The organism is Acinetobacter sp. 161(2023), from assembly GCF_037027805.1.
Taxonomy (GTDB): Bacteria; Pseudomonadota; Gammaproteobacteria; order Pseudomonadales; family Moraxellaceae; genus Acinetobacter.
In genome coordinates this window covers 171,809-229,479 of the sequence record NZ_JAZEYD010000006.1, presented here as the reverse complement: position 1 = coordinate 229,479, position 57,671 = coordinate 171,809, and the positions used below count along the sequence as shown (strand labels likewise).

Annotated in this window: 52 protein-coding genes, 4 tRNA genes and 2 pseudogenes (2 of these 58 running past the window's edge); 33 read left to right on the top strand and 25 right to left on the bottom strand. The window is 37.6% G+C overall.

From position 1 onward, the window contains the following. Positions 1-228 carry the final stretch of a CapA family protein gene (locus tag WA249_RS07965; protein ID WP_336167666.1) on the top strand. It extends 1,503 nt beyond the left edge of the window, so only the last 228 of its 1,731 coding nucleotides appear in the window; its start codon lies off the left edge, out of view; it ends in the stop codon at positions 226-228. On the opposite strand, the gene WA249_RS07960 is transcribed toward WA249_RS07965, so the two are convergent. Next, complete coding sequence (locus WA249_RS07960; RefSeq protein ID WP_336167664.1) at positions 225-941, bottom strand: metalloprotease; 717 nt, start codon at positions 939-941, stop codon at positions 225-227. The two genes, WA249_RS07965 and WA249_RS07960, sit on opposite strands and share 4 nt — an antisense overlap. Before the next feature lie 79 nt (positions 942-1,020). Between WA249_RS07960 and WA249_RS07955 the strand changes: the two genes are divergently transcribed. Further along, entirely contained in the window at positions 1,021-1,350 is a 330-nt protein-coding gene (locus tag WA249_RS07955; protein ID WP_336167662.1) for an MGMT family protein, read from the top strand. A gap of 24 nt (positions 1,351-1,374) precedes the next feature. Next, positions 1,375-2,121, top strand: a complete 747-nt coding sequence (locus WA249_RS07950) for a hypothetical protein (RefSeq protein ID WP_336167660.1) — start codon at positions 1,375-1,377, stop codon at positions 2,119-2,121. Between the two features lie 37 nt (positions 2,122-2,158). On the opposite strand, the gene WA249_RS07945 is transcribed toward WA249_RS07950, so the two are convergent. The 5 genes from WA249_RS07945 to carA all read right to left on the bottom strand — a co-directional run bounded on the left by WA249_RS07945 (position 2,159) and on the right by carA (position 8,375). Beyond that, positions 2,159-2,596 (bottom strand): universal stress protein, encoded by a 438-nt coding sequence (locus tag WA249_RS07945; protein WP_336167658.1) that lies wholly within the window; start codon positions 2,594-2,596, stop codon positions 2,159-2,161. A 123-nt stretch (positions 2,597-2,719) separates the two neighbouring features. Continuing rightward, positions 2,720-3,352, bottom strand: a complete 633-nt coding sequence (locus WA249_RS07940) for a CatB-related O-acetyltransferase (RefSeq protein WP_336167656.1) — start codon at positions 3,350-3,352, stop codon at positions 2,720-2,722. A gap of 73 nt (positions 3,353-3,425) precedes the next feature. Beyond that, on the bottom strand, positions 3,426-3,902 hold the full coding sequence (gene greA / locus WA249_RS07935) for a transcription elongation factor GreA (RefSeq protein WP_005307940.1): 477 nt from the start codon (positions 3,900-3,902) through the stop codon (positions 3,426-3,428). An 88-nt stretch (positions 3,903-3,990) separates the two neighbouring features. After that, complete coding sequence (gene carB / locus WA249_RS07930) at positions 3,991-7,221, bottom strand: carbamoyl-phosphate synthase large subunit (RefSeq protein WP_336167654.1); 3,231 nt, start codon at positions 7,219-7,221, stop codon at positions 3,991-3,993. A 14-nt stretch (positions 7,222-7,235) separates the two neighbouring features. Further along, the gene (gene carA, locus WA249_RS07925) at positions 7,236-8,375 is read right to left on the bottom strand and encodes a glutamine-hydrolyzing carbamoyl-phosphate synthase small subunit (RefSeq protein ID WP_336167652.1); all 1,140 of its coding nucleotides are present in this window, start codon (positions 8,373-8,375) and stop codon (positions 7,236-7,238) included. A 123-nt stretch (positions 8,376-8,498) separates the two neighbouring features. Here carA and WA249_RS07920 point away from each other — a divergent pair, with 123 nt between their 5' ends. Next, positions 8,499-8,657 (top strand): hypothetical protein, encoded by a 159-nt coding sequence (locus tag WA249_RS07920; RefSeq protein WP_336167650.1) that lies wholly within the window; start codon positions 8,499-8,501, stop codon positions 8,655-8,657. 29 nt (positions 8,658-8,686) lie between these two features. Continuing rightward, entirely contained in the window at positions 8,687-9,274 is a 588-nt protein-coding gene (locus WA249_RS07915) for a hypothetical protein (RefSeq protein ID WP_336167648.1), read from the top strand. Positions 9,275-9,333: 59 nt separating this feature from the next. On the opposite strand, the gene WA249_RS07910 is transcribed toward WA249_RS07915, so the two are convergent. Further along, positions 9,334-9,870, bottom strand: a complete 537-nt coding sequence (locus WA249_RS07910; RefSeq protein WP_336167646.1) for a DOMON-like domain-containing protein — start codon at positions 9,868-9,870, stop codon at positions 9,334-9,336. A 16-nt stretch (positions 9,871-9,886) separates the two neighbouring features. Continuing rightward, the gene (gene yhbY / locus WA249_RS07905) at positions 9,887-10,210 is read right to left on the bottom strand and encodes a ribosome assembly RNA-binding protein YhbY (RefSeq protein WP_003650075.1); all 324 of its coding nucleotides are present in this window, start codon (positions 10,208-10,210) and stop codon (positions 9,887-9,889) included. A 199-nt stretch (positions 10,211-10,409) separates the two neighbouring features. Here yhbY and rlmE point away from each other — a divergent pair, with 199 nt between their 5' ends. The 4 genes from rlmE to WA249_RS07885 all read left to right on the top strand — a co-directional run bounded on the left by rlmE (position 10,410) and on the right by WA249_RS07885 (position 14,525). Continuing rightward, entirely contained in the window at positions 10,410-11,060 is a 651-nt protein-coding gene (rlmE, locus tag WA249_RS07900; protein ID WP_003650076.1) for a 23S rRNA (uridine(2552)-2'-O)-methyltransferase RlmE, read from the top strand. Positions 11,061-11,193: 133 nt separating this feature from the next. Further along, entirely contained in the window at positions 11,194-13,089 is a 1,896-nt protein-coding gene (ftsH, locus tag WA249_RS07895; protein ID WP_336167677.1) for an ATP-dependent zinc metalloprotease FtsH, read from the top strand. 135 nt (positions 13,090-13,224) lie between these two features. Further along, entirely contained in the window at positions 13,225-14,076 is an 852-nt protein-coding gene (folP, locus tag WA249_RS07890; RefSeq protein WP_336167643.1) for a dihydropteroate synthase, read from the top strand. A gap of 134 nt (positions 14,077-14,210) precedes the next feature. Beyond that, positions 14,211-14,525, top strand: a complete 315-nt coding sequence (locus WA249_RS07885; RefSeq protein WP_005038721.1) for a DUF5713 family protein — start codon at positions 14,211-14,213, stop codon at positions 14,523-14,525. Positions 14,526-14,949: 424 nt separating this feature from the next. Here WA249_RS07885 and WA249_RS07875 read toward each other — a convergent pair. After that, positions 14,950-15,035: transfer RNA gene (locus WA249_RS07875), tRNA-Leu, on the bottom strand. Between the two features lie 195 nt (positions 15,036-15,230). On the opposite strand from WA249_RS07875, the gene WA249_RS07870 reads away from it, so the two are divergent. Beyond that, positions 15,231-16,994: an alkaline phosphatase D family protein gene (locus WA249_RS07870; protein WP_336167641.1), complete on the top strand. Its 1,764-nt coding sequence runs from the start codon at positions 15,231-15,233 to the stop codon at positions 16,992-16,994. A 103-nt stretch (positions 16,995-17,097) separates the two neighbouring features. On the opposite strand, the gene WA249_RS07865 is transcribed toward WA249_RS07870, so the two are convergent. Both WA249_RS07865 and WA249_RS07860 read right to left on the bottom strand, forming a co-directional pair. Next, positions 17,098-17,183: transfer RNA gene (locus tag WA249_RS07865), tRNA-Leu, on the bottom strand. An 11-nt stretch (positions 17,184-17,194) separates the two neighbouring features. Further along, a tRNA-Cys gene (locus tag WA249_RS07860) sits at positions 17,195-17,268 on the bottom strand. 152 nt (positions 17,269-17,420) lie between these two features. Between WA249_RS07860 and folD the strand changes: the two genes are divergently transcribed. Next, complete coding sequence (folD, locus tag WA249_RS07855; protein WP_016137266.1) at positions 17,421-18,269, top strand: bifunctional methylenetetrahydrofolate dehydrogenase/methenyltetrahydrofolate cyclohydrolase FolD; 849 nt, start codon at positions 17,421-17,423, stop codon at positions 18,267-18,269. Between the two features lie 228 nt (positions 18,270-18,497). After that, positions 18,498-19,166: a class I SAM-dependent methyltransferase gene (locus WA249_RS07850; RefSeq protein ID WP_336167639.1), complete on the top strand. Its 669-nt coding sequence runs from the start codon at positions 18,498-18,500 to the stop codon at positions 19,164-19,166. 22 nt (positions 19,167-19,188) lie between these two features. Here the strand turns inward: WA249_RS07850 and WA249_RS07845 are convergent, their stop codons facing one another. Next, the gene (locus tag WA249_RS07845; RefSeq protein WP_336167637.1) at positions 19,189-19,611 is read right to left on the bottom strand and encodes a hypothetical protein; all 423 of its coding nucleotides are present in this window, start codon (positions 19,609-19,611) and stop codon (positions 19,189-19,191) included. A 117-nt stretch (positions 19,612-19,728) separates the two neighbouring features. Beyond that, positions 19,729-21,060 (bottom strand): MFS transporter, encoded by a 1,332-nt coding sequence (locus WA249_RS07840; RefSeq protein WP_336167635.1) that lies wholly within the window; start codon positions 21,058-21,060, stop codon positions 19,729-19,731. 373 nt (positions 21,061-21,433) lie between these two features. On the opposite strand from WA249_RS07840, the gene glpK reads away from it, so the two are divergent. Beyond that, a complete protein-coding gene (gene glpK / locus WA249_RS07835; protein WP_336167633.1) occupies positions 21,434-22,942 on the top strand; it encodes a glycerol kinase GlpK in 1,509 nt (502 codons plus the stop codon). Between the two features lie 149 nt (positions 22,943-23,091). Further along, complete coding sequence (gene glpD / locus WA249_RS07830; RefSeq protein WP_336167631.1) at positions 23,092-24,609, top strand: glycerol-3-phosphate dehydrogenase; 1,518 nt, start codon at positions 23,092-23,094, stop codon at positions 24,607-24,609. Between the two features lie 41 nt (positions 24,610-24,650). On the opposite strand, the gene WA249_RS07825 is transcribed toward glpD, so the two are convergent. Continuing rightward, positions 24,651-26,483: a phosphoenolpyruvate carboxykinase (GTP) gene (locus WA249_RS07825; protein WP_336167629.1), complete on the bottom strand. Its 1,833-nt coding sequence runs from the start codon at positions 26,481-26,483 to the stop codon at positions 24,651-24,653. Between the two features lie 392 nt (positions 26,484-26,875). On the opposite strand from WA249_RS07825, the gene WA249_RS07820 reads away from it, so the two are divergent. The 4 genes from WA249_RS07820 (at position 26,876) to groL (ending at position 30,722) form a co-directional block, all read left to right on the top strand. Continuing rightward, positions 26,876-27,814, top strand: a complete 939-nt coding sequence (locus WA249_RS07820; RefSeq protein WP_336167627.1) for a diacylglycerol/lipid kinase family protein — start codon at positions 26,876-26,878, stop codon at positions 27,812-27,814. Beyond that, entirely contained in the window at positions 27,795-28,553 is a 759-nt protein-coding gene (locus WA249_RS07815) for a metallophosphoesterase family protein (protein ID WP_336167625.1), read from the top strand. The genes WA249_RS07820 and WA249_RS07815 overlap by 20 nt, the downstream gene beginning before the upstream one ends. Before the next feature lie 185 nt (positions 28,554-28,738). Next, entirely contained in the window at positions 28,739-29,029 is a 291-nt protein-coding gene (locus WA249_RS07810) for a co-chaperone GroES (RefSeq protein WP_002120604.1), read from the top strand. Between the two features lie 58 nt (positions 29,030-29,087). Then, positions 29,088-30,722, top strand: a complete 1,635-nt coding sequence (gene groL / locus WA249_RS07805) for a chaperonin GroEL (protein ID WP_336167623.1) — start codon at positions 29,088-29,090, stop codon at positions 30,720-30,722. Between the two features lie 172 nt (positions 30,723-30,894). Here groL and WA249_RS07800 read toward each other — a convergent pair whose 3' ends face one another. Next, a complete protein-coding gene (locus WA249_RS07800; protein ID WP_336167621.1) occupies positions 30,895-31,269 on the bottom strand; it encodes a diacylglycerol kinase in 375 nt (124 codons plus the stop codon). 107 nt (positions 31,270-31,376) lie between these two features. Here WA249_RS07800 and WA249_RS07795 point away from each other — a divergent pair, with 107 nt between their 5' ends. Further along, positions 31,377-32,339, top strand: a complete 963-nt coding sequence (locus tag WA249_RS07795) for an MBL fold metallo-hydrolase (protein WP_336167619.1) — start codon at positions 31,377-31,379, stop codon at positions 32,337-32,339. A gap of 43 nt (positions 32,340-32,382) precedes the next feature. Here the strand turns inward: WA249_RS07795 and WA249_RS07790 are convergent, their stop codons facing one another. Next, positions 32,383-33,519, bottom strand: coding sequence for a glycerophosphodiester phosphodiesterase (locus WA249_RS07790; RefSeq protein WP_336167618.1), 1,137 nt, complete (start codon positions 33,517-33,519; stop codon positions 32,383-32,385). Positions 33,520-33,783: 264 nt separating this feature from the next. Between WA249_RS07790 and WA249_RS07785 the strand changes: the two genes are divergently transcribed. Beyond that, a complete protein-coding gene (locus tag WA249_RS07785; RefSeq protein ID WP_336167616.1) occupies positions 33,784-36,879 on the top strand; it encodes a multidrug efflux RND transporter permease subunit in 3,096 nt (1,031 codons plus the stop codon). Positions 36,880-36,951: 72 nt separating this feature from the next. Then, on the top strand, positions 36,952-37,527 hold the full coding sequence (locus WA249_RS07780; RefSeq protein ID WP_336167614.1) for a DUF4112 domain-containing protein: 576 nt from the start codon (positions 36,952-36,954) through the stop codon (positions 37,525-37,527). Between the two features lie 39 nt (positions 37,528-37,566). On the opposite strand, the gene htpX is transcribed toward WA249_RS07780, so the two are convergent. Together htpX and WA249_RS07770 are read right to left on the bottom strand one after the other, a co-directional pair. Next, positions 37,567-38,472 (bottom strand): protease HtpX, encoded by a 906-nt coding sequence (gene htpX / locus WA249_RS07775; RefSeq protein ID WP_005307880.1) that lies wholly within the window; start codon positions 38,470-38,472, stop codon positions 37,567-37,569. 247 nt (positions 38,473-38,719) lie between these two features. Continuing rightward, positions 38,720-39,592 (bottom strand): lytic transglycosylase domain-containing protein, encoded by an 873-nt coding sequence (locus WA249_RS07770; RefSeq protein WP_336167612.1) that lies wholly within the window; start codon positions 39,590-39,592, stop codon positions 38,720-38,722. Positions 39,593-40,096: 504 nt separating this feature from the next. On the opposite strand from WA249_RS07770, the gene ttcA reads away from it, so the two are divergent. Next, positions 40,097-41,002 (top strand): tRNA 2-thiocytidine(32) synthetase TtcA, encoded by a 906-nt coding sequence (gene ttcA / locus WA249_RS07765; RefSeq protein ID WP_336167610.1) that lies wholly within the window; start codon positions 40,097-40,099, stop codon positions 41,000-41,002. Between the two features lie 205 nt (positions 41,003-41,207). After that, positions 41,208-41,591, top strand: a complete 384-nt coding sequence (locus tag WA249_RS07760) for an SCP2 sterol-binding domain-containing protein (RefSeq protein ID WP_002118641.1) — start codon at positions 41,208-41,210, stop codon at positions 41,589-41,591. A 90-nt stretch (positions 41,592-41,681) separates the two neighbouring features. Here the strand turns inward: WA249_RS07760 and WA249_RS07755 are convergent, their stop codons facing one another. Then, positions 41,682-42,791, bottom strand: a complete 1,110-nt coding sequence (locus tag WA249_RS07755) for a transglycosylase SLT domain-containing protein (protein WP_336167608.1) — start codon at positions 42,789-42,791, stop codon at positions 41,682-41,684. A gap of 372 nt (positions 42,792-43,163) precedes the next feature. On the opposite strand from WA249_RS07755, the gene greB reads away from it, so the two are divergent. Both greB and WA249_RS07745 read left to right on the top strand, forming a co-directional pair. After that, a complete protein-coding gene (gene greB, locus WA249_RS07750) occupies positions 43,164-43,658 on the top strand; it encodes a transcription elongation factor GreB (RefSeq protein WP_004790517.1) in 495 nt (164 codons plus the stop codon). An 89-nt stretch (positions 43,659-43,747) separates the two neighbouring features. Beyond that, positions 43,748-43,837: transfer RNA gene (locus WA249_RS07745), tRNA-Ser, on the top strand. 79 nt (positions 43,838-43,916) lie between these two features. Here the strand turns inward: WA249_RS07745 and WA249_RS07740 are convergent. Then, positions 43,917-44,380 (bottom strand): annotated as a pseudogene (locus WA249_RS07740) (SgcJ/EcaC family oxidoreductase). Between the two features lie 557 nt (positions 44,381-44,937). On the opposite strand from WA249_RS07740, the gene posA reads away from it, so the two are divergent. From posA to WA249_RS07725, 3 genes and pseudogenes are all read left to right on the top strand, one after another. Further along, positions 44,938-48,936, top strand: coding sequence for a delta-poly-L-ornithine synthetase PosA (gene posA / locus WA249_RS07735; RefSeq protein WP_336167605.1), 3,999 nt, complete (start codon positions 44,938-44,940; stop codon positions 48,934-48,936). 454 nt (positions 48,937-49,390) lie between these two features. Next, complete coding sequence (locus tag WA249_RS07730; RefSeq protein WP_336167603.1) at positions 49,391-50,269, top strand: MetQ/NlpA family ABC transporter substrate-binding protein; 879 nt, start codon at positions 49,391-49,393, stop codon at positions 50,267-50,269. A gap of 357 nt (positions 50,270-50,626) precedes the next feature. Then, positions 50,627-50,835: pseudogene (locus WA249_RS07725) on the top strand (hypothetical protein); the annotation flags it as partial. Positions 50,836-50,914: 79 nt separating this feature from the next. On the opposite strand, the gene WA249_RS07720 reads toward WA249_RS07725, so the two are convergent. Together WA249_RS07720 and WA249_RS07715 are read right to left on the bottom strand one after the other, a co-directional pair. Beyond that, positions 50,915-51,331, bottom strand: a complete 417-nt coding sequence (locus tag WA249_RS07720; RefSeq protein WP_336167601.1) for a MerR family transcriptional regulator — start codon at positions 51,329-51,331, stop codon at positions 50,915-50,917. 22 nt (positions 51,332-51,353) lie between these two features. After that, on the bottom strand, positions 51,354-51,872 hold the full coding sequence (locus tag WA249_RS07715) for an SRPBCC domain-containing protein (protein WP_336167599.1): 519 nt from the start codon (positions 51,870-51,872) through the stop codon (positions 51,354-51,356). 273 nt (positions 51,873-52,145) lie between these two features. Here WA249_RS07715 and WA249_RS07710 point away from each other — a divergent pair, with 273 nt between their 5' ends. The 4 genes from WA249_RS07710 (at position 52,146) to WA249_RS07695 (ending at position 54,534) form a co-directional block, all read left to right on the top strand. Then, positions 52,146-52,496: a hypothetical protein gene (locus WA249_RS07710; protein WP_336167597.1), complete on the top strand. Its 351-nt coding sequence runs from the start codon at positions 52,146-52,148 to the stop codon at positions 52,494-52,496. 218 nt (positions 52,497-52,714) lie between these two features. Continuing rightward, complete coding sequence (locus WA249_RS07705; protein WP_336167595.1) at positions 52,715-53,746, top strand: hypothetical protein; 1,032 nt, start codon at positions 52,715-52,717, stop codon at positions 53,744-53,746. Further along, entirely contained in the window at positions 53,746-54,099 is a 354-nt protein-coding gene (locus WA249_RS07700) for a hypothetical protein (protein ID WP_336167593.1), read from the top strand. Before WA249_RS07705 ends, WA249_RS07700 begins: the two co-directional genes overlap by 1 nt. 66 nt (positions 54,100-54,165) lie before the next feature. Beyond that, a complete protein-coding gene (locus tag WA249_RS07695; RefSeq protein ID WP_336167591.1) occupies positions 54,166-54,534 on the top strand; it encodes a hypothetical protein in 369 nt (122 codons plus the stop codon). Between the two features lie 231 nt (positions 54,535-54,765). Here WA249_RS07695 and WA249_RS07690 read toward each other — a convergent pair whose 3' ends face one another. Next, entirely contained in the window at positions 54,766-55,251 is a 486-nt protein-coding gene (locus WA249_RS07690; protein ID WP_336167589.1) for a hypothetical protein, read from the bottom strand. Between the two features lie 741 nt (positions 55,252-55,992). On the opposite strand from WA249_RS07690, the gene WA249_RS07685 reads away from it, so the two are divergent. Next, positions 55,993-56,547, top strand: a complete 555-nt coding sequence (locus WA249_RS07685; protein ID WP_336167587.1) for a TetR/AcrR family transcriptional regulator — start codon at positions 55,993-55,995, stop codon at positions 56,545-56,547. Between the two features lie 99 nt (positions 56,548-56,646). On the opposite strand, the gene WA249_RS07680 is transcribed toward WA249_RS07685, so the two are convergent. Together WA249_RS07680 and WA249_RS07675 are read right to left on the bottom strand one after the other, a co-directional pair. Further along, positions 56,647-57,252 (bottom strand): nitroreductase family protein, encoded by a 606-nt coding sequence (locus WA249_RS07680; protein ID WP_336167585.1) that lies wholly within the window; start codon positions 57,250-57,252, stop codon positions 56,647-56,649. A gap of 51 nt (positions 57,253-57,303) precedes the next feature. Further along, a protein-coding gene (locus tag WA249_RS07675) for a glycerate kinase (RefSeq protein ID WP_336167584.1) crosses the window boundary here: on the bottom strand, positions 57,304-57,671 show its end. 775 nt of this gene lie beyond the right edge of the window; only the last 368 of its 1,143 coding nucleotides appear in the window; its start codon lies beyond the right edge, outside the window; its stop codon occupies positions 57,304-57,306.

Genomic DNA, 57,671 nt, shown 5'->3' with positions numbered 1-57,671 from the left:
CAACAAAATGCTTTGCCATTCGGCTGTATAGCTAGACTAGATTTAGCAAAGGAATTGCTTCGTCTTTATCCAATTTATACTAATAATCTAAAAACTTTTTGGCAGCCTTATCCAGTAGATACCGAAGACTTCTCAAAGGCCAGTACTTACATGACGTCTTTACTGACCCCAGAGGATTACATTGCTACCCAAGATGACTTAGGGGCGTATGTTGAAATTAAATTTTAAGAATATTGTTTATAACTTGATAAAATTGTTTGAAGCTGTGATGGGGCAAAACCTAGGTTTCTTAAACCACCACTGCCTAATTTACATTCAGCACTGGCCATAATATTGGTTGGGGTAGTTTTTGTTGCATTGGGTGCACAGACATGTTTTAAGCCAAAAGCATGGCCCATTTCATGAATACTACCTGCTTGTATATTATAATTTAATCTATGCCAGTCTAATAAAATAAAGGGTTTTCCATTATTACGAAACGTCCGACTTGTAACATCATCAAACTCTAAGTTTTTTGAATACGCATCGTATATAAAGATAATGACTTCTTTACGTGCCGTACGTTTAGGAAAGCATACATTGACGCTTGCTGGGATAGCACCTATAGAAATAGGGCGAGGTTGGTTTATTTCATTGTCTAGTTCGCAATGCAATTTCGAAAAATCTTGATAGGAAATATAACGGTTTAATTTGAAATTAAAGATTTTATTTCCTTGGTCATCTAAATAATATTTATTTAAGATGCTGACTTCTTTTCGCATCTGTGCCAGATTATCAAAGGGTGTAGCCGCTAAATGGTTGGTTGTAAAAACGAAAGTTACGGGAACTACAGGTCTGTTATTAGCAGGTTCCTCTGGTAACACAGGTTTTTGTTGAGGAGGATTAGTCGTACAAGAAACACAAAGAAGTGTCCCTGTAATCATCAATAAAGTTTTTTTCATACTCATCGCATTATCTCTGCATATTATTTTAAAGAGTTTTAAAGTAAATTTTTATATGATATGAACGATGTCAATTTTTATGGATTCCATTTTGACAACTCAGTATGAACTACATCGACAAATTTTAGAAGTCATCGCTTTAATTCCATATGGAAAAGTTGCAACTTACGGACAAATAGCACGTATGGCGGGGTTACCTAAACACGCCAGATTAGTTGGGTATGTGCTTAAACATCTTGAGGCAGATCATCAAATCCCTTGGTACCGTGTTATTAATTCACAAGGTAAAATTAGCCTAAGTAAATTTAATGAAAAGGGTGAAAATATTCAGCAGTTAAAGCTTGAAGCTGAAGGTGTCTATTTATTGAATGGCAAAGTGAACTTAAAGCAATTTGCTTGGCAGCCTTAAAATTATTAAAGAGAACAAATACAAATGCAGAATTATAAATGGCGGAGTGTAGCCATATTACTACTAAGTTTAATAGTGCAATCGAGTTTTGCAGAGCAGACTATTTCAGCTCAACCTTTTATAAATGTGAAAGCTTCATCACAAGATATACATTCGATTTGTCAGCAGTTGAGTCAGAAATGTAGCGATGAAACTAAGCTATGGAAATCCAAAAATACACAAGATCAGACTTATTATTTAATAGATGAGACTCCGCAAATTGCTCAAGTTAAAAAGCTAAATAACCAATACACAGTAATAAATCAGTGGAATTTTAAAAATTATGAACATAGTAATAAAGAGCCACATTCTGATGATTTAGGCCCTAATGGACTCAAAATCTTTCCAGCACTATATCCACTTAATAAAAGTGAATATGCCATAGCAGTGCTAAATACATGGTTTACTGGTTATTCTGGAGGAGGGCGTTTTGAGGAAAACGCTGATTTTGTTGAGCTTAAGCCTAAAGGGCAGTATCAGGTTGCATTAAAAGATATTGCTTTTTCTTCGAGTGAAATGATTCGGGCATGTTTTTCAGAACAAGAGTATAAGAAGTCACCGCATTGCCATGATGAAACATGGATGACATTAAATATTAGGTTTAAAGATATCGGCCAATCTTACTATTTATGGCAGTTAAATTATAAAAATTATTCTTGGGATGCTTTTAAAAGTAAAAAAACAATAACGGTTGAGCAATCAAGAGAAGATGTTATTCCTTTTAAAAAATAGGTGCCTATCTGGCTGAATTGAGCCAGACAGGCATTTTTTATCGAACAATTAAAACAGGAATATGACTTTCGCCTAAGACTTTTTGTGCAACGCTGCCAAGTACAAGTTTTCGGACTCCTGTACGTCCATGAGAACCCATGACAATCAGATCTGCATTTAAATCTTGAGCCGCCTCAATAATTTCTTCATGTACGACAAAACCTTCAAGCAGTTTAGTTTCAACAGTAATGCCTTCATTGGCAAATTCTTGTTTTGCTTGTTCTAAAATGTCGAGCAAATAGCTTCTTGTGCGTTCAATCAACTCATTAGTTTGACCAATTTTTACATATGCGTCAGCAATAAATGGGTCAAGTGCCATAACTTGTACAATCGTAATTTTGCTCTTTAGCGCTTTTCCAAGTTTGATCGCCTCTTTCATGGCGATCATAGAAGTTTCAGAACCGTCAATTGCTACAAGAATATGTTGATATAACATGAGTGTTTTCCTTATTGTAATGATGCTTATTTATTCAATACTTTATACTTATTTTTTGACGATTTAAATTCAAGCACGTAATCATTTGTGACTTTATAACAATAAATTTTTCTACATGTATTTTTATAGATTCTGCAAATTTCCCAGATGTGTAGATAAAGCATCTATATCATCAGTTTGTAAATACTCACGTATTTTCAAAATTTGCTTCTCATCTAAATCATATAGTTTTAAAGCAAGCAATTTATCAATTTGGTCTTGAGGAAAGCGATATTTAATTATTTTCGCAGGCACCCCACCTACAATTGCATAGGGTGGAACATCTTTAGTTACGACAGCTCCGGTTGCAACCACTGCACCCTCACCAAGTTTGACACCTTGCATGATCATGGCACGGCTACCGATCCAACACCCATCGGCAATAACTGTATCGCCAGCTGCTAAAAAACTACGGGTATCAAAAGGAAAAGACGAAATCCAATCTGTTCTATGAAGTTGGTTACCGCCCATCATGATGACACATTCAGCGCCAAAGCAAACAAAATTACCAATATGAAGTTGATCAATCGGTTTATCTGGTGTCGAGGCTTTGTCATGTAAATAACGTACAACACAACGCTCAAAACCTTGGTCCCAATAGGCTGAATAATATGAGTAATGACCTTTAATATGGATATTCGGGTTTTTAACAGTTTTATGGATAAATTCAAATTCACACCAATGACGAACTGGAGTGTTAATTAAAGAAGTATCCATTTGTGATTTCCCAAAAACATATCAATGATATTGAATAAAAACCCCTCATAAAGAGGGGCTAACGTGCATTATCTTAGAGATATTCTACACTTACGATTTCATATTCGACTTCGCCTTGAGGCGTCACGATTTTTACTTCATCGCCTTCACTCTTACTCAAAAGACCACGTGCGATTGGTGAGTTCACCGAGATTTTATTAATTTTAAAATCTGCTTCGTCATCGCCAACAATCTTATAAGTTTTACGTTCTTCAGTATCAAGATTTTCAATTGTTACTGTCACACCAAAAACAACACGGCCATTTTGCTCAAGTGTTTTGACATCAATTTCTTGAGCAGCGCCTAATTTACCTTCGATATCCTGAATACGACCTTCACAGAAACCTTGCTGTTCACGCGCAGCATGATATTCAGCATTTTCCTTTAAGTCACCATGTTCACGTGCTTCTGCAATGGCTTGAATAATACGTGGACGTTCAACAGATTTTAAATGTTGTAATTCTTTCTCTAAGGCAATTTTACCTTCAGGGGTCATTGGATAGCGTTGCATTTTGGTCCCTCTTAAGTTGAGAAAACACAGTTAAAAAAAATGAAAAAATCCCGCCACCGATAAGGTGACGGGACTTATCGGTAACAAATTAACCTACAGTTAAATCTTGCAAGCGGTATACATCCATTGGCAATTTCACAGCAAAGGCTTGGCAAACAGCCTCTGCACCATTGATAGTCGTTGTGTAATACACTTTGCCTTGTAGGGCAGCACGACGAATCATTGCAGAGTCATATTGAGCCTGTTTACCTTCAGTGGTATTGACAATAAGGTGTATTTCACCATTTTTCAAGCGGTCAACAATATGTGGACGACCTTCAGTTACTTTATTCACAGATTCACATTCTAAACCTGCTTCTTTAAGTACCTTATGCGTTCCACCTGTTGCTACTAGTTTGAAACCATATGCCACGAATTTTTTAGCGATATCAGCAATATATTTCTTATCAGATTCACGAACAGATAAGAAAGCAATTTTTTCTTCGCCTTCGGTTGGTAAACCTGGTAAGCGTTCATTTGAGCCTAAAACAGCTTTATAGAATGCTTCACCAAATGTTTTACCTACACCCATCACTTCACCTGTAGATTTCATCTCAGGTCCAAGCATTGGATCTACGCCTTGGAATTTAGCGAATGGGAAAACAGCTTCTTTCACAGCAAAGTGTTTTGGAATGATTTCTTTAGTAAATCCTTGAGATTCAAGTGATTGACCAGCCATACAACGGGCAGCTACTTTTGCTAAAGAATCACCAATACATTTCGATACGAATGGAACTGTACGTGAAGCACGTGGGTTAACTTCAAGAACGTAAACATCATCGCCTTTAACTGCGAACTGAACGTTCATCAAACCAACCACACCAAGTTCTTTTGCCATCGCAACAGTTTGACGACGCATTTCATCCTGAATTTCTTTTGATAAAGAATAAGGAGGAATTGAACATGCAGAGTCACCTGAGTGAATACCGGCTTGTTCGATGTGCTGCATAATACCGCCGATCACAACGTCTTTACCGTCAGATACACAGTCAACATCAACTTCAGTTGCATCATCAAGGAAACGGTCAAGAAGAACAGGAGCTTCGTTAGATGCCTGAACCGCTTCACGAAGGTAACGTTTAAGTTCTTCTTCGTTATATACGATTTCCATTGCACGGCCACCTAATACATAAGATGGGCGAACAACTAACGGATAACCTACTTTCGCAGCTTCAGAGATACCTTCTTCAGCAGATTTTACAATGCTGTTGTTTGGTTGACGAAGCTGTAAACGTTGAATCATTTGCTGGAAACGTTCACGGTCTTCTGCACGGTCAATTGCATCTGGTGATGTACCAATAATTGGTGTACCAGCTTCTTCTAAAGCACGTGCCAATTTAAGTGGAGTTTGTCCACCGTACTGTACGATCACGCCTTTAGGCTTCTCTGTACGTACAATTTCAAGTACATCTTCAAGTGTTACAGGCTCGAAGTATAGACGGTCAGATGTGTCATAGTCGGTAGAAACAGTTTCAGGGTTACAGTTAACCATGATTGTTTCATAACCGTCTTCACGCATAGCAAGCGCCGCGTGTACACAGCAGTAGTCAAATTCGATACCTTGACCAATACGGTTTGGACCACCACCAATGACCATGATTTTGTCACGATTTGATGGATTTGCTTCACACTCTTCATCGTAAGTTGAATACATGTATGCAGTACCAGATTCAAACTCGGCAGCACATGTATCAACACGTTTGTAAACTGGATAAACACCCAAATTCCAACGTTGTTTACGGAATTGCTTTTGTGAAATACCCATGAGGTCAGCAATACGCAGGTCAGATAAACCTTTGCGTTTGAACGAACGGATATTGTCAGCGTTTAAGTCACCAAAACCTAAAGCTTTTACTTCAGCTTCAGTTTTAACGATGTCTTGAATTTGAATGAGGAACCAACGGTCAATCTTGGTTGCTTCAAACACTTCATCTAAAGAGAAGCCATGACGGAAAGCATCTGCTACATACCAGATACGTTCAGGGCCTGGAACTTTAAGCTCTTTTAAAATGGTTTCTTTTGCATTTGTTGCGCCAGCTTCGATTTTTTCATCAAAACCGCTTACACCAACTTCAAGACCACGTAATGCTTTTTGTACAGATTCTTGGAAGTTACGGCCAATTGCCATCACTTCACCAACAGACTTCATCTGAGTGGTTAATACAGGTTCTGCTTGTGGGAATTTCTCGAAGTTAAAACGAGGAATCTTCGTTACAACATAGTCAATCGATGGTTCGAAGCTTGCAGGAGTCACGCCACCAGTGATGTCATTTTTCAATTCATCAAGAGTATAACCAACAGCAAGTTTTGCCGCGATTTTTGCGATTGGGAAGCCTGTTGCTTTAGAAGCAAGAGCAGATGAACGTGATACACGAGGGTTCATCTCAATGACAACCATACGTCCATCTTTCGGATTAATACCGAACTGAACGTTAGAACCACCTGTTTCAACACCAATTTCACGTAGAACTGCAATCGAAGCATTACGCATCAATTGATATTCTTTGTCTGTTAATGTCTGAGCAGGGGCAACGGTAATTGAGTCACCAGTGTGAACGCCCATTGGATCGAAGTTTTCGATAGCACATACGATAATACAGTTGTCATTTTTGTCACGAACAACTTCCATTTCGTACTCTTTCCAGCCAATTAAAGATTCATCAATCAATAACTGGTGAGTAGGAGAGAGGTCAAAACCACGTTCACAAATCTCAAGGAATTCTTCGCGGTTATATGCAATACCCCCGCCCGAACCACCCATTGTAAATGATGGACGGATAATTACTGGAAAACCAAAGCGTGACTGGATTGCTAAAGCTTCTTCCATTGTTTCAGCAATGGCAGCTTTTGGACATTCCAAACCAATCTTACGCATAGCGATGTCAAAGAGTTTACGGTCTTCGGCTTTCTCAATCGCTTCTTTAGATGCGCCAATAAGTTCTACGTCGTATTTTGCTAATATGCCATTTGCATCAAGTGCAAGTGCACAGTTCAATGCAGTTTGCCCACCCATGGTTGGCAATACTGCATCAGGACGTTCTTTTTCAATAATCTGTGCAACTGTTTGCCAAGTAATCGGCTCAATATAAGTTGCATCAGCCATTGAAGGATCTGTCATGATGGTTGCTGGGTTAGAGTTAACCAAAATAACACGATAGCCTTCTTCACGAAGTGCTTTACACGCTTGAGCACCTGAGTAGTCAAACTCACATGCCTGTCCAATCACAATCGGGCCAGCACCAATAATTAAGATGCTTTTAATATCCGTACGTTTAGGCATTATTCGCTCCGTAATTACTGTTTAGATGCTTCGATAAGTTCGATGAAATGATCGAACAAAGGTGCACAATCATGTGGACCAGGGCTTGCTTCAGGGTGACCTTGGAAGCTGAAAGCTGGTTTGTCTGTACGGCGGATACCTTGTAAGGTGCCATCGAACAATGATTTATGCGTTGCTTTTAAGTTAGCCGGTAAAGTTTCTGCATCTACAGCAAAACCATGGTTTTGTGAGGTAATCATCACTGTACCATCTTCAAGATCTTGTACAGGATGGTTCGCACCGTGGTGACCATGGTTCATTTTTACAGTTTTTGCACCAGAAGCGAGTGCCAGAATTTGGTGACCTAAGCAGATACCAAATACAGGTAATGTTGTGGTTTCAACAATAGTTTTTACAGCTTCGATCGCATAATCACAAGCAGCTGGATCGCCAGGACCATTTGAAAGGAATACGCCATCCGGATTAAGTGCCAATACTTTTTCAGCCGGAGTTTCTGCAGGAACAACGGTTAGTTTACAACCGCGGTCTGCAAGCATACGCAAGATGTTGGTTTTGACACCGTAATCGTATGCAACTACATGGTATTTTAATTCAGGTTGAGAGAAGCCTTGGCCTAAGGTCCATGAACCTTCAGACCATTCAAAACCTGTTGGATCACAACATTCTTTTGCAAGGTCTAAACCGTTTAAGCCACCAAAAGCACGTGCTTTTGCAATAGCTTCTTCTTCCGTAATATTTTCGCCAGCAAGGATACATCCGTTTTGAGCGCCAGTCTGACGTAAAATACGAGTCAGTTTACGAGTATCGATATCTGCAATAGCAACAACATTATGCGCTTGCAAATATTCACTCAACGACTGCTCAGCACGGAAGTTACTGTGTAGTAGGGGAAGGTCACGAATAATTAAACCATTTGCCCATACTTTATGGATACGACCAGATTCAACGTCTTCCGCGTTGCAACCAGTGTTACCAATATGAGGGTAAGTTAATGTCACAATTTGTTGTGCATAACTTGGGTCAGTCAAAATTTCTTGATAGCCTGTCATGGCTGTGTTAAAAACGACTTCTCCAGTCGTACTTCCCGGTGCGCCGATTGACGTTCCTTTAAAGATCGTTCCATCTGCGAGGGCTAAAATGGCGGGGATGCTCAAACCAAAGCTCCTGAATTTCGGCTGTAAAAAAGCGAGTAGACCCAAAAAAGATCGGCGATGTTTGGATAAAACATGCCCTCCCTATCGGTCTGCCCGCTTGTAACTTAACAGCGCATTATACGCATGGAACCCCTTAAAGTCTATTTCTTTTCTACTAAAAAATATAATTCATTGCTTGCTTTTTATAAAAAAATTATCCACTCATCTGAATCCGATACTTTTGATAAATTGTCTGACAATTTGCAAGGTGAATTCTTGGAACTGGATTTATTGTATTGCTAGTTAAAAAATAAACAATATGAGGAAATAGTATGAGCAATAATGAAGTTTCAAAAGAGGTGAGTGAAAAAACTCAAGCAGTAGTTGAATCAGTAAAAGCTGAGGTTAATGAAGTGAAAGAAACTATAGCTGCGACTACAACTAAGGCTAAAAAAACAGTAACCGCTAAAACTGCACAGGTAAAAGAAACTGTTGCTGAAAAAACTGAGCAAGTTAAAGAAGTTGCTTCGGAAGCAAAAGCTCAGGTAAAAGAAGCTATTACTGAAACTCAAGAGCAAGTCAAAGAAGTTTTAAGCGAGACTCAAGAGAAAATTGAAGCTGAAACTCACGAGCTAAATAAGAACATTCAAAATCAAATTGGTCAAATTAAACAAGATATTTTACAACGTCTTGATGTAATTAAAGCTCAGTTTAGCACTTCACAAGAAGGGTTGTCTGACCTTAAAAATGCTTTAAAAGCAGAAATTAATGCACTTATTGAAGATTTAACAAAAGTGAGCAAAGAGCTTAAAGGTGATATTAGCCAGATTTCTTTGAAGCACAAAGATTCTTTAAGTGAAAGTATTAAGCGTACTAAAAATAATGCAGTCGAAGCTTGGAATAAAGCAAGAGACAATTAATGATCTCTGCTTTGGTCTAAAAATAAAAAAGCGAGAATTAATTTCTCGCTTTTTTATTTTTAGAACTGATGTAACCAGTCACGTTTATTATGGAAATCTGCACTTTTTCCACTATGCTGCATTGCATAGTACTGCATACCATCTTTAGTCTTTAAAACTGTAGTTAAACCTAAATAAAGGTTTGACCATTTCAAGCGATGCTGTTGCATAAATTGCCCTAAATCGAGACTAACATTTAAGCCATAGTGAGTACGCTTGAGATGATTCAGTTCAATATCGTAAGCAGCAAGGGGAGGTATACTTTCTGGATAGCGATATTCTTCAAACTGATATGACTGCCATGCTTGAGAAGGGGAAAGATTAATCTCCCGATAATAATCTTCATCATGCACGCCAACAAAAATTTCGAAACAAGTTTCTTCCCACAAAAAATCTTGACGAGGATGAGCCGCGACTTCTTGAGGCCAGATAATAAGTTGATTTGGATCACGGATCCAAAAACCGATATTTAAGGTAGAGGATGCTTGCTGTTCAATTGCGCCAACAACAGAAACAGCATGAAAACGATCAAAAGCTGAAAGTTCGTAACTTGCCATAGTTTGTCAAATTAAATTAGTTTGCTAGATGAGCGTGACGAACAAGATTAGACAAATGTTGGTTTTGTTTAGCTGCCTTTTTGTAAAGCAAAACAATTTTACCAATTTTTTGCACAGCTTGAGCACCTGTTGCTTCTACAATTGCATCAATTGTTGCAGTACGCGCTTCACGGTCTTCACCAGCAATCTTAACTTTAATAAGTTCATGGTCATTTAAAGCACGAAGCGTTTCTTCGATTACCGCGTCTGTTAAGCCTTGTCCACCAATCATGACAACCGGATTAAGCACATGACCAATTTGACGTAAACGTTTACGTTCATGGATAGATAAAGCGGCCATTAAAAATACCTGATTTTAAAAACGGCTTAGTATAGCAAAAAACTTAAATCCAGATGTACGAAAAACTGCATAAATAATCGATCAACATTATTGGAAAAAAACTGTAAAACTTAGTGAGATTACGCTACATCCGTACTGTAATGAGAGTAATTTTCACGTACAATGAACGATCAGAAGTTTTTTTGATATTTAGTGAGTTATGGCAACACGCATTACAAACCAGAAATTGTCGAAAAGTAGTCGTGTATGGATGAGGGAACATCTGGACGATCCTTTTGTTAAAAAAGCACAAAAGGAAGGATATCGTGCTCGAGCAGCCTATAAACTTCTTGAAATTCAAGAAAAATATAAGTTGATCAAGCCAGGCATGACGGTAGTGGATTTAGGCGCGGCTCCTGGTAGTTGGTCTCAAATCGCTGGGAAACTCGTTGGTAGCAAAGGTTTAGTGGTTGCTTCTGATATTTTGCCTATGGATGCTTTGCCTGATGTCACTTTCTTACAAGGCGACTTTAGAGAAGAAGATGTATTTGAAAAATTGTTAAATATTTTAAATGGGCGACAAGTAGACATTGTAATTTCTGATATGGCCCCCAATACATCAGGTAATAGGGCCGTTGATCAACCTAGACAGATTTACTTATGTGAATTGGCTTTAGATTTTGCTCAAAAGGTTCTGGGTCCTAATGGACAATTTGTTGTTAAAGTGTTCCAGGGCACAGGATTTGATGAGTTTCGTAAACAAGTAGTTGATAGTTTTGATGTGTTAAAAACAGCAAAACCAGCAGCTTCTCGGGCGCGGTCTAAAGAGGTTTTTTTGATTGGACAAGGGCGTAAGAAAGCATTGCGATAAAGTTTACTTGCCAAGCTCCTAAAAATTGTGCATTTTGTACTTTTAGGTTATCCGCAAGCAATACAGTTGCTGCTTTTATGACGATCGGCCAAGATTGGGCATGATCAAATTAGATCGATATGGGAATAAAGCTTTGAGCGATTACTTCAAGAATGCCGTATTGTGGCTAATAATACTTGGTGTTCTGATTTTAATTTTCAGTAATATCAGTGACCGCAACAAGCCTACTGCGATGAAATATTCAGATTTCGTTGCAGCGGTGAATAGTGGCCAAATTAAGCAAGTCACAATTGACGGTTTAAATATTAATGGTGAAAAAACTAACGGATCACAGTTTGAAACTGTTCGTCCGCAAGTTGAAGACACTGAGCTTATGCCAAGCTTAAATAAGCAAAATGTTGTTGTAGAGGGAACAGCTCCTCAACGTCAAGGCATTTTGATGCAACTTCTCATTGCTAGTTTCCCTGTACTGTTAATCATTTTGTTATTCATGTTCTTTATGCGTAACATGGGTGGTGGTGCAGGCGGAAAGAATGGACCGATGAGTTTTGGTAAATCGAAGGCAAAAATGCTTTCTGAAGACCAGATCAAAGTCAATTTTGCTGATGTCGCCGGCTGTGATGAAGCAAAACAAGAAGTTGTTGAAATTGTAGATTTCTTAAAAGACCCTGCGAAATTCAAACGTTTGGGCGCTACTATTCCTCGTGGCGTACTTATGGTTGGTCCTCCGGGTACTGGTAAAACGTTATTAGCTAAAGCAATTGCTGGGGAAGCGAAGGTTCCTTTCTTCAGCATTTCAGGTTCTGACTTTGTAGAAATGTTCGTGGGTGTGGGTGCGTCCCGTGTCCGTGATATGTTTGAGCAAGCGAAACGTCACGCGCCATGTATCATCTTTATTGATGAGATTGATGCAGTTGGTCGTCACCGTGGTTCAGGTACAGGTGGTGGTCACGATGAGCGTGAACAAACCTTAAACCAGATGCTTGTTGAAATGGATGGTTTTGAAGGTAATGAAGGCGTAATCGTTATTGCTGCAACTAACCGTTCTGATGTGCTTGATAAAGCACTATTACGTCCAGGTCGTTTTGACCGTCAAGTAATGGTTGGTTTACCGGATATTCGTGGTCGTGAGCAAATTCTGAATGTACATTTGAAAAAGTTACCTTCAGTTACAGGTGTGGACATGAAAGTGTTAGCACGTGGTACACCAGGTTTCTCTGGTGCACAGTTGGCAAACCTTGTTAACGAAGCTGCATTATTTGCTGCACGTCGTAATAAGAATACTGTCGACATGCATGACTTTGAAGATGCAAAAGACAAAATCTACATGGGTCCAGAGCGTAAGTCGATGGTTCTACGTGAAGAAGAGCGTCGTGCAACGGCTTATCATGAAGCTGGTCATGCAATTGTTGCAGAGATTTTGCCGGGTACCGATCCTGTTCATAAAGTAACGATCATGCCACGTGGTTGGGCTTTAGGTGTAACTTGGCAGTTACCTGAGCAAGACCAGATTAGCCATTATAAAGACAAGATGCTAAACGAAATCGCGATTTTGTTTGGTGGTCGTATTGCTGAGGAAGTATTTATTCAACAGCAATCTACTGGTGCTTCAAATGACTTTGAGCGAGCTACTAAAATGGCGCGTGCAATGGTTACTAAGTACGGTATGTCTGACAAAATGGGCGTAATGGTTTACGAAGATGAAAACCAGAATGGTTTCTTTGGAAATGTAGGAAGCCGTACGATTTCTGAAGCAACTCAACAGTTAGTTGATGAAGAAGTGCGCCGTATTCTTGATGAGCAATATAAAGTTGCGCGTAATATCTTGGAAGGTAATAAAGATATTGCACATGCAATGGTAAAAGCTTTGATGGAATGGGAAACCGTTGATCGTGATCAAATTCGTGACATTATGGAAGGTCGTGAACCACAACCACCTAAGGTCTATGTTGCTGAAAATCCAGTGGCTGCATTTGAACCACCAAAAGATGGTCCATCTACACCACCACCATTACCAGCAATGAACTAAATTAGTTAAGTAAAAGAGCCACAGTCATGTGGCTCTTTTTTTATGCATGTATTTCAGACAAAGCCGAAAAGAAATCAGCAGTATATCGAGCAGAGACTTGTTAAAATGTTGCCGAATATTAAATTGGAGCTAGTCATGCAGCTAATGCCTTTACCTCAGCAAATTCTACAATGTGGACAGCTTCAGTTGGATTTATCACAGCCTCACGTTATGGGCATTTTAAATGTCACACCGGACTCTTTTAGTGATGGTGGAAAGCATAATCAAGTGGATCAGGCTATTGCGCATGCGCTAATTATGATAGAGCAGGGTGCTACCATTATCGATATTGGCGGGGAATCTACTCGTCCAGGTGCATCGGAAGTATATATAGAAGAAGAAATTCGAAGAGTGGTGCCGGTGGTTGAAGCTTTAGCTAAACATGATGTTGTTTTATCAATTGATACAAGTCAGCCAGATGTTATCCGTGCAGCGAAAGAGGCAGGTGCGCATATTTGGAATGACGTGCGTGCGCTTACTCGACCAAACGCTTTAAAAACTGCGGTAGAGTTAGATATACCTGTAGTGATCATGCATATGCGTGGTGAGCCCACTACAATGAATCAGCTAGACCAATATACGGATGTAACGTTGGATGTAATACAAGAGCTTCAACAGCGCGTGGAAGAAGCTTTAACTGCGGGTGTAAAAAAACAGAATATTATTATTGATCCAGGGTTTGGTTTTGCAAAAAATGCACAGCAAAATTTGAAACTTTTGAATGAATTTTGGAAGCTACATGAAATGGGTTATCCAATTTTATCTGGTCTTTCTCGTAAACGTTTTATTGGTGAAGCTTTAAAGGGTGTAGCTGCAGATCAGCGTGCGGTGGGGAGTGTGACGGGTCATTTGCTAAGTATTCAGCAAGGGGCATCCATTGTTCGTGCACATGATGTAAAAGTGATGTATGAGGCAATTCTTGTTTGGAAAGCGATGGAAAAAGCTTGAAGAAAATAGGCTTTTATAATTTGATTATGATGAATTGATTTCATAGATTAGATGGTTAAGTCAGGGAAATTTGTCGTTATTGCTTTGAAAATATGTTATAAGCGGCAGGTTTCTGCTGCTGTGTAAACTTTTGTATGTTCGAAGACTTACTTCTCCCAATGTTTGATGATGAGTATTATCCAGATATTTTAGTTGCTGAACTCAAGCAGTTAATTGAACAATTTGCCAAAAAAGTTCAAAAGTCTGCTTTAGCTGATCAGGATATCTATCGATATGCTCATCAAACTGTTATTGAAATTAATGAAATGAAGCCACAGTTTGAAGATCTCGATTCTTCATTAGATGATAGTGCTGCTGATTATATTGCTGAGGCAATGATGATGGTGGCACAAGGTGCGGGATATTTAGATCTTGAGATGGAAGAGCTGGTGATGAATCGAGAGTGGTGATTACTCTCGATTCTCAATATTTTTAAATGCATCTAACAAATGACAAGATGCCTTTAAATGAATTTCATCTATTTTTTTAATTTTTAACACTAAAATACCATTTTCTTGGTATTCCGCGTCTGCTAAAAACTGATCCAATAAGTTTCTCGTTTTTGTTCTAATGCTTTGAATTTATCTATTATGTGTTTAGGTGCTTTAATTAAGTAATCATCTTTGGTAATAGAGCAGAGTCAAAAGTACCAGTTGTCATCTTTGAAAGAAATAGTGCCAGAAAAAAGATCTGTATCGTAAACCTTGGATTTGGATATAGAAAGGATGCTACACAGAAGTAATAATATTCTTATCATAAAATTCATTTTTAATTAGGCATAAAAAAACCAGCTTATGCTGGATTTTTTGTAACACCAAATTCAATATTTGAAAATGGTGCCCGGGGCCGGACTCGAACCGGCACGCTTTGTGGGCGGGGGATTTTAAATCCCCTGTGTCTACCTATTTCACCACCCGGGCATGTGCGCAATAATAGATGACAAGGAGGCGATTGGCAAGAGAAAATCAGATAGTTTGCTTTATTTTCAATCAGTTCGTACATCTATTTAAAGATAAGATCTATTTAAGTCATAATTTCTTCATCAAATTGATATCAGTTGTTCATCTTCTGTACCTAAGTTTAAAGCACTCATTGCTTAAAACTTAGGTAGTTGTATGTCAGAGAAAATTTCACGCCGAGAATTAATTCAAAAAAGTCTATTCGGTTTTGGGGCGCTGTCTTTGCCTGTAGCTTTTACGGGTTGTAATGATGGCTCAGACGATGAAAGTACAGAAGCACAAGCAGATTTTTTACATGGAGTTGCGAGTGGCGACCCTTTACAAGATAAAGTGATTTTATGGACGCGATTAACACCATTAGACCTCAGTGTGCGTCTTAAACTGACTTGGGAAATTGCTACAGATGATCAGTTTAAACAGAATTTAAAGACGGGGATGGTTGAAACGAGCAAGACTGATGATTTTACGGTGAAAGTAGATGCAACAGGGCTACAGGCGAATACCATTTATTATTATCGTTTCCGTTTTGGTAATAAAGTTTCCGCTGTTGGTCAAACTAAAACACTACCAATAAGCACTAATAAAGTTAGTTTTGCAGTATGTTCTTGTTCTAACTATCCTGCGGGTTACTTTTATGTTTACCGTGAGATGGCAAAGCAAAATGTCGATGTCATTATTCATTTGGGGGATTATATTTATGAATATGGGGCAGATGGCTATGCGACTGAAGATGCAGCAAAACTTGGTCGGACTTTGCCAGCAAATAATAATAAAGAAATTATTAAACTAGATGATTATCGTAAACGTTATGCACTTTATCGTCAGGATAAAGACTTACAGGTAGCTCACCAACGTCATCCTTTCATTGTAATCTGGGATGATCATGAGTTAGCAAATGATGCTTGGCGCGATGGGGCTGAAAATCATCAAGATAATGAGGGGCCTTTTTCTGATCGAAAATTAGCTGCTCTACAAGCTTATTTTGAATGGATGCCTATTCGTCCAGTTTCTAGTACAGATCATCTAAATATTTACCGACAGTTTAATTTTGGCTCTTTGGTTGAGCTGACGATGTTGGATACACGCATTATTGCGCGAGATAAACAGCTTGAATATGCTGCTTACATGACTGCTGCTGGTTTAGATGTTCAAAAGTTTCAGGCTGACTTAACGAATCCAAAGCGTACTTTAATGGGCTATACACAAAGGGATTGGTTGGTTGATAAATTGAAACAATCTAAGGCAACATGGAATGTGATTGGTCAGCAAGTTCTAATGAGTAAGATGTGGATTCCTGCTGAGTTATTGTTGTCTTTGGGGCAAATTACTTCGGGTGGAGCTTCTTCTGAAACTTTGACTAAAATGAATGCTCAAATTGCAGAATTAGTCACTTTAAAATTGCGTTTAGAACAAGGTGATCCAACTTTAACTGCGCAAGAAAAGGCACGAGTCACAACAGTAGTACCATATAATCTGGATGCTTGGGATGGTTATTACGCTGAACGTGAAACCGTATACGACAATTTAGCAAGTTTAAATAAGAAAGTTATTGTTCTGGCTGGCGATACTCATAATGCATGGGCATCTTATTTGCATAGCCAAAAAGGTCAATATGTTGGTGTTGAGCTGGCGACAAGTTCTGTATCTTCACCAGGCCTTGAAAAATATTTAAGTATTCCAATGGCTCAATTACAACAATTTGAATTTGCTTTTACTACGCTTATTGATGAATTGGCTTATTGTAATTTAAATCAGCGGGGTTATTTGCTGGTCACACTAGATGATAAGCAAGTGCAGTCAGACTGGATTTTTGTAGATTCAATTAAAAGTGCAGAATATAAAGTAGATTCAAGTCGAAACTTTCAATTGGTGTTGGATAAGAATTTAGCACCTGAAAAAGATAAGCAAAAAACTGCTTAAATAGATCGAGTGGAGAAGGGTGCTAATAGGCATCCTTTTTTATAGGTATAAAAAAACCAGCTTACGCTGGATTTTTTATTGCACCATTTTTTGTACTAAAAAATGGTGCCCGGGGCCGGACTCGAACCGGCACGCTTTGTGGGCGGGGGATTTTAAATCCCCTGTGTCTACCTATTTCACCACCCGGGCTTTACCAAATTTGGAGGCGGAGGTCGGAATCGAACCGGCGTCCACGGAGTTGCAGTCCGCTGCATGACCACTCTGCCACCCCGCCTACATTTGGTGATGCACATATTAGCAACCTTTAGAAAAAAAACAATACTGTTTTGAGATAAGATGAACATAAAAGCAACATCTAGAATAAATTTGTTCAAATAATCATGTATTATTGGCACATTAAATTCATGTCTACCTTGGAGATGTGCTGTGGCATTGGTTTTAGACGGTCGTGCATTAGCAAAGCAAATTGAAGAAAATTTGTCAGTACGTGTTGAAGCTTTAAAAGCTAAAACAGGTCGTACCCCAATTTTAGCAACTATTTTGGTTGGGGATGATGGCGCATCTGCAACTTATGTACGCATGAAAGGAAATGCTTGCCGTCGAGTAGGCATGGATTCTCTAAAAATTGAGTTATCAGAAGAAACTACAACAGAACAATTATTAGCTGAAATCGAAAAGCTAAATGCCAATCCAGATGTTCACGGTATTCTTCTACAACATCCAGTTCCTGCACAGATTGATGAGCGCGCATGTTTCGATGCAATCTCATTAGCTAAAGATGTAGATGGCGTAACTTGTCTTGGTTTTGGCCGTATGGCAATGGGTGAAGCTGCATATGGTTCAGCAACTCCTGCGGGCATTATGACCATTCTAAAAGAAAACAATATTGAAATTGCGGGCAAACATGCAGTTGTGGTTGGTCGTTCTGCAATTTTAGGCAAACCAATGGCAATGATGCTTTTGCAAGCGAATGCCACAGTAACAATTTGCCATTCACGCACACAAAATTTAGCTGAGCTTGTGAAACAAGCTGATATTATTGTTGGTGCTGTAGGTAAAGCTGAACTTATTCAAAAAGACTGGATTAAACAAGGTGCAGTGGTTGTTGATGCTGGTTTCCATCCACGTGATGGCGGTGGTGTAGGCGACATTCAGCTACAAGGTATTGAAGAAATTGCTTCTGCTTACACGCCAGTGCCAGGTGGTGTAGGTCCAATGACAATTACAACTTTGATTCGTCAAACTGTAGAAGCTGCTGAAAAAGCTTTAGGTTAATTTATTCACGACGGAGTCCTACCGTTTAACGCAAATGTTAGGAGCTCGTAAGTTACTTTTCTTCCGGGAAAAGTAACCAAAACCATTTGTCATCCGCAAAACTCGTCAGCTATTGGTTAGCTATAGATGAGTCGCAGAAACATTCTAATCTAATGTAGTCCTGCCTCGAACAATTGCGGATGACCTCAACGCGTATCAAATAGAAATTATAAATTGTTGAGCTTATTTATGAGCTGCACCTTTCAACTTACCAAAGCCCCAGAACATTTACTTCAAGCCTTGCATGAAGTCATTCCTCATTGTGAGTTGATGGTACAACAGTTACCAGAAACGCTTATTTCTTTATGGTTGATTCCACCAGTTTTCCCTACTGATCGCTTAGATGATGAGATTATTCGCCGTATCTGGAATGACACGCCATATTGGATTTTTTGCTGGGCATCTGGTTTAGCAATGGCGCAGTGGTTACTCGCAGAGCCACATCATGTTAAAGATAAAGTTGTTCTCGATTTTGGTGCAGGTTCGGGTGTTGTTGCAATTGCAGCAAAAATGGCTGGTGCTAAAAGAGTAATTTGTTGTGATATTGATCAAGTCAGTCTTACAGCCTGCCGTGAAAATGCTCTGTTGAATGATGTTGAACTGGAATATCTGGACGATTTATATAAAGCAGAGCAAGTTGATGTTTTATTGGCTGCTGATGTGTTATATGACCAGTGCAACCGTTTCTTTTTAGATGAATTCTTGAAATTTGCGCCAGAGATTTGGGTCGCAGATAGCCGTGTTAAAAACTTTAGTCATCCAAAATATCAAAAAATTGATGAAAGAAGTGCATCAACATGGCCAGACCTTGATGAAGCTAAAGAATTTAGAAATGTAAGTTTTTATAAGACGCTGTAAAAGAACAGCGTCTTAATTTAGATTAAGAGCAGGTATAACGAACTACTTTTAGCGTACTTGGACGTGCTTCAAGCGCTTGGCGAGTCGCATAATCTTCACCATTGTTTAAACTCGGCGTATTAGATAAACCAAATGACGCACGAGTTTCACCCAATTTAACACCATAATGTTCTTGTTGAGCTGGGTTTGAAATCTCATTAATGCTTAGAACTGATAATTTATAAACTTTTTGAGCACCTAATACATTTTGACAAGCACGTTGCAATTTACGTTCATCTAACTGCTGATTAGTGCGGCTAGCCAATGTATAAGCTAAAGTTGCCGAAGTTTTTGTTTGGTTTTCAATTTGATAGCCAGTTGAGCCATTATATTGTCGAGGGGTGGTCTGACAAGCAGTTAAAATAAACATACTGCTTAATGCCAAACATAAAATACTTCTATTCATCAGTATCATCCTTATATTCTTATCTCTAGTATCTCATAAAAGACAACGGTTGTTGGGGCTTAATCGCACGATTTGAGCTAATATCGGCTGGCGATATTAGCTCTTATTGGTAAAATATTAATGTTCTTTAATTTTTGAATGATGCTTGGTATCTTTCATAAAAATATAAATAATAAGTGAAATGAAGATCATAATACTTACATAAATAAAGTACCAAGATTCATGTCCAGCTTCTTTAAAACTTAACGCAAAGAACTCTGCCGTACCACCAAATAATGTATTGGCAATCGCGTAGGGTAAAGCTACCCCTAAAGCCCGAATATGCGCAGGAAATAGCTCAGCTTTAACCACGGCATTAATTGATGTATAGCCTGTTACCATGATTAGACCTGCCAAACACAACCAAAAAGCAGTCCAATAGTCATGTGTAGTTGCAAGGGCATTAAATAAAATATAAGTAAATAAAACCCCAGTTACACCAAAGGCAATCATAAGTGGTTTACGTCCAATTCGGTCTGATAAAGCACCGGCTACAGGTTGTAAGCACATGAAAATAAATAGGGCTAATGTGGTAATTTGAGTGGCTTCAGGTTTTGTAAATCCAGAAGTATTCACTAAATATTTTTGTAGGTAAGTGGTGTAAGTATAAAAAGCTAAAGTTCCGCCAGCTGTTAAAAATAATACTGTGAAAGCTTCTTTAGGATAGTGCTTGAATAAAGCAAACATGCCTGATTCTGGCTGGTCTTTTTCAGCTTGAGCATTTTTAAAAGATTGTGTTTCTAATAAGCCACGACGAATACGGAACACAACAATGGCAAGTAAAGCGCCAATAAAGAATGGAATGCGCCATCCCCAATCATGTAACTGTTGTTCGGTTAAAACCACTTGTAATATTAAAAGAACACATAGAGCTGTCAGCTGTCCTGCAATTAAGGTGACATATTGGAAGCTTGAGAAAAAACCACGCCGATTTTTTTCAGCCATTTCACTCAAATAAGTGGCACTCGCTCCATATTCACCACCTACACTTAAACCTTGAATTAAACGAGCGACGACTAATAAAAGAGGGGCAAATACACCAATACTTTCATAACTTGGCGTCACAGAAATAAGAAGTGAGCCCACACACATCAAAGTAACGGAAAGTGTAAGACCTGCTTTACGCCCTTTTCGATCTGAATAGATTCCCATAATCCATGCACCGATCGGGCGCATTAAAAAACCTACAGCAAAAATTGCAGCTGCTTGAAGAAGTTGAGCTGTTTGGCTTCCTTTTGGGAAAAATGCATGAGCAAAATAGAGCGTAAATGCGGCATATACATACCAGTCGTACCATTCGACAAGGTTGCCAGCAGAACCACCCAAAATTGATTTTAGGCGAGTTTTTGTATCTAAATTAGGTTGTGGAGTTGTTGCTGTAGAAGGTTGATCAACCATGGGTCGCTCCATGTTTCGCTTGGGTTGAATGCTAAAAAAGAGAGAAATTATTGTGTTTTTACATATTATCTAGAGGAGTATTTCACTTTATTTTTTTTATGTCTGTAAAACAATGTTTATTATTTAAGCAAAGGAATAAGTTGAATATTTATGTGATTTTAAATTAGCTGATCAGCTAATTTTTATAATCTAATTCTAATATTTCGCATATTATTTTTTCCCAAGTAGTAAAAATTGATAAAGAATGCGTAATGTTTGGATGAAGAAAACCTTTATCTCTTAAAAATAATGATATATTCCAAAGAAAATTTTGAATAAATACAGTTAGACATGATGTTTTGGCATTGTGAACTAGATGTGTGTGAATAATGAAAGGGACATTCAGATGTCAAATTGCCCGAAAAAATATATCGTCGCTTTTGATCAGGGAACAACAAGTTCAAGAGCAATTGTTTTAGATCATGATGCTAACGTTGTAAGTATTGCTCAAAGAGAATTTACTCAGATTTATCCGCAGCCAGGTTGGGTCGAGCATGATCCTATGGAGATTTGGGCTACGCAAAGTGCTGTTTGGGTAGAGGCTCTAGCTCAAGCCGGCATCAAGAGTGAACAGGTTGCAGCAATTGGGATTACAAACCAGCGGGAAACCACAATTGTATGGGATAAGAAAACAGGGAAACCTATTTACAATGCAATTGTTTGGCAAAGCCGTCAAACCACAGAAATATGTAGCCAATTACAAAAGGCAGGATGGCAAGAATACATTCGTAAAACAACAGGTTTAATCATTGATCCGTATTTCTCTGCCACCAAAATAAAATGGATTTTGGACCATGTAGAAGGAAGTCGCGAACGGGCCGAGCGAGGGGAGTTATTATTTGGTACAGTCGATACATGGTTAATCTGGAAGTTAACTAATGGCGCAGCCCATGTCACCGATTTTACCAATGCTTCACGAACGATGCTTTTTGATATTGAAAAGCTTGAATGGGATGAAAAACTTTTACAAGCTTTAGATATTCCTAGAGCAATGCTACCTGAGGTTCGTAGTTCATCAGAAGTCTATGGCTATACACATACCATAAGCGGGCAAGAAGTGGGGATTCCGATTGCCGGTATAGCTGGGGATCAACAAGCTGCACTTTTCGGGCAAATGTGTGTAGAACCCGGACAAGCAAAAAATACCTATGGCACAGGCTGCTTTCTACTCATGAACACGGGTAAAAAGATTGTTCGTTCAGAGCATGGTTTACTGACGACGATTGCATGTGGTGCAAATGGTGAAGTGAACTATGCCTTAGAGGGCGCTGTGTTTAATGGTGGCTCTTGTGTACAGTGGCTTCGTGATGAGTTAAAGGTAATTAAGAACGCTAAAGACTCTGAGCTTTATGCAACACGTGTAAAAGACAGCAATGGGGTATATGTTGTACCTGCCTTTACAGGTTTAGGTGCTCCCTATTGGGATCCGACAGCGCGTGGGGCGATTTTTGGACTTACTCGTGGAGCGAGTATAGAACATATTATTCGTGCAACTTTAGAGTCAATTGCTTACCAGACAAGAGACGTGCTTGATGCGATGCAGCAAGACGCAGAAGAAGAGCTTCGCACACTTCGAGTTGATGGTGGAGTAACAGAAAATAATTTCTTGATGCAATTTCAGGCTGATATTTTAGCGACCCCAGTAGAACGTCCAATAATGAAAGAAACTACTGCTTTGGGTGCAGCTTTTCTTGCAGGATTGGCAACAGGTTTCTGGCAAGATTTGAATGAATTAAGGAATAAGTTTGCGATAGAAAAAGTATTTGAACCAAAAATGTCTTCTGAGCAATCTGAAGTTATTTATAAAGGTTGGCTGAAGGCAGTTAAGCGTAGTCAAAGTTGGGCTGAGGATTGATTTTTTCTTAAATTAATTAAATTGTAGAGTAATCAATGAGGAGCTTACCTAGTAGGTATTTAAAATTGATTATTCTACTTTTTTGATTGTTGTTTCATCAATTTGATGTTTTAATTTTTATAAGATCAACAATAAAAAGAAAATGAGAAATGACAGTACAAACTAATGATTATTCAAAAATATATGACATTGCTGTGATTGGTGGCGGTATTAATGGCGTTGGTATTGCTAATGATGCAACAGGCCGCGGATTATCGGTATTTTTATGTGAAAAAGATGATTTGGCTAGTCATACCTCATCTGCGAGCAGTAAATTAATTCACGGCGGTTTGCGCTATTTAGAACATAAAGAATTTCGGTTGGTTAGAGAAGCTTTAGCAGAACGTGAAGTTTTGTTGGCTAAAGCTCCTCATATTATTAAACCAATGCGTTTTATTATGCCTCATCGACCACATTTGCGTCCTGCGTGGTTAATTCGTGCTGGTTTGTTTTTTTATGATCATTTAGGAAAACGAGAAAAATTATTAGGATCAAATCTTATTTATTTCAAAGAAGATAGTCCCCTAAAACCAGCTATAACGCGTGGCTTTGAATATTCGGACTGTACTGTAGATGATGCACGTCTTGTTGTGTTAAATGCGCTACAAGCTAAAGAGAAGGGTGCTAAAGTTGTAACACGGACAAGATGTGTTAAGGCTTATAGACAACAAGAACTGTGGCATTTGGAACTACAAAGCGGGGCTGAGTCTTATCAAATACGTGCAAAAGCATTAGTGAATGCAGCAGGCCCTTGGGTCGAAGAAATTATTAGTGAAAACCTAGAATTAAAATCACCATATCAAGTTCGGCTGATACAAGGAAGTCATATTGTTGTGCCTAAACTCTATGATTGTCATAAAGCTTTTATTATGCAAAATGAAGACCGACGTATCGTATTTGCCATTCCTTATTTGGAGCAATACACCTTAATAGGTACGACAGATCAGGAATATTTGGATGATCCACAAAAGGTAGAGATCACAGAAGTAGAAATTGATTACCTCTTAACGGTGACAAATTCACATTTTAAAAAGCAGCTCACCCGTGCAGATATCGTAAGTCAGTTCTCTGGAGTCCGAGCGTTATGTGATGATGAGTCAGATAATCCTTCGGCAGTTACACGTGACTATACTCTGGCATTGCAAGTGGAAGATAAAAAAACACCCTTGCTGTCCGTATTTGGTGGAAAGATTACAACATACCGGAAATTAGCGGAATCAGCTTTGGAACACCTTAGCCCGTTTTTCACAGAAATGGGAGAGGAGTGGACTGCAAATGAAGTATTACCTGGAGCGGAGAATTGGACCACACTTGAAGATTTAATTCTAAAGATTCAAAACCAAGTTGAAGGGGTAACCGAGCAGCTTGCTACGCGTTGGGCAAATGCCTATGGCTCTAGAATTTGGAATATTTTGCATGAACGAAAAGCTCTTGAGCCGTTAGGACAAGATTTTGGTCACGGTTTATTTGAATCTGAAGTTCAATATTTATGTGAGAATGAATGGGCAAATACGGCAGAAGATATATTGTGGCGTAGAACTAAGCTAGGTTTGGCATTTGATGAAAAACAAGTAAAAGTTTTGGAAAGTTATTTGGCTGGGCGTCGACAAAAAGATGATGCCGCATAATAAAAAAGGTCGCACATGGCGACCTTTTTTATATTTAGCAATTAGAAGCCAGTTTTTACAGCTTCAAGTAAAGCTGCTTGACGTTCTTTTAATGCTTTTGGTAAGCGTTCACCAAGTTTATTAAATAAATCAGTGTGGCTTTCAATTTCAGTAACCCACTGATCTTTATCTTGAGCTGTGATAAGGTCAAATTCTTCTTTAGAGAAATCAGTACCTTCCCAGTTCAAGTCATCGTAAGTTGGAACAAGACCAATTGGTGTTTCAACAGCGTTTGCACGACCTTCACAACGGTCAATGATCCACTCAAGAACACGCATGTTTTGACCGAAACCAGGCCATACGAAGTTGCCTTCAGCATCACGACGGAACCAGTTTACGTTGAAGATTTTTGGTAATTTATTACCAGCAGCTTCAGCTTTTGTACTTACTTCTTCACCAAGGCTTAACCAGTGATCGAAGTAGTCAGCCATGTTGTAGCCAGCAAATGGAAGCATCGCGAATGGATCACGACGAACGATACCTTGTTGACCAACAGCAGCAGCAGTAGTTTCAGAACCCATAGTTGCAGCTTTATAAACGCCATCAACCCAATCAAAAGCTTCAGAAACTAAAGGAACCGTATCTGCACGGCGACCACCGAAGATAAATGCAGAAATCGGAACGCCTGCTGGATTTTCCCAGTCAGCATCGATAGAAGGGCATTGACCAGCAGCAACAGTGAAGCGCGCATTTGGATGAGCAGCTTTTTCACCATTTACGTGAGGTTGACCTTTCCAGTTAGTTAAGTTAATTGGAATTTCTTTAGAAAGACCTTCCCACCATACTTGACCATCATTAGTTACCGCAACGTTTGTATAGATAACATCTTTGTGAAGAGTTGCCATACAATTAGGGTTAGTTTTGGTATTTGTACCAGGCGCAACACCAAAGAAGCCAGCTTCTGGATTGATTGCGTATAGACGACCATCTTCACCTGGTTTGATCCAAGCAATATCGTCACCTACAGTCTCAATCTTCCAGCCTTCATAGCCTGCTGGTGGAATTAACATTGCGAAGTTTGTTTTACCACATGCAGACGGGAATGCTGCAGCGATATAGTGTTTTTCACCTTGTGGGTTAGTCACACCAAGAATAAGCATATGTTCAGCTAACCAACCTTGTTCGCGTCCCATAACAGAAGCGATACGAAGTGCTAAACATTTTTTACCAAGTAATGCGTTACCGCCATAACCAGAACCGTAAGACCAGATTTCACGAGTTTCTGGGTAATGAACGATGTATTTTTCAGGGTTACAAGGCCATGCAACGTCTTTTTGCCCTTCAGCGAGTGGAGCACCTACGGTGTGAATACAAGGAATAAATTCACCGTCTGTACCTAACACGTCATAAACTGCTTTACCCATACGTGCCATTTTGCGCATGCTAACAGCAACGTAAGGAGAGTCAGTTAACTCAATGCCGATATGAGCAATATGGCTTCCAAGTGGACCCATAGAGAAAGGCACAACGTACATTGTACGACCTTCCATTGACCCTTCAAACAAACCATTTAACTTTTGACGCATAACAGCTGGTTCTTCCCAGTTGTTTGTTGCACCAGCATCTTCTTTCTTTTGAGAGCAAATGTAGGTACGATCTTCAACACGCGCAACATCAGATGGATCAGAATTTGCAAGATAAGAACCAGGATGTTTTTCTTGGTTTAATTTCTGCATGGTGCCGTTAGCGATCATCAAGTCGATTAGACGTTGATACTCTTCTTCGCTTCCGTCACACCATTCGATTTTTGCTGGTTTGGTTACGTTTGCAATTTCTTCAACCCATGCGATAAGCTTAGGATGACGAACGAATTCTGGTGCGTTCACTGTGGTCATGGTGAGGCCTATTCAAAATATGTACAACAATGTACAAGTCATTCATTGAGGTACAATGAAAGATCAAATAAAAAAGTGGCTGTATTAAAGCATAAAATCATAAAAAAAATAAGACTAAAGAATAAGAAATAGATATTTTGATTTTTAATTTTTTTTAATTAAAATCATGGGTTTATTGTTTTTTGGTGTATTTTATTCTTTACATTTTTATGTTGTATGTGTGTTATTTATATTATTTATTTTTTTAAAAATCAATAACTTGATGTTTAAATTTTTCTTGAGAATTATTATTGATTAAACAAATGATCATCATTCGAAATTTACATAAAGAGACTTTTATTAGGCGATTTTCTATACAATATATAGGATAAATCTTCTCTAAGATAATAAAAATGCGGACTTTAAAACCTCTCTCTATCATCTATAACCAGAAATCGGGTTTTCATGCTTCGAAACATGAAGATATCTATGAACAGTTAATGACTGTACTCACCGAATTCGATTTTGAAATACAAGTTTTTGAATTAACAGAGGATGTCACCTTTGATGATTTGATGAACAAAGTCATCCATCGGCATAGTCAAAGCGCAGATTTAGGCGTTGTTGTTGCAGCTGGTGGGGATGGGACATTAAATGCAGTAGCATCAAAACTTCGACATACCGATATTCCTATGGGAATTTTACCTATGGGAACTTTTAATTATGTCGCTAAAGTTTTAGATATTCCTTTAGATTTGTTAGAAGCGGCTGAAGTCATCGCTACGGGTACACCACGTTCTGTACATATTGCGACGATTAACGATCATATTTATTTGAATAATGCGAGCTTGGGACTTTATCCATTATTTATAAAAAAACGTGAGCTTTACAATAAGTATTTAGGACGTCTTCGTTTACATGCCTATACCTCGGCTTTGGATGTTTTAATAAGAGAAAATAAATCTATGAAGCTTTCCGTCACGGTTGATGGAAAAAAATATCCAGTTAAAACACCTCTCATTTTCTTTGGTAATAATCAATTGCAACTATGTGATATGAAATTAAGAATTGCTGATTGTGCTGCACAGGGAAGAGTTGCCGGAGTGGTCATTACAAAAAGTGATCGGCTTAGTTTATTGCATATGCTTTGGCAATGGATTCAAGGCAAAGTTGAAGAGACACAAGACGTTTATAGTTTTTGTGCTGATCATGTCATTGTTGAATGTGCAAAAAAATCAAAACTTACAGTGGCTTTAGATGGTGAAATATTAGAGATGAAAACACCATTAAATTTCACTGTAGAAAAGAATGCTTTAAATATTATGGTGCCAAATGTTATTACATCTGTCTGATTTGCATTTTGGAACAGAAGTCCAGGCTTGTTTAGATGCGATTCGGCTTTTTTGTGCCCAACATAAACCTGAAGTTATTGTTGTGAGTGGAGATATTACTCAGCGTGCCCGATATCAACAGTTTTATAATTGTCGCCAATTTTTAGATAGTCTTAATATTCCTTATCTTATTGTACCGGGTAATCACGATATTCCTTTGTATCATGTCTGGAACCGCTTTTTTTCTCCATTTACCCGATATCGATATTTTTTTGGTGAACTAGAGCCTACTTTAGAAACTGAGCATTTTTATATCGTTGGCGTAAATAGTATACGTCGTCGTTATCATACCCGTGGGCATATTTCGATTGAGCAAATTCAAACTACATATGAGCGATTACAGCAAGGGCCAGAGAATAAAATCAAATTAGTAGTTTTTCATCAGCCTTTTTATACGCCGCCTGATGACGAGCATGGTATTAAGGATTGTCCAGTATTAGGAAAAATGGCTCTCGAAAAATGGAGTACGACAGGGCTATTCGGTATGTTACATGGGCATCTGCATAAAACAGCTGTATATGATTTAACACAGATTTATCAATTAAAAATAGATCATCCTATTTATGATATTCATGCAGGAACAGCGACTTCCACTCGTCTATATCATCATAATCCGAATAGCTTTAATACAGTTTCAAATACAGGAAAGATTCAGCATTATAGGTTCAATGAACAGTTAGCTGAATTCATCCCATATTGATTTAGTTTAGATGGGATTAAATATTTGATTGTTTAAAAAATATTCAAAAAAGTTAAGTTTTTTTTCATTTTCCCCTTGAAGCCTTTTTTTTCATCCCCACAAAAGTGACATCTAAATATTTTGTTATTGCTTTGGATTAAGGCAATAGCAATTAATCAAAAAGACTAAGTCTGGTGGAGTTAATTATGAGCAACATTCGTCCATTACATGATCGCGTTGTAATTCGTCGCGTAGAAGAAGAAACCAAAACTGCTGGTGGTATTTTACTTCCTGGTTCTGCTGCTGAAAAACCATCTCAAGGTGAAGTAATTGCAGTAGGTAATGGTCAAATCACTGAGAATGGCGTACGTGCTTTGGATGTTAAAGTTGGTGACAAAGTATTGTTTGGTACTTATGCAGGTACAACAGTGAAAGTAAGTGGTGAAGAACTCTTAATCATGAAAGAGTCAGACATTTTAGCTGTGTTGGAAGGCTAATCAATCCATAACTCAATTCATTATCAGATTCAGTATTTAAAAAGATTCGGAGTTTAATATGTCAGCTAAAGACGTAAAATTTGGTGATTCAGCTCGCTCAAAAATGATTGCAGGCGTAAACGTACTTGCAGATGCTGTTAAAGTGACTTTAGGCCCTAAAGGTCGTAACGTTGTTATTGACCGTTCTTTCGGCGCTCCGCACATCACTAAAGACGGTGTAACTGTTGCTAAAGAAATTTCATTAAAAGACAAGTTTGAAAACATGGGTGCTCAACTTGTTCGTGAAGTTTCTAGCAAAACTAACGACATCGCTGGTGACGGTACAACGACTGCAACTGTACTTGCTCAAGCAATTTTAAATGAAGGGATCAAATCTGTAACTGCAGGTATGAACCCAATGGATTTAAAACGTGGTATCGATATCGCAGTAAGAACTGTAGTTGAAAATATCCGTTCAAATGCAAAACCTGCTGATGATTTTAAAGCGATTGAACAAGTTGGTTCTATCTCTGCTAACTCTGATACTACTGTTGGTAAACTTATCGCTCAAGCGATGGAAAAAGTAGGTAAAGAAGGTGTAATCACTGTAGAAGAAGGTTCTGGCTTCGAAGACGCATTAGACGTTGTAGAAGGTATGCAGTTTGACCGTGGTTATATCTCTCCGTACTTTGCAAACAAGCAAGATACGTTAACTGCTGAGCTTGAAAACCCGTTCATCCTTCTTGTTGACAAAAAAATCGGTAACATTCGTGAATTGATTTCTGTTTTAGAAGCAGTTGCGAAAACTGGTAAACCACTTCTTATCATCGCTGAAGATGTTGAAGGCGAAGCGCTTGCTACGCTTGTTGTAAACAACATGCGCGGTATTATCAAAGTATGTGCTGTTAAAGCTCCTGGCTTTGGTGACCGTCGTAAAGCAATGCTTCAAGACATCGCGATCTTGACTGGTGCGACTGTTATTTCTGAAGAAGTTGGTATGTCTTTAGAGCAAGCGACTCTTCAAGATTTAGGTACTGCACACAAGATCACTGTTTCTAAAGAAAACACTGTAATTGTTGATGGTTCTGGCGATGCAGCTGCTATTGCTGAACGTGTTCAACAAATCCGTGCTCAAATTGAAGAATCTTCTTCAGAATACGACCGTGAAAAATTACAAGAACGTGTTGCTAAATTAGCTGGCGGTGTTGCTGTAATTAAAATCGGTGCGGCAACTGAAGTTGAAATGAAAGAGAAGAAAGACCGCGTAGATGACGCACTTCATGCAACTCGCGCAGCAGTTGAAGAAGGTGTTGTTGCTGGTGGTGGTGTTGCGCTAGTACGTGCTGTAAATGTATTAGACAACCTAAAAGGTGCTAACGAAGATCAAACTGCGGGTATCAACATTTTACGCCGTGCGATCGAAGCTCCACTTCGTCAAATCGTTTCAAACGCGGGTGATGAGCCATCTGTAGTGATTAATGCAGTTAAAGCTGGTGAAGGTAACTTCGGTTACAACGCAGCAACTGGCGAATATGGCGATATGTTAGAAATGGGTATTCTTGACCCTGCTAAAGTAACTCGTTCTGCACTTGAACACGCTGCTTCTGTAGCTGGTTTAATGTTAACTACAGAATGTATGATTACTGATATTCCAGAAGATAAAGCAGCTGTTCCAGATATGGGCGGTATGGGTGGTATGGGCGGCATGATGTAATAAACATCAACGTCTAAAATAAAAAAATCCCTGCATTTGCAGGGATTTTTTTATTTCTTATATAAATTAAGAAAAAGTTAAGTTGATATTCTTAAACTTATATTCAGGAACAGTGGCTGTAGTTCCTCTTTTTTGTTACACCATGCTTATTCACTTATAAGCATGGTTTTTTTTAGCCTATTAAAATGATAAGCCATGTCACTGCAATAATAGAAAGAGCAACAAATTGAGCAGCACTTCCCATATCTTTGGCATTTTTAGAGAGTTGATGTTTTTCGAGTGATACTCGGTCAACTACAGCCTCAATCGCAGAATTGAACAATTCAACGATCATTGCAAATAAACATACAATAACCATAAGTGCATGTTCGCCACGACTCACATCTAGGAAAAAACTAGTAGGAATTAGCACAACATTAATTAGAACAATTTGTCGGAAAGCGGCTTCATTTTTATAAGCTGCTTTAAATCCGGAAATAGAGTAGCCCGTTGCATTTAATATACGCTTAAGACCAGTTTTGCCCTTATAAGGAGAATAGCTATTCATTTACTTATATTTCTGACACATTTCATGCATTATATAACGCGGCCCTTAAAAAAAATATTAAATCTTTTTTAAAGATTTTGACTTTATAACTTGATAGAGAAGAAAAGATGAAAAAACTATTTGTAGCATTAGGACTTGTCATGGGTGGCTTACATATAAGCTATGCAGAGCCAGCCTCAGCTCAACAAGTACCTGGATATTATAAGCATCAATTTGGTAATTATCGCATCACCTCCTTACTTGATGGCACCATTTATTTAGATCCTAAATTGTTCAAAAATTTGAGTCAGGCTGAGAAGACTAAAATTTTAACCAAGTATGCTGCTGTGAATGAAAAGGGGATTCAAACTTCGGTAAATGCCTTCTTAGTAGACGACGGTAAAAGTTTGACCCTTGTTGACAGTGGTGCTTCAAGTTGTTTTGGTCCACAGTTAGGTTCAATTGCTAAAAATCTTGAATTGGCAGGCTATCAACTCGCCAACGTGAAAACGGTTTTGTTGACACACTTACACCCAGACCATGTTTGTGGTATTGCTCAAAATGGAAAAGCCGTATTTCCTAATGCAACCATTTATGCACATGAACGTGAAGTTGATTATTGGTTAAACCCAGCTTCTGAAAAAACCGTACCAGCGAATCAAAAAGAAAATTATTTAGGTACTGTTAAAAATGTAAAAGCTGCACTTGCACCGTATCAAGCGAAAAAAGCATTCAAAACCTTTAAAGATGGCGATGTCATTCAAGGTTTTGAAGTGATCAATACACAAGGGCATACACCCGGCCATCATAGCTTCCGTTTAAAAAGTAAAGGTCAACAAATTGTCTTTGTTGGAGACATTGTTCACTCACACTCTTTACAGTTTGATGCTCCAAAAACTGGAGTGGATTTTGATGTAAATTCCGAGCAGGCAATTAATACTCGTTTAAAAATGTTCGCTGAAATTTCAAATAAGCAGCAATGGGTAGCTGCTCCACATTTACCATTTCCGGGAATTGGTCATGTGTATAAAGTGAATGCAGAGCAGTATCAATGGATTCCTTTATATTTTAATAACAGTCTTGATAAATAAAAAAACAGGGCATTGAATGCCCTGTTTCTTATTAAGTATTTAACTATTTTGCTGCTTTCTCAAAATTATTGACTGCTTCACGGCCAAGTGCTGGGTCATCTGTAAAGATGCCATCAACACCTGCTTTGAAGTACGCTTCAAACTCTTTTAAAGCACCAGTTGGGCAACGCTCGGCAGGTTTATCGCTACACTTTAAGGGCTGTGGTAAAAAGTTATTTTCTGGGCGGAAAGTATACGGATGTACTTTTAAGCCAGCTGTATGTGCATCGGTAATAAATGAAGTGGTTTGTACTGAACCATCGTTATTGAAATTGAGAATGTAGCTTTTGCTTGGGCCTACGCCATTTGCATATTTAGCAACATCTTTTAAGCTTTGTGCTGTGGCTAAATCACCATATGTTTTAGATACGCCAGATTCGACAAAGTCAGCTGGTCGAGATGTTTTTGCATCATATAACTGAATGATTTGTGCATGTTTAAGCGTCTTATGAAGATCTAGCTGATCTTTTAAATATTTTAAGTTACTGACTTCAAAAGATTGTAAATAGATAGGTGCGATATCACGTGTATATTGATATTTGGCAAGAGTTTTAAGAAGTGTGTCCTCCATAGCCAAATTCTTATTTTTAAAGTAAGTCGGATGTTTGGTCTCGATATATAGACCAATAATTTTTCCGGTTTTTTTATAGTTTGCTTCGGCAAGTTCAATGACTTGTTCTAGTGTTGGAATTGAATAGAGGTCGTTATAAGCTGTGTTTGCTGGTCGGAACTCTGGAATACGCTCACGTGCTTTAACTTGCTGTAATTCATTTAAAGTGAGGTCTTCTGTAAACCAACCCGTTAAATCTATACCATCAATATTTTTTGTGATTTTACGGTCTGCAAACTGGGTAAGGATACTTATGTTTGTTGTACCACCAATTTCGTTTTCATGGCGGGTAACCAATACACCATCTTTTGTTGACACAAGATCGGGTTCAATGAAGTCAGCGCCATCATCAATGGCTTTTTGATATGAAGCTAAGGTATGTTCAGGACGTAAAGCGCTAGCGCCGCGGTGTCCTATCACTAAAATTTTAGGAAATTGATATTCTGGTGTGGTTGGCGTCGTATCAGTTTTATCATCATTACAACCAACCAAGCTAATTAAACTTAAACATAAAAGTGCTTTTCTAAACATAATTCTACTCATATTGTTTTAGTTGAAACGACTCAAGTATTGGGATTTAGTTTGACATGATCATGAAGAATTCATGAATTTTAAGTGACACTATTTAACTGGTTCTTTATTGGTTTGTTGGAAATAGTGAATCGAGCTTTGTTTTTGTCTTAATTACATTTATTGTCTTAATTCTACTTGTCTTTTTTACACCGCTCGTTGATGATCACAAGGTCTCAAAGCGGCATTTACTCCTGTTAATTAACGACATCATACCGAGCAGCCATGCTATCAAAATTTTTTATTCATCGCCCCATTTTTGCCAATGTACTAGCGATCATTGTTATGGCTTTTGGTATTTTTTCGGTCATGCACTTACCTGTAGAACGGTATCCCGACATCGCACCTCCAAAAATTACAGTGTCAGCAAGTTATAGTGGGGCAGATGCGCAAACGGTTGAGCAAAGTGTTACTCAAATTTTAGAACAACAAATACAAGGTATTGATCACTTACTCTATTTTAGTTCATCAAGTGATTCATCTGGACGTAGCCGTATTACCATTAGTTTTGATAATGGAACAAATCCAGATACCGCTCAGGTACAAGTACAAAATAGCATTAGTGGGGTAATACGCCGTTTACCTGATGAAGTTCAGCGCCAAGGTGTTACGGTGAGTAAGTCTTTAGGCGATACTTTTATGGTTATTGGCTTATATGACTCGACTGGAAAAACAGGAAATATTGAGTTATCAGACTATTTAACGACACATGTGGTAGATAACCTGAACCGTATTGAAGGGGTAGGTGAAACTGATATATTCGGTTCACAATATGCGATGCGTATTTGGTTAAATCCGGAGAAGCTAAAGCAATATAACTTAATGCCAAGTGATGTTGCCAGCGCAATCACTGCTCAAAATACACAAGTTGCTGCGGGTGCGATTGGTGATTTACCTGTTATTGATGGGCAATATTTAAATACTAAAGTGACCGCAGGCTCTCGACTAAAAACAGTCGAAGACTTTAAAAATATTGTAGTAAAGTCGAATAAAATGGCAGGTTATGTTTATTTAAAAGATATCGCTAGAGTTGAGCTAGGTGCAGAAAACTATCAATCTTTTAATACGATTAATGGTTATCCTGCCGCAGGTGTGAGTATTTCGCTATCTTCGGGTGCAAATGCCATTCAGACCTCTAAACTCATTCATCAGACTCTAGATCAGCTTACAAGCAAGCTACCTGCCGGTTATAAAATTGTTTATCCACGAGATAACACGCCGTTTGTTCAAGAGTCCATTAAGGAAGTTGTAAAAACTCTTGTTGAAGCCATTATTCTAGTAATTTTGGTGATGTTCCTATTTTTGCAAAGCTGGCGCGCAACTCTTATTCCGAGTATTACTGTTCCTGTTGTGATTTTGGGAACTTTTGCTGTTTTATATGTACTCGGTTTTAGTATTAACACATTAACTTTGTTTGCGCTGGTACTCGCTATCGGCTTACTGGTTGATGATGCAATTGTGGTCGTGGAAAACGTTGAGCGGCTCATGCATGAACAGCACTTAACACCCAAAGAAGCTGCGATTGAGTCGATGGGAGAAATTAGTGGAGCCTTAATTGGGATTACATTGGTTTTAACTGCTGTTTTTATTCCAATGTCCTTTTTAGGCGGCTCAATTGGGGTGATTTACCGCCAGTTTTCCATTACTTTAGTGGCAGCTATGGCGTTATCACTCATCGTTGCATTAGTTCTCACACCTGCTTTGTGTGCCTTAATTTTAAAGCCTAACCCTGAGCCTATGCGTTGGGCAGTTTGGTTTAACCAAAAAATAGATCAACTTAAAAATCAATATATAAAGATCGTACAGACCAGTATTGATTACAGTAAATCGGTTATTGTGATTTTTGTGGCTCTTATTGCTGTTTTTATGCTGTTCTATAGTGGTTTAAAAAGTGGGTTTATTCCTAAAGAAGATCAAGGTATTTTAAGCGTTCAAATTAAACTCGTTGATAGTGCTCCGATTTCTCAAAGTCAGAAAATCGGTGAGCAAGTCCGTCAATATTTCTTGTCCCAAGAAAATAAAAATGTTGACTTAGTCTTGATTCGCTATGGTCGAAATAATTCAGGTACGGGACAGAACTTAGCGCAAGGATTTATTGCTTTAAAACCGTGGGATGTACGTACTGGAAAAAATGATTCGGCAGACGCTATACAAAAGCGTGCGATGAAATATTTTAGCCGTTTTAATAATGCTCAAATCAATGTGACTTTACCTCCTTCGGTAAATGGTTTAGGTCAAACTGATGGTTTAGATCTATGGATTCAAGATTTAAATGGACAGGGTCAAGATTTTCTAGATAGCACCTTCCGTCAGTTGCAAACTCAAAGTAAAAGCTACTCGACTTTCGAAAATTTTGATAAGCAGTCCACCAATAGTAAAGCAAACCTAAATATCAAAATTGATCAAAAACAAGCACTAGCAAATGGGTTGGAGTTACCTGCAATTAATAATACTCTGTCGAGTGCGTGGGGTGGAACTTACGTGAATGACTTTATTGACCGTGGCCGTATTAAGCGAGTCATGATTCAAGGTGATGCTGAGTTCAGATCGAAACCTGACGATTTATATAATTGGTCTGTACGTAATAACCAAAATGAAATGGTGCCTTTTAGTTCGTTTGCTAACTTTAGCTGGGGTGGGGCTCCTGAAATTGTAAAACGTTATATGGGTTATAGTGCCTTACAGTTACAAGCAGATGTTGCGAGTGGCAGTAGTTCCGGTCAAGCAATGAAAGATGTTGAGCAACTTGTCAATCAACAAAAGGATGTGGGTTTAGCGTGGACTGGTTTATCTTTTGAAGAGCAGAAGTCGACAAATCAGGCAGTCTGGTTATATTTAATCTCAGCAGGCTTTATTTTCTTATGTTTAGCTGCCTTATATGAAAGCTTGAGCATTCCCGCTGCTGTGATGACCTCTATTCCATTAGGAGTAGGGGGAAGCGTCATTTTCTCTTATATTTTTGGTTTGCCAAATGATGTGTATTTCCAGATCGCGCTGTTAACGACGATTGGTTTGTCGTGTAAAAACGCAATTTTAATTGTTGAGTTTGCTGCATTAGCCCAAGAGAAAGGAAAGAATGCTATTCAGGCCGCTTTAGAAGGCGCGAGCTTGCGTTTAAGACCGATTTTAATGACGTCTTTAGCCTTTGGTGCAGGCGTGATTCCGCTTGTATTTGCTCAAGGTGCAGGGGCTGTGAGTCGTCAAGAAATCGGTATTAGTATTTTAGGCGGTGTGATGTTTGGTACTGTGCTGGTTTTATTCTTTATTCCGGTTATGTACGTGTTATTACGTTCATTGTTTAAATCAAAAGCTTCGAGTTAACAGCAAACAATTTAAAAATAGGCATCAAATCAAGTATATTAAGTTTAACTTCTCTTCATATATTTGATTTAGATGCCTCAAGAAAAAAAATTAACACAGCAGCAGGTCATCGCATTAGAACGAGATCTCGCTAAGTTCGCCACCATGATGGACAGTGCGGTTCGCATTCCTTTTACAAAGCAGGGTATTGGTGCTGATGCTGCTTTAAGTACGATTCCAATTGCAGGTGATGTCGCTGGTTTTGTGCTGACGTGTTATGCCATATATAAAGCCAAGCAAATTGGTGTACCTCAACATAAGCTAACTCCCGTAATAAAATTGGCTGTCGTAGATGCTGTCGTGGGGTGTATTCCGGTTGCAGGGACAATTTTTGATATTTTTATACGCCCAAGCAGAAAAGCATTAGAAGTAGTTCATACCCACATACGTGAAGAATATGCGATTCAAAGTGATATACATGTGATTCATCCGTATTTACACGAAAAACTCGAAAAGAAGCAGCAGCATTCAGCTTTCTGGCGTAATCCTGTGGTGAGTTGGTTATGGTTACATATACCTGATTTATTAGGGGTGTTTGTGCTTGTTCTTATTGGTTTTGCAATGTGGTGGGGGATTAATTATTTGTGGGCACTCTACCACGCTATATAATAAAAAAGCCTCCAAATGGAGGCTTTTTTATTAACTGTTTTATGGGCAATCTAACTGATGTAAAGCTGCCACACGCTGTTCAATTGTTGGGTGGGTTTGGAACAAAGCAGCTAAACTAAAACCTTGTTCTTTACCTTCCGCAATTGCGAACGCTTTCATTTCTTTTGGCATTTGGTCTGGTAACTCTGTTTCAGCTTGTAGACGTAACAATGCAGAGATCATTGCTTGTTTACCAGCTAAACGCGCACCTGCTTCATCAGCACGATATTCACGGTAACGAGAGAACCACATCACAATCGCAGAAGCGAGAATACCAAAGACAATATCTAATACCATGGTAATGAGGAAATAACCCATACCAGGGGCTTGATCATCTTGACGACCAAAAACATTACGGTCGATAAAATCACCGACTACACGAGCAAAGAACATAACAAAGGCGTTCACGACACCTTGGATGAGTGCTAGGGTAACCATGTCACCATTCGCAACGTGACCAATCTCGTGCGCAAGCACAGCACGTAGCTCATCTTTATTCATACGCTCAAGTAGACCGGATGAAACGGCAACTAAGGCATCATTTTTATTCCAGCCTGTTGCAAAGGCATTGGATTGATATGATGGAAAAATACCAACCTCTGGCATATTAATACCAGAACGTTGAGAAAGTTCAGCGACTGTTTGCAATAACCAGCTTTCAGCTTGGTTACGGGGAGCATTCGGGTCGATCAGTTCTGTACCGGTCGTTTTCTTAGCCATCCATTTTGACATGAATAACGAGATTAAAGATCCCACCATACCAAACACAAAACAGATCACTAAAAGGTTGCCTAGATTCAAGCCACCCGCGCCATGGTAACTACCGACACCGAAGAGTGACAAAATAATGCCAGCTACAACCAGTACCGCGAGGTTGGTAAGCAAAAACAAACCAATCCGCATCATTGAGAAAACCCTCTTATAAATAAAATGTTATCTGATTTACAAATTCTAAATCATGCAGCTAATATGCGGGGCTTAGGGGAAAAATTCAAGAAAAAAATAAGGAATTGATACATTCTTTCACATAGCAGAATGTATCTAAATTTAAAGAATTATTGGGTAAATTCGCCTAAATTGTAAAGATCAGGTAATAGATCATTACAATTTAAAGCACAGGAACTTAACGGTATAGAACCGTCAGTAAACATTCTTATTCTATTCGAATATGTGCAATAGCAGTGGCATTGTTCGTCACATAAGTACCCGTAGGCGCATCAGTAAATGTGCCATTTGATAAAGTCACAATTTGACGAGATGAGGAATATTTAGGTGCTGGAGCTGCTATTTGAGCTGTTGTGCTTTCCGTTAAATTTGAAGACTGAGAAGCAGGTTGCGCTGAAGTATTAGAGGAATTAGAAGAAAAAGATGAAAAACCTGCACCAGATGCATATAAGTTTTGATATCGACTCGTTACACGGCGAACGTAATCTTGGGTTTCACGAAAAGGTGGAATGCCGCCGTATTTATCAACGTTTCCTTCACCAGCATTGTAAGCAGCAAGTGCCATTTGCGTATTGCCACGAAAACGCTTGAGCAACCAGCTTAAATATTTTGCACCTGCAAAGATATTTTGCTGAGCATCAAAGGCATTGGTCACGTTAAATCGACGTGCAGTCGCCGGCATAAGTTGCATAAGACCTTGTGCTCCCACAGGAGAGCGGGCATTTGCATTAAATCCTGACTCGGTATGCATGACGGCCTTAATTAAGCCTTCAGATACACCATGCTGTAGAGCAGCTTGTTTAATAATATGGTCAAAAGCATTTTTATTTTTATTGTAGCTTGGCAGAACAGAAGCTTCTGATGCTCCCCAGTTCGTATAACTATGAATATTACTGTCAGGGTAATAAGTCACTTTTACTTTTTTAAGTGACTGATCATAACTTTTTCGGTTAGTCAGCAATGTACTACCATTTTTATCTTGGTAGACATACATTTGACCTGCTGAGCTCGACGTTATGCCGACCGAAAAAGTAGTCATCCCCAGTAAACAAGAAAAAAGAAATTGAACCGATTTTTTCATTTTATGTTATTCACAATTTTAAGATATTCAAAACTTGTCGAAGAGTTTATCAAAAAATATTACAGAAAGAACTTTTGTGTAATTTTTTTTATTTCGACTCTTTCAAAAAATCAAGCTGTTTTGTTCGAATGCTCATCAAAAAAAATTAAAAATTATTTTTAAAATGATTCTATTGACTTGAATAACATGTTGATATTCAATGATAAAAAACATTGGTTAAAAAATGATCAATTTAAATAAAACCCTTAACAGAAGGTCTAAACAGTTTGTCAAGTACGAAGAAATCCACAATTTTATCCACAGGTTTTGTGGAAAACTGTGGAAAAGTCCAAAAAGTAAGCACTTTGCACAAAATTTGAACGCTTCAGTCAAAATAGAGCACGACTTTTGCATCATGCAAGAGCAATGTGACGGCTTCAAGAATTGAAACTATTCTTTTGATGCGATTCTCTTCCGAATCATATAAAATTGCGCGGTATTTTTATTTATGGGTATATCTCGTCTATGTACGCGCCAGTTGAGTCTAATCAGGGATTTAATTTTAAGCCTGAACTTCCAACAAGCTCGGCCTATTACCGTTTGCTCAAGAAGCTTCGCCGTCAAGTTGGGCATGCTATTCGTGACTTCAAGATGATTGAAGAGGGCGATAAGGTCATGGTGTGTGTGTCTGGTGGTAAAGACAGTTATACCTTGCTCGATATCATGTTGCAGTTTAAACGTATTGCACCAATCAATTTTGATGTTGTCGCGGTTAACCTTGACCAAAAGCAACCCGGCTTTCCTGAAGATGTCTTACCTCGTTATATGGAAGAAAATAACATTCCATATTACATTTTAGAAAAAGACACCTACACCATTACCAAACGTTTAACGCCAGAAGGTAAAACCTACTGTGCAGTATGTTCGCGTTTACGCCGTGGTTCTTTATATGGCTTTGCACAAGAAATTGGAGCGACTAAAGTTGCTTTAGGACATCACCGCGATGACATCCTTGCAACGTTCTTCTTAAATCTGTTTCATGGTGGTAGCTTAAAGGCGATGCCTCCAAAGCTTTTATCATCAGATAAGAAGAATATTCTGATTCGTCCATTGGCATATGTTGAAGAAAAAGACATCATCAAATATGCCGAGTTACGTCAGTTCCCAATCATTCCATGTAACCTTTGTGGTTCGCAGGAAAACTTACAGCGTGCCATGCTTAATGAAATGCTACGTGATTGGGATAAACAATATCCGAAACGCTTACACAGTATTTTCGGTGCGTTACAAAACGTATCGCCATCTCAGCTAGTGGACCGTGAATTGTTCGATTTCGAAGCTTTAGATTCTCAGCGCGAGCTAGATTTTAAAGATCCGGAAGAGCTTAAAAAACGTTTAGATGTCGTGAACTTAAGCTTTGCTGCTGAATAAACGCTAGACATAGACAATGTTAAAGGCACTTTATAAACAAGTGCCTTTAATGTATCAAAATACTAAAAAATGAATGTTCCGTACAAAAAGTCATAGCCCTAAATTTAAATTACATGCTATAACAACGCTCAAGCAGAATTGCTTCACATGATGTTGTCTGGATAGACAACTAGAGAAATTGAACAAATAAATTTGAGGAAGAATCATGCCTGCATTTTTAACTGAAGATTGGTTTGCTACTGTCGAAAAATTAACTGCTGAAGCAGGGGATCTTAATTTGCCACCTGCTCTTGCGAATTTGGCAATTAATTTAGTAGTTACAGATGCTTCTGGAAATACCGAATTAGCTTTAGATGGGGGTAAAATCCAAAAAGGTTTGTCTTCAAATGCCAAAACAACTTTAAATATGGATGCTGAAACTTTACGTAAAGTATTCTTAGAGTTTGATATGGCTGCTGCTATGCAGGCATTCATGACTGGTAAAATTAAAGTTCAAGGCGATATGTCTCAATTAATGGCTTTACAAACAGCTAAGCCAAGCCAAGAACAAAAAGATTTATTTAAGAAAGTATTAGAGCATACAGCTTAAATCTAAAAGAATTCATATAAAAAGCTTACCCCAAGAGGTAAGCTTTTTATTCACACAAACAAAGAATTTATCAACTTTTAAATAATAAAATTAGATATTGATTCGTGTTTGCGCTGTTTTGATATGTTCAAGATAAGCACGAATACGAGTGACATATTGAACTGCTTGCTTATATCGACCATTACGCGTTTTATTACTTTGCAAATAATTGTAGAGATTAACCCATTGGTTTGGATCTTTCCCTTGTGCTTGCAAGCGCTTTTGAATCTGGTTTACCGCACCCGGTCCCATATTATAGGCCACAAGCGCATACCAGTTCCGATCAGGGAAAGGAATATCATCATATTCACTTAGCATCAGATCGTAATACTTCGCACCACCTTGAATGCTTTGAGCTGGATCACTACGATTGCTCACACCCATTGCTCGAGCGGTACTATTGGTCAGCATCATTAAGCCACGAACACCTGTGGGAGAAACAGATTCTGGCTTTAAGTATGATTCTTGATAACCAATTGCCGCAAGTAAATGCCAGTCGAGATCATATTTAGCTGCACTTTGTTTAAAGCTTGCTTTATAAATCGGTAAACGCGTCGTTAAGTCACGCTGAATGGTTGACCAAGACTCCGGTTTCACCACATTACGATCATAAAAAGAAGCGAGTTGCTGTGTCACACCATTTTGCTTACTTTGGCATACAAAGCCACTAGCAGTTTGGGTGAGGGGATCATCAGCTTGTTTAAATACCCAGCTTAACTCAGGATTTAAACCATTTTTCTGCAAATTGACTGTGTCACCACAACTTGCAGAAAAAGACATTAAACCTTTGTTCTCGATGGTACTTAAACCAGCGGTCGTCATCGCAAAGTTTGCTTTACCTTGCTGAACCCATTTGAGAGCAGTGGCATTGTCTGCCACGATTTTAAAGTCCAGCTTTACATTTAAGCTTTGCGCATAGTTACGAGCTAAGTCATAACCAAAGCCATGTAAAAACTGATCTTCTTTGAAAACAGTTGTCGGGCTTTCTACCGCAACAACAGTTAAAGTGTTTGTATTTACTACAGTATTGTACTGTAGGGTTTTTCCTGCATTAATACTAAATGGAAAAAGCATAGTACTGAGTGCAAGTGCTTTTAACGGGAGAGAAGAAAATAAAGAGTTAAGGCAAAGCCTCGACCCTGAACTTGAATTACTGTGCATGTTGTCTCCGCTACAGATAATTTATGCCCAAAAAGTCAGACAATAAGCTGCCATAACTTCTAAAAGTTGATAAATTCAATAAGGGGTGGGCAGTCATGACGTCATTCAAAATGACATGAAATGAAAAAAACAAACTGTGTAGAAAATCTACATAGTTTTCTAAAAGGTTAAAAAATGCTCAACATTTAATCTGCGCGCATCATAGTATTGAAAAAAAGCAATGTCAAATTTTGTACAATTAAATATTCTATATATCATCATAAACGCATGAATTTCTTAAGGAAGAAAATTTATACACTTCTGATATGAGAAAATAGGGTATAAAATGCTACATCTTGTAAGCGATATGTTGTTGAACAGTGGTTTTTAATCATGAAATCTAACTTAATCACACGGTCAGGGCATGACAAATTAGTTGCTGAATTAAAACAACTTTGGCATGAAGAACGACCGGAAATCACAAAAAAAGTGAACTGGGCAGCAAGCTTAGGTGACCGCAGTGAAAATGCGGATTATCAATACAATAAGCAGCTACTTCGAAAAATTGATCGACGAGTACGCTATTTAGGAAAACGTTTAGAAGAGTTAAAAATCATTGATTACGCACCTGAGCAAGATGGTAAGGTTTATTTCGGAGCTTGGGTAGAGATTGAAAACGAAGAGGGTGAGCAAAAAACTTTACGTATTGTCGGCATCGATGAAATTTATGATCATCACCCGCAGCATATCTCAATTGAATCGCCTATGGCTCGCGCACTGCTCGGCAAAGAAGTAGATGATGAGATTGAAGTGCATACGCCATCTGGAAAAAAGCTTTGGTATATCAATACAATTCGTTATGAAAAGAACGAAAACCCAGAAAACTAAATCAATTTGTATTTATTTTGAGCGTTTGAATTAAAAGTGAAATAAAAGATTTGCCAACTTGTGTTTTTGTTTATATTATAGCGCTCGTTGGAAGCGTGGCAGAGCGGTTTAATGCACCGGTCTTGAAAACCGACGAGGGTGTGAGTCCTCCGTGAGTTCGAATCTCACCGCTTCCGCCAAAATTCTTAAAAAGCCCTTGTTAATGACAAGGGCTTTTTTTTATACGTATAAATTACTAAAAAATTATCTCGCTCATTTTTATATATTTCTAAGTATGGTCTCTCCCGTTCGTGGATTGGTTAACGTGACATTTTCTAGCGCCTGAATGTACCAAGAATCATCATTTTTTATGAGTACGGTAAGAATTAAAGTATCAATTTGATGAGGACCTTGCGGATGAGCTACGCCTGCGGTCAGGCGACTCCAAAAATGTGAAATACAGATATCATCACTCATTGGTGTGATGTCTATCAGCTCATTCTCTAGTTTTGAATCGCTATAAATCGTTTCATGAATAGGTTGGTGAAGTGCGATAATCTCATCAACACCTTTAACATAATGGCCGAAACGATTAACGAAAGTTGCATCTTTATGAAAAAGAGATGCAAAGGCCTTCATATCATGATGATTCCAAGCGTTTTGAAATGCTAAAGGAATTTCATTTGGATTTATTATGTGTTGACTCATATTATTCCCACTGCTTAAGTCTGTTTTAAATACATTATAGATGATGGGGCTCCGACATGCTCAAACGAAACAGGTGATGCAGCTTAAGATGCGAGTGCGGCAGGGTATAAACAAACAGTACTTTTAACGCAAAATAGTGTATGGTCATTCCTAACGACGCAATATGCAGCAACTGTTAGCTTGATCTGCTTGATGAAAGAAGTTTTTAGTCAAATACTGATAAAAATATAAGATGAATAGAATTAACTCATAACGACTTTAATATGATGTTATTAATGAAACGCCACCTAAAAAAATTAAATAAACACTTCCATTTTTTTAGAAATTTTTTACTTGGCTAGATCTGTACGTTTTTCATTCTGTGGGCAGTCGCAAGATTAAAATATTGCAGCTAAAATCTTAATTTTTTTTAGAAAAAATGATAGTAAAGAATCAGGATTTATATATTATTTAACAGACTTTAAAACTAAAACTTTAATCTTGATTTAAGTTCAATTATTTAATTTATAATACATCTCGATTTCTTTAATGGGTCAGAAAAAAAATCATGACTTCATTTGAGCCAAATCAGAAAATTAAAGAGAGTATAAAAATGAATCAGTTTGTAACGAACACGAACAATATTATTCGTGGAAAGTATCATCCAGAATTTTTGCAGCATGAAGTCTTGGCCGATATTTTTGTCCATACTGCACAAACTCTTCCTGATAAAACGGCTTTAATTGAAGCAGATAAAACGTTGAGTTATGGTGAGTTATATCAGCAAGCCTTAGTCATGGCTCAACATTTGACAATAAGAGGGGTAAAACCAGGTCATATTGTTGGATTATGGTTACCTCGTGGAATTGAGCTTTTAAAAGCTCAATTGGCGATTTGTTTAAGTGGTGCGGCTTGGCTTCCTTTTGATATGGATACGCCAGCTGACCGTATTGCGGTTTGTCTTGAAGATGCCGAATCTGTAGGAATGATTACTACAGATGAATGGTATGCACATTTAGAAGAAGTGCCACAAACAAAATGGACAAACACTGAACTGCAAAAGCCACTCAGTGAAAATATACCTTTAGCTAAAACGACCCCAGAACAACCTGCGTATATTATTTATACATCAGGTTCAACGGGTAAGCCGAAAGGGATTGTCATTACACAAAGAAATATTTGTCACTTTTTACGTAGTGAAAATAATGTTTTGGGTATTCAAGAGCAAGACAAAGTCTATCAAGGCTTTTCAGTTGCTTTTGACATGTCGTTTGAAGAGATTTGGCTTTCTTACCTAGTTGGTGCAACATTGTGGATTGCACCTAAGTCGCTGGTCAGTGACCCTGAACGTTTATGCCAAACATTAAAGCAAGAACAAATTACAGTATTGCATGCTGTTCCTACATTACTTGCTTTATTCCCTGAAGATGTACCTAACTTAAGAATTATTAATTTAGGTGGGGAAATGTGCCCGGATTCACTGGTTGACCGTTGGGCATTACCTCACCATCAAATGTTTAACACTTATGGTCCAACCGAGACTACGGTTACTGCAAGCCTTGAGTCGTTAGAACGTGGCAAACTTGTCACGATTGGTAAGCCTTTACCAAACTATGGCATGTTAGTCATTAACGCTGAAAGAGAATTACTGCCTCAAGGTGAAACAGGTGAGCTCTGTATTTTTGGTCCAAGTGTTGCAGAAGGATATTTAGGCAGACCTGATTTAACTGCTGATAAATTTATCCAAAACCCTTGGGCAGAAGGTCCAGATGAACAATCGCTCTATCGTACTGGCGATTTGGCTAAAATTGATGAGTTTGGTCAAGTACATTGCTTGGGGCGTGCTGATGATCAGATAAAAATCCGTGGTTTCCGTGTTGAACTCGGCGAAATTGAAGCTGCGCTTTGCGATATTGATGGCATTGGCACAGCTGCGGTAATTCTACGTCAAGAAGACGGAATTGATCAGCTTATTGCTTTTATTGCACCTGAACTTGAAGCGAAACAGCCTATAGAAATTAAGCAGCTTCGACATAACCTTGGTCAACGTTTACCACCTTATATGGTGCCGAATCGTTTTGAGATTATTGAAGAAGTACCGCGTTTATTATCTGGGAAAATTGACCGTAAGGCTTTAAAAGCAAGACCACTCACGAGTGTGATTGATCGAAGTGAATCTGACCAACCGCAAAACCCAGCAGAAGAAATCTTATTTGAAATTTTGAATCGTCTGTTTCCAAACATGCCGATTAAACTCGATTCGGACTTCTTTGATGATTTAGGTGGACATTCACTTTTAGCAGCTGTTTTAGTTTCAAACCTGCGTGAACATCCCGAATATAGCCATCTTACGATTCAAAGCCTATATCAAGCGAGAAGGGTTGGGGCTATTGCCGCTTTAATGTTAGAGCAGCCAGAGCCTACTGTATTTGATAGCCAGATTGGGCAAGACAACCCTCGTAATCAAACTTATAAATGGTTATGTGGTATTGCACAGCTTGCGACCATTCCAGTTTTAATTTCGATTAATATCTTGCAGTGGCTAGCTCCATTCTTTACCTATCATTATTTTACTGGTGGAACACGAGATAGCATTCCATATGCAATCGCGTTGTCTCTATTGGTTTATATCAGTGTCATTATTACCAGTTTTGTAGTTTCAATTACTGTCAAACGACTATTAATGTTAGGCGTTGGCGCAGGGCAATATCCATTATGGGGATTAACCTATTTCCGTTGGTGGTTAGCAGACCGTATTAGTAATATTTCACCAGTTTATTTATTGTCAGGCTCGACTTTACTTAACCTCTATTTGAAGGCGCTTGGGGCAAAAATTGGCCACGACGTGACCATTAGTTCAGTACATATTCGGATGCCATCTTTACTTACTGTTGAGGATGGGGTGAGTATTGGTTCTCAAGTGAATTTAGAGAATGCCAAAGTAGAACATGGCCATTTAGTATTAGGTTCAATTCACCTAAAAGAAGATAGTTATGTGGGTTCGTATGCTGTATTAGAAGAAAATACAGTGTTAGAAAAACAAGCTCATGTAAATGCATTAACTTCAATTGAATATGACACAGTTATTCCAGCCGGAGAAATTTGGGATGGAACACCTGCGAAGAAGATTGGGCATGTGGACGAGCATGATAAAATGCCAGAACGTCCTAAATTATCGTTTATTCGTAAAATTGCAGAATATGCATATTATGGAATTAGTGCGTTAATTATTGCTTGTCTGTTCTTTATTCCAATTTTCCCAAGCTTCCTTTTGGTCGACTGGTTAGATGCAAACGTATTTAATATTAGTACGAGTGACCATTTGCAAATCGCAATTTATTATTTCATTTTAGCGATTCCAGCTAGTGCAATGATGATGATGATCACTGCTGTTATTTCTTCAGCAATACGTAAAATTGCATTACCTCGTCTTGAAACCGGAACGTATGCAATTCATGGCAGTACGTATTATCGTAAATGGTTTGCATCTCAAATTTTAGAAACAAGCTTACAAACTTTACATGGCTTGTTTGCTACGATTTATGCGCCAACATGGTTCCGTATGCTGGGTGCGAAAGTAGGTAAAAATACCGAAATTTCTACCGCAAACGGTGTTATTCCAGAAATGCTAACTTTGGGCGAAGAAAGCTTTATTGCCGATGCTGTAATGTTGGGTGATGAAGAAATCAAAGGCGGCTGGATGACATTAAAATCGACCACAATCGGTAACCGTAGTTTTGTCGGAAACAGTGCTTATATTGCTGATGGTACTGTGTTACCAGACAACGTCTTAATTGGTGTGCAATCAAAATCACCAGATAACCGTGAAATGTATGATGGTCAAACTTGGTTTGGTTCTCCACCATTATTATTGCCTGCACGTGAAGCTGCTGAAAAATATCCTGACCATTTAACATTCTTGCCAAGTATCAAGCGCCGTTTAATGCGTGGTTTTATCGAAGGCCTTCGTGTTGTATTACCTGCGGCTCTCGCGATTGGTGTAGGTTATATGATCGTGCTTGAGATTATTGATGTTATTAATAAATATAACATTATGACTGGCTTGTTGGCTTTAACACTTGCTGGTTTGCTGTATGGCGTAGGTTGCTTCGTTATAGTTGCATTATTGAAGTGGACTCTCATTGGTCGTTATCAACCACGTTCTGCTCCAATGTGGACGATGTTTGTATGGTTGAGCGAAGGGATTACCAGCTTATATGAATCAGTTGCGATTCCTAACTTCTTAAACTACTTAAGAGGAACGCCAATGTTGCCATTCTTCTTGCGTATTTTAGGTGTTCGCATTGGTAAAGATGTCTATATGGACACGGCTGATATTACAGAGTTCGACTGTGTAAGCATTGGTGACCGTGCTGAGTTTAATAGCTTCTCAGGCCCACAAACTCACTTGTTTGAAGACCGTATTATGAAAATTGGACAAGTGAATATTGGTAATGATGTGGTTGTAAATACGCGCAGCATTATTTTATATAACGCAAACGTGAGCAATCATGCAGTGTTAGGACCATTAACATTGGTTATGAAAGGTGAAAACATTCCTGCTAAATCTGCATGGATTGGTTCGCCAGCTGTGCCTTGGGTTCATAAATAATTAGTTTTTTAATTGAAAAAGCCTCTGTCGTAACGGGGGCTTTTTTTATGCAAGAGCATAAATTACAGTCGTAGTTAGCTTAAATATTGCTAACAAATCCTGAAAATTTCATATAAATCAAATAAGTATATATTTAAATCAAAATTGTTTTATTCATATAATATATTTTTTATTTTCAATATCTTACTGTAAACGTGTCTATATATCAGAATCGAACAAGTTATTTGTAGAATGTTCACTTATTGATATATGATGATCCAATATTTAGAAACTGATTCAAAACATAATTCTATTGTTCCGCGAGCAAGATCAAGGAAGAAATAAGGCTGAATTCAGGCTTCTAAACCCTTATATATCTGGAAATTATTTCTAGCCAAATATTGCATTTCTACCCAATGGTTGGGAATGTCTAACTCTTTTGCAGAGTAGGCGTTTCCTATTTTAGGATGTATCTATGAAAAAATTATTTAGTGTCCTGTTCAGCGCATCTGTACTCACACTGTCTGCATGTAACAAACAACCTGCACAAACTGAAAATACAGCACCTGCTAAAGACAAAACTGAGTCAGTACGCACGATTAAACTTGTTTCAACAGGTTCAGATACTGACGTATGGAAATATGTTGCAACGCTTCCTGAAACTAAAGAAGCGGGCATTAAACTCGAAGTGACCAACCTGACTGACTACGTTGTATTAAATACATCTGTAGCAAGTGGCGAACAAGACGTAAATGCGTTCCAGTCATTTAACTATTTAGCAGCTTACAATGCTTCAAATAAAGCCAAAGTTGCTGCTGTTGCGACGACTTACTTGGAACCAATGGGTCTTTATGCAAATAAAGCTAAAACTGTTGATGAGTTACCACAAGGCGCTACAATCGCGATTCCAAACGATACTGCTAACGAAGCACGTGCATTAACATTATTGCAGTCTGCTAAACTAATTAAACTTAAACCAAACTTTGACCCTGTAAAAGGGACAACCAATGACATCGCTGAAAATCCTAAAAATTTGAATTTAAAACCAATTCAAATGACGACGGCAGTTCGTGTTAAAAACGATGTAGATGCAATTGTATTAGGTAATACATTGGCTCTTGAAGGTGGTTTAAACGTACTGAAAGATTCTATCTTCCGTGAACCTGTTGACCAGTCTACAAAGCTTTATGTGAACTTATTAGGTGTTGCTGAAGCGAATAAAAATGACCCGATCTATGCGAAATTAGGTGAACTTTACCACTTACCTAAAGTACAAAAATTTGTGAGCGAAAAATTTGCAGGTACAAAAGTTGAAGTTAACAAACCTGTTTCTGAGTTTACAGACATCAAATAAGTAATTTTTTAATTAAAATTATTTTCCAAAGCTAAGTCTCGGTAATCGGGGCTTAGCTTTTATTTTTTATACTTCATATAACGCTCATTATATTAAATTGAGAAAAAATCTATCTTTTTAAAAAATAATAAATAGAATTAGGAACAATTTTTCTAATGTAAGCACTAAATAGTAATATCTATTTTTTGAATATACATCTATACAATTTTCTTGGCATTCCACCTTTGAAAAATATGAAATTAAAGATTTAACAATTATGATAACCCGTACAGCCATTCTCTTTTTTTGCAATTTTTCTATTTTTTATTGTTCCATTAATTGGTGTTGTACTAACACTAGGCTTATTGGTGAAAGTACTGTTCTCGGGGCGACATCATACTACTTGAAATTCCACTCATTGATTACGATATTGGAAAAGAATTTGGTAAACCTGAGCCCGATGGACCTAATGCGCGTTTTCGTCCGAGTGAGTGGGGTGTTCAAGAATGTGAAAAAGGTCATGAGCCAATTAAAGTTAGCCCTGCATATCTGGTACTAAGCCCAAAAAGCCTTGGTTTCAACCATAATGACTAATGCTTTCATCCTACCTGTTAATAACGCAAGATGCTGAAACGGTAATTCAAAAAACAAGCCTCCGTTTTCTAATTAATTTTTTGAAAGCTTATACAAGTTTTCAATCATATCTTGAATTATGTCCTGATTTTTAACAAAAGAATTATCTTTAATATATTTTTTAACATCGGAAAGAGTATCTTTTCCATATTCTAGTAACTTAATTTGTTGACTAATCATCTCTATTTTTTTATCAATTAACTGATTAGAGATAATGTTACATTCTTCAGAAGGAGGTTTTGTTTCGAGTTGAATGAGTTGTTTAATCTCTTCCAAAGTAAATCCAATACTTTTTAAACATATAATTAACTTAATTTTTTGTTCATGTATATCCTGATAGTTTCTATAGCCATTTGTTAATCGATCGGGAATCAATACTTCACATTTTTCATAAAAACGTAAAGTATCTAATGATAGGCCATATTTTTTTGAAAATTCACTAATATTCATTCAATAACCTTTCTTGCTTTATCTAGGATATTTTGCAGGTATCTTTTTTAACATTATGATCTTCAACATATTCTTTGAAAGATTTGTTCATTTTATCAAAATTTAACTGTGTAGGTTGAATAACAAAATAATTTAAAATAGGTACAAGTAGCCCATTAAAATCTTCTGCTTGAACTAATTGAGTTGTATTGGCATCAATTCTAGTGAAAATAAATTGATGTCGACCATTAAACAATCCATTTATATATAATTTTCCTTCCCATTCTAAGTGATATTTATCAAGTTTTTTTATTACTGGTTGCATTTGAAATTGCACTTTTCTATTTTCATTGTATAAATCTACACTAATTTGTTGACCTACATGGGTGGGGAATCTATCAATACCAAATAACGTATTCCATTTCGGATACGACGAGGTGCATGTGAAGGCTTGCCAAACATGATCTATTGGCTGATTTATAACGATCTTTGTCTCAATTCTTTTATGACGAAATAAAAAAATGAACACAGAAAATACAACGATAGTGAAAATTACTTTCATCAAATAGTACCTGTAGTGCTTAATACTATGATGATTCTAAGGTTGGAGTTTACTCTAAGGTCAAGTGCAATTTTACCTAAATGTTAAATTGGGTTGTATCTAATAAGCCTCTTTGGGGATCACAACTCTATTATTAGTTTTCATAATGATGCTGTCATTAAATTATATGGCTGTAATAAATGTCATATTTTTAGTATAATCGATGAATTAATAATTATTTATATTAATCTAACTTCTACTTAATTCTTAAATTTTACAAATATAGGTTAATTTATGGCTGGTGGTTCTCAAATTATAATTAACAAGAATGGTATTACTATCATTACGCCTGCAAAGTTTGAGGCGAAAGCTGGGCAGCATCTTTTTAAAAGTGGAGAGCAAGTTATTAATGCAGTTCCCCAACTACCTGTATTGGGAGAGCGAAATCAGCATAATTTGCGGTACCTTTTGAAAGATAAAGAAGGTCTTCCATTTGCTCATCATAAATATATTGCTTTTATGCAAAATGGAAAACAGCTAAAAGGTATCACTGATGAGAATGGATATACTCAATTAATTAATACTGTACGTCCAGAAGAAATATCTATCCACTTGTATAACAATGAAGAAATTAATATAGATTAGCCATGACAAAGTTCTATCCATATGTTGTATTAAAAACAAACGTTAGTCCTAAGTTTTTAAAATATAACATTTATATATACAACACAGTACTTAATAAAGCTGAAACCACTATTCTTTTTAAAGATACGGCTTTTAAGAAAATAGGTAATGACCTTTATCAAACTAAATCGGTCGAAATCGATAGTTAAAAAATAGAGTTAGAAAGACTTAGAGATTGTGTGATTATTCTTAATTTATATAGACTAAGTACATCAGGCCAAGAAAGTTTAGTAATTAGTCGATATATTGTTCCAGATAAAATCGAATCCTATGCTTACCAAGATCATGAAAAGAATAAAAATATTCCCGTAACAAAATACGTTGAGTCAACGGCTGTAACTAAAGTTGTTAAGGGGGATGTTTCTAAAAATGATTTTGAACTTGCTTTAAATCGAAATCGAATTTTTCAGTGCATTGACCCTGGATGTAAGCCAGGAGAGGCTAAAGATCCTTTTTCTAAGGCCCAAATTGAAGCTGGCTTACAGTCGAGATTGAATGAACCGTTACCAAACCAAGATCAGTCATCTTTATGTGGGCCTGCAGCCTACTTTTTTTGTCTAATAAACTTAAGCCCCTCTAGATATAAATTAGCAGTAAAACAGTTATGGGAGAAAGGTCAAACAGAAATTGGGAAGCTTGTGATTAAACCATCATTGGATGGAAGTAGGCGTGTAAAGAATTATTTTCATATAAAAAGTGGTGATCCCAAAATTCCTCCAATTGATTGGATCACGCTTGCAAGCTTACGCGAGTCTGAAAATATTATTTTAACACTGAAAGATCCGTCTCAAGAAGTTGCCGGAATTACACCTTGGCCCGAATTGAGTAGCTGGTTTGAAAAAACAGGCTTTAAAGGAGTGAAAGCTTACCCCTTTTATTTTAATGGTTATTGCCCTAGTTTAATAAGTGAAATTAACCGATACGCTGGAGATGACTATTATGTAATTACCTTAATATCGGCTAGTCTTCTTAGTCGTGGCAGTAGCTCTGGTACTCAAAGTTTTCCAGATCACTGGATTGTTTGGACTGATAAATTAAGAGATACAAAAGGACAGCCGATAACAAGTTCTTCAGATCCTTATAAAACCGAAGTTCGACTGAAAATGTTTACGTGGGGGGAGAATACCCAAAGACTCGGTAGAGGTATATCTCTATATAATTTCGAAAAGAAAGTTTTTTTTGCTTTAATTGTTAAAAAGGAGAAATTCTAATGAAAATTAAACTTATCGCTATTTTCTCAATTTTATTGATGCTTACAGGTTGTGGTAAAAAATATACGATTACTCCTGATAGTTTATCAATAGCTCACGTTAATCAAGAATACAAACAAACTATAGAAATATCAGGAGGAAAAATTGTCGATCATTATGCTAAATTAGAAACAAATATTCCTAAAGAATTAGGAATAACAGTTCAACCTGCTAATGATCTAGATGGTTATAATGTTATTGAGGTCAAGGGAACTCCAAAGTATAAAGGTACATTTACAATTCATATTTGGGTGGGATTTTATGCTGGTGGCGATAATGAAATCGATAAAACCTATGCTTTTACAGTTCAGTAAAAGAGACCTTAATTTTTAACAAGTGAAATGAAATTTGTATCCATTTAACAGGAAGAAGAGAATCTAATGGTGGAGAAATCTAACAACTATATTTACTCCATTATTTTTTCAATCCTGTTGATACTTACAGGTTGTGGTAAGAAATATAAGATAACACCTGATAGTCTGCCTATAGCTCATGTTAATAAAAATTATCAACAAATAATTAATATTTCAGGTGGGAAAACAGTTGATGGAGATGTAGATTTTAAAAGTAATATTCCTAATGATTTAGGTATATCTGTTAGTCCAGATGAAAGTAGTGGCTATAATCAAATTACAATCAAAGGTATTCCAAAATACACAGGAGTTTTTACTATTTATATTTCGACGGGATTCTATGCTGGTGGTGATGCTGAAATAAATAAAACCTATACTCTTAAAGTTAAGAAATAGATAGCTTAAATTTTAAGATTTTCTAAAATTAATATAATATGACTTATATAAAATATTTTTAGCTTAAAACAACCTATAATCAATAGGCTGTTTTGATTTATAGCCCTTTAAACAACGGGGTAACTCCAGAGATAGAACAGGTACTAAATGATTTAGAGCTTGAATTGGAAAATTATTAGAAAGATACGATATAGCCTCCTTAAATGAGGCTAATTTCTAAGAGCAGTTATTCTATGAAAGAAGCTCACATTGTAAGGAAAGCCAATTTTTAAGATCATTTAAGAAGGTAGGCCATATCTCATCTAGTTCTAATTTAGATATACCTTCTGAAGCCAAATATAACTCATCATCATAATAATTTATAAAATCGTATAGATCTTCATCTTCAACAAGTTTAGATATCTTTATTAATAGTGCAAATAAATTAGAAATTAATTTTATTGAATATCCGAGATAGGGCGTTATCTCTGTATATTTTTTTAATATTTCATAAAGAATTTTTTTCTTAAGAGTAGATTCTACGTTAGTTTCAGCAATACTAATATTATTAAAATAATCTAAGATTTCCTCATCTTTAGAGAAAAAACAAATGTCTAAAGCTAAAAGATCTGCTGGGTTTTTGTCTAATTTATCTATAGCCCATTTTTGAATGTCTTGAGCAGTTTTTAAGTTTAATGTTAACTCCAGTTTGAGCTGAAACTTCTCTGCATCATTCATTTCATATTATTCACTTCACTTAGAATTAATAGAATATACCTTATACAAAGAGTCTGTCATAGGGTGAAAGTTTTCTCTATATCCCTTTTATATATTCTATTCTTGCCTACTTAAACTAATATATCTATATAAATTTCACTCCCTTTATAAACCCCCATTTAACAATAACTCACTCATTATTTATCCTTACTTTTTAATGATCTAATTTAAAACAAATGTCATTTTGTGTGCTTGACTGCAAAAGGGCGGAGCACTATCCTTTGCCTGCTGGCCTACATTGCCAGTCGGTTTTAGCAGACCGTACTCAAGAGCATTGAAAAAATTCGTTTTTTTAATGTGAACCCGCTCGTCTCCCTTTTGTTGCGGTAGGACGGAAGGGGGACACCTTCGGGTGTGCTGGGTCTTGAGCCAGTCTGCTAACCCCCTTTCGTTCTGCCACCATAATTTAAATGTCTGGCAGAACTCCCAATAAAGAGGAGTTGGCTTTGTACATTCATCATTTCTTGGCAGCCTTTGCCAAAGTCTATATCGACACGACTTAAACTTTTAAAGCAGTTTGATGGCCATTGGGCTTTCAGACTTTAAGTCGTCACGACCAAAAAACTTAATCAACAATAAAACTTGAGATGTGCCCAGCACAGTCTTGATGGCTTTGCTATGCCTTTTTTCAGCTTTAAAAAAGTAAAAGGCTTTTATATCTCATTTATATACAACAAAAATTTAATTTATAACGGTAAAACTATGCCAAATTTAATTCTCTCAACACGGGCCTTAAAAGTTGTAAATAAAGCGATTGATCTGTTTCATCACAGTGGGTTTCACATGGTTGGTGTTGACACAATTATGCGAGAAACAGGAGTGGCAAAAATGACGTTTTATAATTATTTTCAATCTAAAGAACGTTTCGTTGAAATCTGTCTAATTGTGCAAAAAGAACGTTTAAAAGAAAAAGTAATTTCAATTTCTGAGTACGACCACGATGCGGGCGCGATTGATAAACTCAAAAAACTTTATTTCTTACATACCGATGTAGAAGGGCTGTACTACTTATTATTTAAAGCCATTTTTGAGACAAAACTGACCCATCCAAATGCTTACCAAATTGCTGTAAGGTATCGAACATGGCTAATAAATGAAATCTATAGCCAGCTTATAAAACTAAAAACTGATGCTACCTTTCAGAATGCAAAACTATTTTTATATATGATTGAGGGAACCATTATTCAGCTTTTAAGCTCTGATCAAGCAGGGGAAAAAGAGAAGTTGATAGATTACTTTTTGAATCAGTTTAATTAGAATTCAAAGTCCACTTTATTATGATTGTCAAATTAAAGGCTTCCAACGATTTATATTAAAAATAACAATCGTATGGAAGCCTAAAATCTGACTCATAACTTAGAATGTATTTTGAATAATGACATCTTCAAAAGGAAGTTTGCCCACACGTGGGTAAGGCTGGGCTGCCGACTTACCAACAGCAATCATTAAACACACCACATGATCTTTAGGTAAGTTAATGAGTTTCGCCATCGCGTCAAAGTCAAAACCATCCATAGGGCAACTGTCTAAACCATGCTCTTGCGCAAGAAGCATTAAGGTTTGAGCAAAAATACCCGCGCTACGCATCACTTCATCACGTTGAGTTTGCGGGCGGTCACGGTAATATTGATCAATCGCACCTACCATAATGTTTTGCACTTCTGGAGTCGCGCCATCCCACACACGTTTAGCATCGGCTTCCCACGAGCTTACTTTTGCGCATAACACAATCAGTAATGATGCTTCGGTCACTTGTGGTTGGTCCCAAGCAATGGTACGAATTTTTTGTCTTAACTCAGTGTCTTCAATCACTACAGGGCGCCAATGCTGCAAGTTAAAAGCACTTGGTGCATTTGCTAAAACTTCTTGTAATAACTCCTTTTTGTTCTCTTCAGATAACTGAAAAGAAGGGTCGAAGCGTTTAACCGCGCGGCGCTTACGTAGAGCATCAATAACGTTCATAAGACATTCCTATTTGTTGGTTTAACCGTTTTAAAAATAATGAAGTAATGTTTAGTCGTGGTTTTGATTAAACTTAATTAATCTCGCAATATCAATTGTTCTCTCATAAATGAGTTGTGCTGCATGTTCACAGGCATATTCTAATGTGATTGGGCCATTGGTTAGTGAAAAAGCAGCCGTAACCCCGTGCTCATAAAGCGCTTGGTAGCCTTCGCCTAATGTTCCTGCAATGACAATGACAGGTATATTTTGCATTTTCGCGACTCGGCTCACACCAAAAACTGTTTTGCCACTTAAGGTTTGTTGGTCAAATTTACCTTCACCCGTAATGGCCCAATCCGCATTAGATATTTTACTGGCAAGCTGATTGAGTTCAGCCACAACTTCAACTCCAGCTTTAAAGTCTGCGTTTAAATAAC

What these genes read in the sequence shown, in the direction of transcription:
- WA249_RS07960 (WP_336167664.1), bottom strand. Translation starts at nt 941, where the DNA reads ATGAAAAAAACTTTATTGATGATTACAGGGACACTTCTTTGTGTTTCT.
- WA249_RS07955 (WP_336167662.1), top strand. Translation starts at nt 1,021, where the DNA reads ATGGATTCCATTTTGACAACTCAGTATGAACTACATCGACAAATTTTA.
- WA249_RS07950 (WP_336167660.1), top strand. Translation starts at nt 1,375, where the DNA reads ATGCAGAATTATAAATGGCGGAGTGTAGCCATATTACTACTAAGTTTA.
- WA249_RS07945 (WP_336167658.1), bottom strand. Translation starts at nt 2,596, where the DNA reads ATGTTATATCAACATATTCTTGTAGCAATTGACGGTTCTGAAACTTCT.
- WA249_RS07940 (WP_336167656.1), bottom strand. Translation starts at nt 3,352, where the DNA reads ATGGATACTTCTTTAATTAACACTCCAGTTCGTCATTGGTGTGAATTT.
- greA (WP_005307940.1), bottom strand. Translation starts at nt 3,902, where the DNA reads ATGCAACGCTATCCAATGACCCCTGAAGGTAAAATTGCCTTAGAGAAA.
- carB (WP_336167654.1), bottom strand. Translation starts at nt 7,221, where the DNA reads ATGCCTAAACGTACGGATATTAAAAGCATCTTAATTATTGGTGCTGGC.
- WA249_RS07920 (WP_336167650.1), top strand. Translation starts at nt 8,499, where the DNA reads ATGGAACCCCTTAAAGTCTATTTCTTTTCTACTAAAAAATATAATTCA.
- WA249_RS07915 (WP_336167648.1), top strand. Translation starts at nt 8,687, where the DNA reads ATGAGCAATAATGAAGTTTCAAAAGAGGTGAGTGAAAAAACTCAAGCA.
- WA249_RS07910 (WP_336167646.1), bottom strand. Translation starts at nt 9,870, where the DNA reads ATGGCAAGTTACGAACTTTCAGCTTTTGATCGTTTTCATGCTGTTTCT.
- yhbY (WP_003650075.1), bottom strand. Translation starts at nt 10,210, where the DNA reads ATGGCCGCTTTATCTATCCATGAACGTAAACGTTTACGTCAAATTGGT.
- rlmE (WP_003650076.1), top strand. Translation starts at nt 10,410, where the DNA reads ATGGCAACACGCATTACAAACCAGAAATTGTCGAAAAGTAGTCGTGTA.
- folP (WP_336167643.1), top strand. Translation starts at nt 13,225, where the DNA reads ATGCAGCTAATGCCTTTACCTCAGCAAATTCTACAATGTGGACAGCTT.
- WA249_RS07885 (WP_005038721.1), top strand. Translation starts at nt 14,211, where the DNA reads ATGTTCGAAGACTTACTTCTCCCAATGTTTGATGATGAGTATTATCCA.
- WA249_RS07870 (WP_336167641.1), top strand. Translation starts at nt 15,231, where the DNA reads ATGTCAGAGAAAATTTCACGCCGAGAATTAATTCAAAAAAGTCTATTC.
- WA249_RS07850 (WP_336167639.1), top strand. Translation starts at nt 18,498, where the DNA reads ATGAGCTGCACCTTTCAACTTACCAAAGCCCCAGAACATTTACTTCAA.
- WA249_RS07845 (WP_336167637.1), bottom strand. Translation starts at nt 19,611, where the DNA reads ATGAATAGAAGTATTTTATGTTTGGCATTAAGCAGTATGTTTATTTTA.
- WA249_RS07840 (WP_336167635.1), bottom strand. Translation starts at nt 21,060, where the DNA reads ATGGAGCGACCCATGGTTGATCAACCTTCTACAGCAACAACTCCACAA.
- glpK (WP_336167633.1), top strand. Translation starts at nt 21,434, where the DNA reads ATGTCAAATTGCCCGAAAAAATATATCGTCGCTTTTGATCAGGGAACA.
- glpD (WP_336167631.1), top strand. Translation starts at nt 23,092, where the DNA reads ATGACAGTACAAACTAATGATTATTCAAAAATATATGACATTGCTGTG.
- WA249_RS07825 (WP_336167629.1), bottom strand. Translation starts at nt 26,483, where the DNA reads ATGACCACAGTGAACGCACCAGAATTCGTTCGTCATCCTAAGCTTATC.
- WA249_RS07820 (WP_336167627.1), top strand. Translation starts at nt 26,876, where the DNA reads ATGCGGACTTTAAAACCTCTCTCTATCATCTATAACCAGAAATCGGGT.
- WA249_RS07815 (WP_336167625.1), top strand. Translation starts at nt 27,795, where the DNA reads ATGTTATTACATCTGTCTGATTTGCATTTTGGAACAGAAGTCCAGGCT.
- WA249_RS07810 (WP_002120604.1), top strand. Translation starts at nt 28,739, where the DNA reads ATGAGCAACATTCGTCCATTACATGATCGCGTTGTAATTCGTCGCGTA.
- groL (WP_336167623.1), top strand. Translation starts at nt 29,088, where the DNA reads ATGTCAGCTAAAGACGTAAAATTTGGTGATTCAGCTCGCTCAAAAATG.
- WA249_RS07800 (WP_336167621.1), bottom strand. Translation starts at nt 31,269, where the DNA reads ATGAATAGCTATTCTCCTTATAAGGGCAAAACTGGTCTTAAGCGTATA.
- WA249_RS07795 (WP_336167619.1), top strand. Translation starts at nt 31,377, where the DNA reads ATGAAAAAACTATTTGTAGCATTAGGACTTGTCATGGGTGGCTTACAT.
- WA249_RS07790 (WP_336167618.1), bottom strand. Translation starts at nt 33,519, where the DNA reads ATGTTTAGAAAAGCACTTTTATGTTTAAGTTTAATTAGCTTGGTTGGT.
- WA249_RS07785 (WP_336167616.1), top strand. Translation starts at nt 33,784, where the DNA reads ATGCTATCAAAATTTTTTATTCATCGCCCCATTTTTGCCAATGTACTA.
- WA249_RS07780 (WP_336167614.1), top strand. Translation starts at nt 36,952, where the DNA reads ATGCCTCAAGAAAAAAAATTAACACAGCAGCAGGTCATCGCATTAGAA.
- htpX (WP_005307880.1), bottom strand. Translation starts at nt 38,472, where the DNA reads ATGATGCGGATTGGTTTGTTTTTGCTTACCAACCTCGCGGTACTGGTT.
- WA249_RS07770 (WP_336167612.1), bottom strand. Translation starts at nt 39,592, where the DNA reads ATGAAAAAATCGGTTCAATTTCTTTTTTCTTGTTTACTGGGGATGACT.
- ttcA (WP_336167610.1), top strand. Translation starts at nt 40,097, where the DNA reads ATGTACGCGCCAGTTGAGTCTAATCAGGGATTTAATTTTAAGCCTGAA.
- WA249_RS07760 (WP_002118641.1), top strand. Translation starts at nt 41,208, where the DNA reads ATGCCTGCATTTTTAACTGAAGATTGGTTTGCTACTGTCGAAAAATTA.
- WA249_RS07755 (WP_336167608.1), bottom strand. Translation starts at nt 42,791, where the DNA reads ATGCACAGTAATTCAAGTTCAGGGTCGAGGCTTTGCCTTAACTCTTTA.
- greB (WP_004790517.1), top strand. Translation starts at nt 43,164, where the DNA reads ATGAAATCTAACTTAATCACACGGTCAGGGCATGACAAATTAGTTGCT.
- posA (WP_336167605.1), top strand. Translation starts at nt 44,938, where the DNA reads ATGAATCAGTTTGTAACGAACACGAACAATATTATTCGTGGAAAGTAT.
- WA249_RS07730 (WP_336167603.1), top strand. Translation starts at nt 49,391, where the DNA reads ATGAAAAAATTATTTAGTGTCCTGTTCAGCGCATCTGTACTCACACTG.
- WA249_RS07720 (WP_336167601.1), bottom strand. Translation starts at nt 51,331, where the DNA reads ATGAATATTAGTGAATTTTCAAAAAAATATGGCCTATCATTAGATACT.
- WA249_RS07715 (WP_336167599.1), bottom strand. Translation starts at nt 51,872, where the DNA reads ATGAAAGTAATTTTCACTATCGTTGTATTTTCTGTGTTCATTTTTTTA.
- WA249_RS07710 (WP_336167597.1), top strand. Translation starts at nt 52,146, where the DNA reads ATGGCTGGTGGTTCTCAAATTATAATTAACAAGAATGGTATTACTATC.
- WA249_RS07700 (WP_336167593.1), top strand. Translation starts at nt 53,746, where the DNA reads ATGAAAATTAAACTTATCGCTATTTTCTCAATTTTATTGATGCTTACA.
- WA249_RS07695 (WP_336167591.1), top strand. Translation starts at nt 54,166, where the DNA reads ATGGTGGAGAAATCTAACAACTATATTTACTCCATTATTTTTTCAATC.
- WA249_RS07690 (WP_336167589.1), bottom strand. Translation starts at nt 55,251, where the DNA reads ATGAATGATGCAGAGAAGTTTCAGCTCAAACTGGAGTTAACATTAAAC.
- WA249_RS07685 (WP_336167587.1), top strand. Translation starts at nt 55,993, where the DNA reads ATGCCAAATTTAATTCTCTCAACACGGGCCTTAAAAGTTGTAAATAAA.
- WA249_RS07680 (WP_336167585.1), bottom strand. Translation starts at nt 57,252, where the DNA reads ATGAACGTTATTGATGCTCTACGTAAGCGCCGCGCGGTTAAACGCTTC.